Here is a 57,671-nt window from a genome sequence, read left to right as displayed (position 1 = left end):
CTGCTCGGCGGCAGGTGTCGACTCCTCGGATCGATACCCGCCGTCGACCACGAGCGCGGGGTCGAATGCGATGCCGGCCTCCGCGAGGGCCATCCGGTAACCCTCCTCGCGCAGGCGGGCGGACTCGAGGTCGCGGCGACCGCGGACGTGCGCGATCCGCCTGTGACCGAGCTCGATGAGATGACGGGTCGCGGCGATCGCCCCTTCGAGGTTGTCGCTGTCGACGGTCGTCGCGCCCGCGGGGCCGGTGTGCGGGTCGATCGCGACGACCGGCACGCTGGCGGAGGGCGCCTCGACGGTCGGCGTCACGATGATGGCGCCGTCGATGAGCGTGCCGCCCAGGCGGGAGAGGGAGCGGCGCTCCCAGCCCTCATGCTGCCCCTCGGTCGGCCCCGAGAGGCTTCCCGCGTACGAGAGCAGGTCGTAGCCCGTGCCCTGCAGGGCCTCGGAGATCCCCTCGAGAAGAGAGAGCGCGAAGGGCTCGAACTCCGCGACGAGCACGCCGATGACGTGCGTGCGGCCGCGCCGGAGCGAGGCGGCGATGAGCGACGACTCGTAGCCGAGCTCCGTGACCACGCGCAGCACGTGCGCCGAGGTCTTGGCCGAGACGCCGTACCGCCCGTTGATCACCTTCGAGACGGTCGACACCGACACGCCGGCCACACGCGCGACATCATGGATGGTCGCGCGGCCGCTCGGCGCGGCCTCCGGGGTCGGCGGGAACGTCACGCGTCAACGCTACTGCCGGACGGCCCCGGATGGCGGTCGGACACGGCCGTGTTTCAATCGTTATCGAAAACGATGTCGATAACGATTGACAATTTGTCGTGAGCGATGACATTCTCGTCTTCGCGGGGCGACCGTCGATGTCCGACGGATGCCCGGGATGTTCCCACTCGAGGACGAGGAGAGACGCGATGAGAGCACACAGGATCCTGACGATCGCAGCCGTCGCCGGCGCGGTGGCCCTGACGGGCTGCGCGGGCGGCAGCGGCGGCGGGGACGACGGGGACGTCACGATGACGCTCTGGCACAACTCGACCACCGGACCCGGCAAGCAGTACTGGGAGGACGCGGCCGCCGCGTTCGAGGCCGAGAACGAAGGGGTCACGATCGACGTCCAGTCGATCCAGAACGAGGACATGGATGGCCGCCTGCAGACTGCCGTGAACTCGGGCGACATGCCCGACCTCTTCATGGCGCGCGGCGGCGGCAAGCTCGCGGATGTCGTCGAGGCCGGAGCGGTCAAGGACCTCTCCGACCTCATCTCGGACGAGGTCCGCGCCGACTACGGCGATGGCGTGTTCGATGCCTTCACGATCGACGGCGCGACCTACGGCGTCCCCACGGCCGTGCTGCCCGGCGGCATCTTCTACAGCCAGGACCTCTTCGCCGACGCGGGCGTCGAGCCGGCCGGCACGATGGACGAGCTCGTCGACGCGACCGAGAAGCTCAAGGAGACGGGCGTCGCCCCGATCGCGCTCGGCGCGATGGACGCCTGGCCGGCCGCGCACTGGTACTACTTCTTCGCGCTGCGCGAGTGCAGCCAGGAGGTCATGTCGGAGATCGCGACGACGCTCGACTTCTCGGACGACTGCTGGCTCGCCGCGGGCGAGGACCTCGCCGACTTCGCCGAGACCCAGCCGTTCAACGAGGGCTACCTGACGACCTCGGCGCAGCAGGGCGCCGGCTCATCGGCGGGCCTGCTCGCCAACCACCAGGCGGCCATGGAGCTCATGGGCGGCTGGGACGTGGGCGTCATCGCCTCGCTCACCCCCGACCAGAAGCCCCTCGCCGACCTGAGCTGGTTCCCGTTCCCGGCGGTCGACGGCGGCGACGGCGACCCGACGGCCATGATGGGCGGCGTCGACGGATACTCGTGCTCGGTCGACTCGCCGTCGGCCTGCGAGGACTTCCTCAACTTCATCGCGTCGCAGGAGTGGCAGGAGAAGTACGCCGAGGCGTACCAGACGATCCCCGCCTCGAAGGCCGCTCAGGGCGCGGTCACCGACCCGGCCCTGCAGCCGCTCATGGAGGCCTACAACGAGGCCGCGTACGTCACGGTGTGGCTCGACACGCTGCTCGGCCAGAGCGTCGGCAACGCGCTCAACACGGCGGTCGTCGAGCTGCTCTCCGGCAACGGCTCGCCCGAGGGCATCGTCGAGGCCGTCGAGGGCGCGGCGGCGCGCGGCTGAGGAACGTCATGAGCTCCTCCCTCATCGAGGTGCCCCCGGCGGCCGACGCTCCCGCGTCGGCCCCCCCCCCCGCCCCCCCCCCCGGGCGGCCCGCCCGAGCGCGTCGCGGCGCCGCGGACTGGCGCAAGCGCGGCGAGATCGCGCTCCTCGCCGGCCCGGCGGTCGTCGTCTTCCTCGCGTTCGTCATCTTCCCCGTGCTGATGGCGGCCTACTACGGCTTCTTCAGCTGGAAGGGGTTCGGCCCGCCCACGAACTTCATCGGGCTGCAGAACTACATCACGATCCTGCAGGACCCGACGTTCCGCGACGCCGTGATCCACAACGGCGTCATCGTGGTCGCATCGCTCGTGCTGCAGGGGCCCCTGGCCATCCTGTTCGCCCTCCTGCTCAACCAGCGGATCCGCGGGCGGTCGATCATCCGCGTCCTCATCTTCGTCCCGTACGTCATCGCCGAGGTGGTGGTCGGAACCGGATGGAGCCTCATGCTCCAGGACGCGGGCGCGGTCAACAGCCTGCTCGGGAAGCTCGGCATCGAGGGTGCGTCGTGGATCGCCGATCCGGCGCTCGCGATGTGGACGCTCATCCTCATCATCACGTGGAAGTACATCGGCTTCGCGGTCATCCTCATGCTCGCCGGCCTGCAGGGCATCCCCGAGGAGCTGTACGAGGCCGCCGCGATCGACGGCGCGTCGTTCTGGCAGATCCAGCTGCGGATCACCCTGCCGCTGCTCGGGCCGACCATCCGCATCTGGGCGTTCCTGTCGATCATCGGATCGCTGCAGCTGTTCGACCTCGTCAACATCATCTGGGGCCAGTACGTCTCCGCGACGGCCGGCACCTCGACCATGGCGACGTACATGTACCTCAACGGCCACATGGCGGGCAACTACGGCTTCGGCAACGCGGTCGCCGTCGTGCTGTTCGTCATCTCGCTCGTGGTCGCGCTCGTCTACCAGCGCTTCGTGCTGCGACGCGACACGGAAGGCGCCCTCACGGGCGGGAAGGAGCGGAGGAAGTGAGCTCGACCACCCTCCTCGTCGTGCCGTCGGCACGCCGGCGGCGCCGCGTCGACAGCGGCATCGCACGCCGCCCCGGCGACGGCAGCCGCGCGATCACCTACCTCTGCGCGGTCGTCCTCATCGCCATCTGCATGGGGCCGGTCCTCTACATCGTGCTCGGCGGCTTCCGCACGAACTCGCAGATCACCGCCGACCCATCGGGCTTCCCCGCCCCGTGGGTCGTGACGAACTACACCGAGGTGCTCGCGAGCGGCACCTTCTGGCAGGCCATGGCGAGCTCGACGATCACGGCCCTCGCCACGACCGCGGGTGTGGTCGCCCTCGGGCTCATGGCGAGCTACGTCATCGCGCGCTACGACTTCATGGGGAAGGGCGCGCTGTACGCCCTCTTCGCCGCGGGACTCATGTTCCCCGTCACGGTCGCGATCACGCCGCTCTACCTGCTCGTGCGCAGCCTGGGCCTGACGAACAGCCTGCTCGGCGTCATCCTGCCGCAGATCGCCTTCGCCCTCCCGACGACGATCATCATCCTCGTGCCGTTCCTGCGGGCCATCCCCGCGGAGATCGAGGAGGCGGCCTCCATCGACGGGGCGAGCCGACTCGGCTTCTTCTTCCGGATGGTGCTGCCGCTGAGCCTCCCCGGCGTCATCACGACGGGCATCCTCGCCTTCATCGGGTCGTGGAACGGGTACATGCTGCCGCTGTTCATCCTGAGCGACCCGAACCTCTTCACGCTGCCCCTCGGCGTGCAGAACTTCGCGTCGCAGTACTCCGTCGACACGGCGCGCGTGCTCGCGTTCACGTCGCTGTCGATGCTGCCCGCGCTCATCTTCTTCAGCCTCTTCGAACGCCGCATCGTCGGCGGCCTCAGCGGGGCGGTCAAGGGATGACCGCCCCCGGATCCGCAGGGAACGCCATGACCGAACTGCCCCCTCTGCCCGTCGTGTCCGAGCGCGTGAGCGCTCTCCTCGAGCGCATGACGCTCGAGGAGAAGCTCGCCCAGCTCGTCGGCTACTGGCTCGACCGCGGAGGCGAGGTCGTGGCGCCGATGCAGGGCGAGATGGCCGGCGACGATGCGGGAGCGACTCTCGCCGAGATCACGCGCGACGGCATCGGCCACTACACGCGCGTGTACGGCACGCGGCCCGTCGACCCGGCCCAGCGCGCCGCGTGGCTGTGGGCGGAGCAGCGGCGGCTGAAGGCCGAGACCCGCCTCGGGATCCCCGCGATCGTCCACGAGGAGTGCCTCACCGGGCTCGCCGCGTGGAAGGCCGCGACCTTCCCGACGCCGCTCGCGTGGGGCGCGTCGTTCGATCCCGACCTCGTCGCCGAGATGGGCGCCGCGATCGGCGACACGATGCGCGAGCTCGGGATCCACCAGGGGCTCGCGCCCGTGCTCGACGTCATCGCCGACCCGCGCTGGGGGCGCGTCGACGAGTGCATCGCCGAGGATCCGTACCTCGTCGGCACGGTCGGCACCGCCTACGTGCGCGGCCTGCAGAGCGCGGGCGTGCATGCGACGCTCAAGCACTTCCTCGGCTACTCGGCGTCGAAGGCGGGGCGCAATCACGCCCCCGTCTCGGCGGGGCCGCGAGAGCTCGCCGACGTCTACCTGCCCCCGTTCGAGATGGCGCTCCGCGACGGCGGCGCCCGATCGGTGATGAACAGCTACACCGACATCGACGGCGAGCCCGTCGCCGCGCATCCCGGACTGCTCACGACCGTCCTGCGGGACGAGCTCGGCTTCGACGGCGTCGTCGTCTCGGACTACTTCTCGGTCGCGTTCCTCGAGGTCATGCACGGCGTCGCGGCCGACCGCGGCGAAGCCGCCGTCCAGGCGCTCCGGGCCGGCATCGACGTCGAGCTGCCCGCGGGCGACGCCTATCTCGCGCCGCTGGCCGAGCAGGTGCGGTCGGGCGGGATCGACATCCGCTTCGTCGACCGCGCCGTGCTGCGGGTGCTCGCGCAGAAGGAGGAGCTGGGCCTCCTTGACGAGGACGCCTTCTCTGACGAGCCGCCCGTCGAGATCGACGTGGACTCGCCGCGACACCGCGCGATCGCCCGGCGACTCGCCGCGGAGTCGCTCATCCTCCTCCGCGACGAGGGAGCGGTGCCGCTTCCCGCCGCCGCGCGCCGCGTCGCCGTGATCGGCCCCAACGCCGACCGCGCCGAAGCGCTGCAGGGCTGCTACTCGTTCGCGAACCACGTCCTCGCGCATCACCCCGACCATCCGCTCGGATTCGAGATCCCCACGGTGCGCGAGGCTCTCGCCGCGGCGCTCCCGCAGGCGGAGATCGTGCACGCGCGCGGCTGCGAGGTCGAGGGCGATGACCGCTCGGGCTTCGCGGAGGCCGTCGAGCTCGTGCGCTCGGCCGATGTCGCGGTCGTCGTCGCGGGCGATCAGGCCGGACTGTTCGGGCGCGGCACGGTCGGCGAGGGCAACGACGTCGAGTCGCTCGACCTGCCGGGCCCCCAGCGCGCGCTCGTCGAGGCCGCGGTCGCGACCGGCACGCCCGTCGTGCTCGTGCTCCTCACCGGCCGTCCGTATGCGATCGAGTGGGCGCTCGACGCGGAGACCGCACCCGCCGCTGTCCTCCAGGCGTTCTTCCCCGGAGAGGGCGGCGGGCTCGCGATCGCCGACATCCTCACGGGGGCGTCAGCCCCGTCGGGACGTCTGCCGGTGTCGCTTCCGCGCTCGACCGGCGCGCAGCCGTACCGCTATCTGCACCCGCGTCTGGGCGGCCCGTCCGACGTGACGTCGACCGACTCGACGCCGCTGCGTCCGTTCGGCTTCGGCCTGACCGGGACCACGTTCGCGTACGCCGACCTCGAGGTCGACGCCGCGGCGCCGACCGACGGCCTGATCCGCGCGGCGGTGACCGTCACGAACACGGGCGAGCGCGCAGGGGTCGACGTCGTCCAGCTCTACGGGCGCGACGTGGTCGGGTCGATCGCGCGCCCCGTGGCGCAGCTGCTCGGCTTCGCGCGCGTCGCGCTCGAGCCCGGCGCGTCCGCGCGCGTCGTGTTCGACGTGCCCGCTCAGCGCTTCGCGTTCAGCGACCGCCGTCTCGTCCGCGTCGTCGAGCCCGGCGACGTCGAGCTGTGGGTCGCGGCTCACGTCGAGGCGTCGTCTGTCCGCGCCGACGGCGACGGCTCGATCAGCAGCACGCGGGCGCGGGTCGAGCGGACGCTCCCGGGCGACGCGACCGCGCGCGCGACCGTCGCGCTCACGGGCGACGTGCACGAGGTGACGGCCGCAGACCCCCGGCTCGTCGAGGTGCGCGTCGACGCCCTCGAGCCGGCCGAGGCACCCGTCAGCTGAGCGCTCCCGCGGTGCCGGGCTGTGGCCATCCGGAGCGGATGGCCACAGCCCGGCACCGCCGATCCGCGCGAGGGCAGAGCGCGCCGCCCGGCACGCCGCACCGCGCACGCCGCGGGACCCGGATATCGTGATCGGAACGACAAATAGCGAGGGGATCGCGATGGCGGAACGGGCGATGAGCGTCGAGGGCGTGCGGCGCCGCAACCTCGGCGAGGTGCTGCGGCTCGTGCACGAGGAGGGCGCTCAGTCGCGCGCCCGCATCACGGCCGCGACGGGCCTCAACCGCTCGACGGTCGCCGACCTCGTGGGCGCGCTCGTCGACGCCGGCCTCGTCGTCGAACGCGAGCCGGATCCCACGCGGCGCGTGGGCCGTCCGTCGCCGATCGTCGCACCCAGCGCCGATGTCGTCGCGATCGCCGCGAACCCCGAGGTGGACGCGCTCGAGATCGGCGCGATCGCCCTCGACGGCACTGTCCGCGCCCGCGCCCGCGAGGAGGTCGACCACCTGCTCACCCCTGAGGAGACGGCCGACGCCATCGCGCGGATCGTGAGCGGATGGCGAGAGGGCACCCTGCGCGACGTTCGGATGGTCGGGGTCGGGGTGGCCGTGCCGGGTCTCGTCCGTGCGGACGACGGCGTCGTGCGTCTCGCTCCGCACCTCGGCTGGCGCGATGCGGCCGTCGGGGCCCTCATCGCCGACCGCGTGGGGCTGCCGGTCGTCGTCGGCAACGACGCGACCCTCGGCGCGCGGGCCGAGCACCTGTTCGGGGCGGCAGAGGGGCACCGCGACGTCGTCTACCTCAACGGCGGTGCGAGCGGCATCGGCGGCGGGCTCATCCTCGATGGGCGGGTGATTGCCGGCGCAGGCGGCTACGCGGGGGAGTGGGGGCAGAACACGCCGGGCATCCTCGACGGGGCCGATCGCGCGACGCCCGGCGGCGTGCTCGAGGACGAGGTGAGCAGGGCGCGGCTCCTCGCGGCCCTCGGCCTGTCCTCGGCCGACGACCCGACCCTCGCCGCCGCGCTCGCCGAGTCGTCCGCTCCCGGAGTCGTCGACGAGGTCTCCCGCCAGCGGCGGATCCTCGCGACCGCGCTCGCGAATGCGGTCAACGTGCTGAACCCGTCGTCCATCGTCCTCGGCGGCTTCCTCGGCATGATCGTCGCCGCCGACCCCGAGGGGTTCGACGAGGCCGTCCGGCGTCATGCTCTCGCGGCGCCTGCCGAGGCGCTCGACATCCGTCCTGCGGCGCTCGCCGAGGACCGTCTCCTCATCGGCGCCGCCGAGGCCGCGTTCGCTCCACTGCTCGCCGATCCGCTCGCCTGAGGGCCGACGGTCGCCGCGGGACCCGGAGCCCGGCCCCGAAACCCGCCCCCGAGCCGCGCCGCCCCGGCCCCGCGGCCCTCAGCCGCGCGGGACGACGAGCCCGCCGTTGCGGCGATGCGGCAGTCGCGCGAGCGCCTCGTCGCGCAGGGGCGCGGGCAGAAGGCGCTGCGGCGCATCCTGGTACGCCACGGGGCGCAGGAATCGCCGGATGGCCGTGGCTCCGACGGAGGTGTGCAGCGAGGTCGTCGCGGGCCACGGTCCGCCGTGGTGCTGCGACCACGTGACCGCGACGCCCGTCGGCCAGCCTGCGAACAGCACGCGCCCGGCGACCGCCGTGAGCGCGTCGACGAGCGCGTCGACCTCCTCGTCCTCCTCCGCATGCAGGGTCGCCGTGAGGCTGCCGGGGACGGCCGCGATCGCCCGGAGCAGCTGCTCCTCGTCGTCGTACGCGACGAGGAGGGTCGCGGGGCCGAAGACCTCCTCGAGGAGCACGTCGGGGCGCTCGGCGATCGCGGCGGCGTCCGTCGCGATGACGACCGGGCGCGCGCCATCCGATGCGGCGCCGTGCGCGATCACGGTCGCGGACGGGTCGGCGGCGAGCCGGTCGACGCCCTCGGGGAAGGCCTCGGTGATGCGGTCGGTGAGGAGAGGCCCGCCGTGCGCGTCGGCGACCTGCGCCGCGACGGCGTCCTCGAAGCCCGCTCCGCGCGGCACGAACACGACGCCGGGCTTGGTGCAGAACTGACCGGAGCCCAGCGTGAACGAGCCGACGAGCCCGGCGGCGAGCTCCTCGCGGCGGGCGGCTGCCGCGCCTCGCGTGACGACGACGGGATTGAGGCTGCCGAGCTCTCCGTAGAAGGGGATCGGGTCGGGTCGTCCGGAGGCGAGGTCGAACAGCGCGCGCCCTCCGGCGACCGAGCCCGTGAAGCCGGCGGCGCGCACCGCCGGATGCACCACGAGCGCGTTCCCCGCCGCGCGGCCCTCGACGAGCGCGAGGGAGCCGCTCGGCGCCCCCGCGGCCTCGAGCGCGGCCGCGGCGATCTGCGCGGTGCGCCGCGAGAGCTCGGGGTGCCCGGAGTGGGCCTTCACGACGACGGGATTCCCGGCGGCCAGGGCCGATGCCGTGTCGCCGCCGCAGACCGAGAACGCGAACGGGAAGTTCGACGCCGAGAACACCGCCACCACGCCGAGCGGCACGAGCAGACGGCGCAGCTCGGGCCGAGGCGGCGTGGCCGAGGGGTCGGCGTCGTCGACGGTGAGCTCGAGGTAGGAGCCCTCCTCGACGACGCCCGCGAAGAGGCGCAGCTGCCCGGTCGTGCGGGCGACCTCGCCGCGCAGGCGCGTGCCGCCGAGCCGCGTCTCGCGGTCGGCGATCTCGACGAGCTCGTCGGCGGCCGCGTCGAGCGCGTCGGCGAGTGCGCGCAGCCAGCGCGCGCGGGTGGCCGCGTCGGCGTCCCGCCATGCGGGGAACGCGGTGCGCGCGCGGGCGACGATCTCGTCGAGCTGGTCGGGTGTCGTGGTCATGAGGCGACCTCCAGATCGGGATGGGAGCGGAAGCGCAGGCCGAGGCCGAGGTGCGGCGCCTCCGTGAGGCGCCCGTCTGCGATGCGCACCGGGCTGGGATCGGCGAGGGCCCCGAGATCGCCGAAGCCGGCATCCTCGACGTCCTCCGCGAGCGGGTCGCCCGGGAGCGTGAGCGCGAGCTGCCCCGACAGCTCGGGCAGCAGGTGCGGATGCACCTGCACGCCGTGCGCGTGCGCGCGCTCGACGATCCGGAGGAAGGGCGTGATGCCGCCCACGCGCACGACGTTCGGCTGCGCGAAGCGGATGGCCCCGCTCGCGAGGAACTCCTCGAATCGATGCACGGTGTGCAGGTTCTCACCCACCGCGATCGGCGTCGGGATGCGCCGCGACAGCTCGACATGACCCGCGAGGTCGTCGGCGCGCAGCGGCTCCTCGATCCACGCGGGCGCGAACGGGGCGAGCAGCTCCATCGCGGCGGTCGCGCGGTCGAGGTCCCACCGCTGGTTCGCGTCGATCATGAGGCCGCGGCCGGGTCCGAGCACCTCGCGCACGGCGGCGACGCGGTCGGCGTCCTCGGCGGGGTCGGGCCGGCCGACCTTGATCTTCACGGCGTCGAAGCCGGCATCGACCCAGCGGCGCACCTGCGCGACGAGGTCGTCCTGCGTGTAGTGCAGGTTCACACCGCTGCCGTACGCGGTCACGCTGTCGCGACGGCGGCCGATGAGCGTCGAGAGCGAGGCACCGTGAGCGCGGCCCTCGGCGTCCCACAGGGCGAGGTCGAGCCCTGCGAGCGCGATCGTCGTGATGCCGCCGCCTCCGGCCTCGTGCAGGTGCCGCCACAGCTCATCCCACGTCCGCGTCGGGTCTGCGGGGCGGCCGATCGCGGCCGGAGCGATGTCGTGCTCGAGCATCGCGAGCACCGCCTCGGCGCCGATCTGCGGCGTCCAGGAGAAGCCCCATCCGCGGGCGCCGTCCGAGCGGACGACGGTCGTGGCGATGACGCCGACGCTCGTGACGTCGGCCGCCCACGGGCGCACGAGCGGCACGCGCTCGAGGCGCGCCGTGAGCGAGCGGATGGTCGTCACGCGGCGAGCTCCCGCCCGCGTTCGAGGAGGGCCGCGAGGCGCGCGAGCTGGTCCGGGTTCGGGTCGATGAGCGGCGCGCGCACGGAGCCGACGTCGAGGCCGGAGAGTCGCACGCCGGCCTTGATGAGCGAGACGGCGAAGCCGGGCGTCTCGTCTCGGAGCGCGACGAGAGGCGCGTAGAAGCCCTCGAGGAGCGCGCGCTGTCGCGCGGTGTCGCCCGAGCGGTGCGCGGAGAAGAACGCGACGGCCACCTCCGGCAGCATCGCGAAGACGGCGGAGGAGTACATCGGCACGCCGATCGCGGTGTACGCCGCCTGCGACAGCTCGGCCGTGAGCAGCCCGTTGAAGAAGAGCACGTCGCGCTCGGCGCGGGCCGCCTCGAGCACGAACTGCTGCGCGAGCGCGACGTCGCCCGCGCCGTCCTTGATGCCGACGACGCGCGGATTCTGCAGGAGGCGCGCGACCGACCCGGGGGAGAACTGCGCGTTCGCGCGGTGGTAGACGATCACGGGGAGGTCGCTCGCCGCGGCGATCTGCTCGACGTACGCGATGAGGCCCTCCTGCGGTGCGCCCACGAGGTACGGGGGCATGACGAGCAGGCCGTCGGCGCCGGCCTCCGCCGCGATGCGCGCGCAGGCGACCGCGTGGCCGAGCGGGCCGCCGGCGCCCGCGATGACGGGCACGCGTCCTGCCGTCGCGCGCACGGCGGCCGCGACGGCCGCGCGCACGTCCTCGAGCGACAGGGTGTGGAACTCGCCCGTGCCGCAGGCGGCGAACACGGCGCCCGGCTCGTGGGCGAGAGCGCCCGCGACGTGCTGCTCGACGAGGTCGGCGTCGACCCTGTCGTGCGCATCGAAGGCGGTCACCGGGAAGAACAGGACGCGGTCGGGGATGGCGAGGTCAGTCAAGGCGGTTCTCCTGTCGAGGGGATGCGGACACCGCGACGCGCTCGCCGAGCTCGTCGCGCCACGCGTGCTGGGGGCTCCACCCGAGCAGGCGCCGCGCCTTGGCGTTCGAGAACGCCGGAGCGGTGCCCGTGAGCTCGGCGGCCGCGCGGGCGGTTCCCGGGTGGAAGCGCGGGAGGAGCTCGCACAGCGGCTCGCGCGCGAGGGCGTCGTCGGCGCCGACGAAGAACACCTCGCCGTTCGGGATGTCGCCCATGGCCGCGAGCAGCGTGTCGGCGAAGCGGGACACATCGCGCGCGTCGACGTAGTTGAAGAGCGCGGGGGCCGACAGGGCCGGGTCGTCGAGCCGTTCGCGGACGGTGTGGCCCTGCTGGGTGGGCGCGCCCGCCCACTCCTCGGGGGCGATGACGTAGCAGGGGCGGAAGGCCGCATAGCGGACGGCGTCGCCGGTCTGACGACGCAGCATGCCGATGGACTGCTCGATGATGAGCTTCGACAGCGCGTACGCGTTCCAGGGGAGCGGGGGCGTGTCCTCGTCGAGCGGAAGCCGCTCGGGAGTCCAGCCCGTCGGAGCGCCGTAGCCGAGCACGGTCGGGCTCGACGCCGCGACGATCCTCCCGACGCCGGCCGCCGCCGCGGCTCCCATCACGGACACCGCGAGGCCCGCGTTCGCGCGCATGATGACGTCCTCGGGGGCGCTGAACGGGACGGCGATCGCCGCGAGGTGGATGAGGGCGTCGGGGCGCGCCTGCGCGATCGCGTCGGCCGCCGCGCCGGGGGCGCCGAGGTCGGCGGCGACCTGCTCGACGCCCGCGAGCTCGGGGGCGTCGGAGACCTGCCGGTCGACCGACACGAGGTCGTGGCCCGCGGCAGCGAGGCCCGCGACGAGCGTGCGGCCGAGGCGCCCCGCGCCGCCCGTCACGAGGATGCGGCTCACGGCTGGTCCTCGGCGAGCAGCGCGATGCCCAGGTCGGACACGCGCACGGGGAGTCCCGTCTCGAGCGAGCGGTTCCCCGCGATCCCGACGGCGATCGAGCGGATGCCGTCGCTCCAGTCGGCAGGGCGCCCGAGCGGGTCGTCGCCGGGGCCGACGAAGACGTCGGAGAGGAGCAGCGCGTCGCCGCCCCCGTGGCCCCCCTCGCCCGACCGGCGGATCTCGATCTCGACGGGCTCCTCCCAGTGCCGCTGCACGATGAGGCGCTCGCCGCTCGGGCGCAGGACCGACGTCTCCGCGTCGACCGCGCTCGGGTCGAGCACGGGATGGAGCCCCTCGTCGGGCACGAGGGATCCGCGCTCGACGACCTCGAGCTCGGCGCGGCCCTCGGTGCCGTTGATCGCGACGCGGTAGCCCTCCCACGGCGCATGGGCGTTGAGGGAGTAGCCGAGCGTGGCTCCCGACGCGTAGTCCACGATGAGAGCGAGGTTGTCCTCGATGGTGATGCCGTCGCTGAAGACGTCGCGGTCGCGCACGTAGCCGTCGTGCTGCTCGGCCTCGAGGTACAGGGTCTTCAGACGCGGGTCCTCGCGCAGGTCGAGCTCGAACGGATCGTGCGCGCCCTCGTGCGTGCCGCGCTCGGGTCGCTCGCCGAGCCCGCGCGCGGCCGCGTTCTCCGCACCGTAGAAGCGCAGACCGCCCGAGGCGAACACGCGCCGCGGCTCGCTCGCGATCCACCAGTTGACGAGATCGAAGTGGTGGCTCGACTTGTGCACGAGGAGCCCGCCCGAATGCGCCTTCTCGCGGTGCCAGCGGCGGAAGTAGTCTGCGCCGTGCTTCGTGTCGAGCATCCAGGAGAAGTCGATCGACGTGACCCGCCCGATCCGACCCGACCGCACGACCTCGCGCAGCGCGCTGTTGCGCGGGGAGTAGCGGTAGTTGAAGGTGATGACGACCTGACGGCCTGTGCGCGCGACCGCCTCCTCGATGCGCGCAGCGCTCGGGGCGTCGATCGTGAGCGGCTTCTCCACGACGACGTCGACGCCCGCCTCGAGCGAGCGCACGATCATCTCGGCGTGCGTGTCGTCGCGAGAGCAGATGACGACCCGCTCGATGCGCTCGGCGCGGATCATGTCCTCGAGGCGGTCGGGCGTCCAGACGCTCGGCGTCGGCAGTCCCTTGCCTGCGACCCGCTGCGCGTACACGTCGGCGCGGACCGGGTTGGGCTCGCACAGCGCGACGAGCGCCGCCCGGTCGGCGTAGGTGTCGGTGATCGCGTCGACGTACATCTGGGCGCGGTGGCCGGTTCCGACGACGGCGTACCGGAGTTGGCTCATCGGTGAGTCCCTTCCTGAGAAAGCGGTTTCTCACGATACCACGAGGTCGCCTGCGGAGGCCAGCGTGCGGCTCAGGAAGCGGGCGGAGGGGCGGTGCTGCCGCGCACGGCGAGCGTCGGCGCGAGCACGACGGGCGGCGCGGCCGCGTCGTCCTCGAGAAGCGCCCGCATCGCGCTCCACGCGAGCTCGCCCATCCGATCGGTCGGAACGCTCGCGGTCGTGAGAGGCGGTGTCGTGTAGCGCGCGAACGGGATGTCGTCGAAGCCCGTCACGGACACCTCGTGCGGGACCGCAACGCCCTCTTCGTGGAGTGCGCTGAGGAGGCCCATCGCGACGAGGTCGTTGTAGGCGAGAACCGCCGTGGCCTCGTGGGCGCGCACGGTCGCGACCGCCGCGGAGCCGTCGGCGAAGCCCGTCCCGCAGGGCGCCTCGGCGATGTCGAGATCCGGATGGGCGGCCCTCGCCTCGGCGATCGCCGCGACGCGCCGCGCGTTCGACGCGCTGCCCGGGACGCCCGCGAGGTAGAGCAGCCGACGGTGGCCGAGCATCCGGAGGTGCTCGATGAGCTCGCGGAGGCCGCGGCCGTAGTCGGCCGCGACGACGGGGGCGCCGTCCCCTCCACGGTTCACGAGCACGGCGGGAGCGAGACGCGGCAGCGCCGCGGCGAGCTCGTCGTCGGGCATGCGCGGCGCGACGAGCACGACGCCGTCGGTGCGACGGCGGGCCTGCAGAGCGAGCGCCGCCTCATCGGCCGCGACCTCGGCGGAGTCGGCGACGAGCACGTGGTAGCCGTCGCCCGCCGCGGCGCGGCTCAGCGTGCGCAGGATGGCCTGGAAGGTCGGGTTCCCGAGGTCGGGCACGAGCACCGCGACCGTCTGAGTCTTCCCGAGGGCGAGGCTTCGCGCGAGGGGGCTCGCGGTGTACCCGAGCTCGGCCGCCGCGTCCTGCACGCGCTGGACGAGGGCCGGGTCGACCTTCGGGTTGCCGTTCATGACCCGCGACACGGTGGCCGGCGACACCCCCGCGTGCTTCGCGACATCCGAGATGCGCAGCTTGGCCGTCATGGATTCGAGCGTATCGGCCGTCGGGCGATCGTCCCGTCAGCGGTCGTCCGGGGTCGGCAGGCGGTAGACGTGCGAAGCCGTGCGCGGCTGCCGTCGTCCAGCCGGTCATCCGACCTCGAGTGTCGCGGGACGCGCGACGCCGCGCACGTCGATGCGGGGCCAGGCCGGGTCGGCGCTCAGGACCTCGACGCCGCCCGCGCCATCGAGCACGACGGTGTCCTCGACCTTCACCCCGGGGGCCCAGGGGTTCCAGGCGAAGGCCTGGTTCTCCGCCACGCGGTCGCGGAGCGCGGGCACGGCCTTGGGGTCGCGTCCCGCGTATCCCGTCGGCCCGCCCTGGTGGTGGCGCAGCCAGCCGTCCTCGCCGAAGCCATGGCGCCGGTAGCTCGCGGCGATGTCGTCGAGCACGTCGCCGAGCGCGCGGCCCGCGCGCGTCGCCGCCCAGGCGTCAGCCTCGACCTCGAGGACCCGCGGCGCGCCATCCGGCTCGGACCCGCGGAAGCGCACCCAGCGCGTGAGGCTCACGTGGAGGCCGTCGCGCTTCGCGGTCGCGACCGCCATCGCGCGGTCGCCGAGCGGGGCCGCCGTCGGCAGCGGGTGCTGCAGCCCGCCCCGGGCGGCTCCCGCGGCGAGCACGACCGCCGGCTCAGCGCCGCGGGCGAGGATGGCGTGCGCGAGTCGCCCGGCGAGCTCGAACTCCGACATCTCGGGAGTCGCCTCGGCGAGCACCTCGGTCATCGCGCGCGCGGCGTCGGCGCCGAGACGCCGGTAGCGCTCGTGCTCGACCGGGAGAAGGCTCGCGCGTGCCGCGCGCAGCTCGGCCTCGAGCTCGGCCTCGTCGACGACGCCCTCGACGGGCGGCGCGAGGGGCGCGAACCAGTCGACGGGGTGGATCTCGGCGCCGCCGATCTCCTCCTCCGCGAGACGCTCGGCCTCGTTGCGCGGGGCGGTCACGACGATCTCGCCGTCGACGCGGACCACCGCCGAGAAGACGGGCGGACCGCCGAGCGGAACCGAGGTGCGCGCCCCGTCGAGCAGCCAGGACAGGCTCGCGCCGGATGTGAGCTGCACGGCGGTCGCGCCGCGCCGGTCGAGGAGGTCCGCGATGCGCGCGAGCTTGTGCGGACGGTCGGTCGAGACGGCGGCCCTGCCGGTCAGCGTGGTCATGGGTGCTCCCTTGCTCGGCACACACTCTACGCGAGGAACCGGTTTCTCGGTGCGATGGCACGGCCGGTGCCATCGCCACGGCAGGAGAATCGCGCGGCTGCAGGACGCGAACGCGCGGATGGTCCTGCTCCGGGCGGAAAGTCCTGCGCTCGACCGGGCTGCGCGACGGGCTGCGCGCGGCGGGCTGCGAACGGCTGCGCTCGACCGGGCTGCGACCGGCTGTGCGGACGAGGGCGCTAGGCGCGGGCGAGAGCCTGGTCGAGGTCGGCGATGATGTCGGCGGCCTCCTCGAGGCCGACCGAGATGCGGATGGTGCCCTGCGAGATGCCGGCGGCCGCGAGCTGATCGGGCGTCATGTGGTTGTGCGTCATCGAGGCGGGGTGCGCGACGATCGTGCGCGCGTCGCCGATGTTCGCCACGAGGCGGATGGTCCGCAGGGCGTCGATCACCCGCTCCACGCGGTCGAACGTGTCCTCGTCGCTCGGCGCGAGCTCGAACGCGAACACGCTCGGCGAGCCCTTCGGGAGGTACGTCTCAGCGCGCGCCCGCCACGGGTTCGTCTCGATCGACGGGTGGAAGACGACGCCGACCGACGGATGGGCGTCGAGGAAGGCTGCGACGGCCTTCGCGTTCTCGACGTGGCGGCTCACGCGCAGGTCGAGGGTCTCGAGCCCCTGGATGAGCTGGAACGCGTTGAAGGGGGAGAGCGCGGGGCCCAGATCGCCGACGAACTTCGACTTCACGAGGGTCGTGAAGGCGCGCTCGCGCCCGAAGGCCTCCCAGAGCGAGACGTCGCCGTAGCGCCAGTGCGGCACGAAGAGGCCGGGCCACTTCTCGGGCTCGGCGGAGAAGTCGAACGTGCCGAGGTCGACCACGACGCCGCCGAGCGACGAGCCGTGTCCGCCGATGAACTTCGTCGCGGAGTGCACGACGATGTCGGCGCCGAAGTCGCGGGGGCGGAGGAGGAACGGCGTCGCGACCGTGTTGTCGATCACGAGGGGCACGCCAGCCTCGTGGGCGATGTGGGCGACCGCCGAGATGTCGAGCACCTGCGCGATCGGGTTCGCGACCGACTCGGCGAAGAACGCGCGCGTGCTCGGACGGACCGCGCGGCGCCATCCGTCGAGGTCGTCCTGGTCGACGAACGTGACGTCGAGGCCGAAGTCGCGGAAGGTGTCGTCGAAGAGGTCGACCGTGCCCCCGTACAGCTGACTCGCCGCGACGATGTGGCCGCCGCGCCCCAGCAGGGCGAGCGTCGCGAGCGCGACCGCGGCCTGGCCCGAGGCGACGGCCGCGGCGGCCACGCCGCCCTCGAGACGCGCGAGGCGCTGCTCGAGCACGGCCTGCGTCGGGTTGTTGTTGCGGCTGTAGATGTAGCCCTTCTCGCGTAGCGCGAACTTCTCGCGCGCCTCGGTGAGCGACGAGAAGGCGTAGGCCGAGGACTGGTACACGGGAGGGAGCACCGTGAACTCGGGCGTGCCCGGCACGTAGCCCGCGTGGAGCTGGGTCGTGGCGAATCCCGCCGTCGGCTCGGCCTGTGTCATGCGGCCATTCTGTCGACCCGCAGGGGGTCGCCCGGAATCCGTATGACGCCGTGTTTCGGCGCGGGAATGCCGCGCCGGGTCAGGGGATGAGCAGCACCTTGCCGTTCGCGCCCTCCTCGACGAGCCGATGCGCCTGCGGCGCCTCGGCGAGCGGGAGCGCTTCGCCGATCTCGACGCTGAACCGCCCGGCGGCCAGGAGCGCGAGCGCGACGGGCACCGCTTCCAGACGCCAGGCCTCCTGCTGCGGCGTGAGCGGCCGAGGCGAGCCTCCGCTGAAGGCGCGGATGCCGAGCGCGTCGGCCTTCGCGCCCTGCACGAGCGTGGCGATCCGCGTGCGGTCGTCGAGGAGCTCGAGCGACGCGTGCAGCGCCTCGTCGGTGCCGACGGCGTCGAGGATTACGGTCGGACCGTGCGGGGCGAGCGCGCGCACACGGTCGACGAGGCCCGGCCCGTACGCGACCGGCTTGGCGCCGAGCCCGCGCACGCGGTCGGCCCGCGCGTCGCTCGTCGTGGCGATGACGCGTGCGCCGGCGAGCACGGCGAACTGGATGACCGCCTGTCCGACGGCGCCGGAGCCGCCGTGCACGAGGAGCGTGTCGTCGGCGCGCACGCCGAGCGAGCGCAGGGCCTGGTACGCCGTCCCGATCGGGATGCCGAGCGCTGCGCCCTGTGCGGCCGTGACGCCCGCGGGGCGCGCGAACACGTGATCGGCCGGTGCGACGACATCCGTCGCGTAGGCGCCCTGCGCGCCCGTGAACGCGACCGGGTCGCCGACGCGGAAGCCGTCGACGTCCGCGCCGACCGCGGTGATGTGGCCGGCGCCGTCGCTGCCGACGCGGCGGGGCTCGGTGATCGGCGGAGTGGGACGCAGCCCCGTCCTGAGCTTCCACTCGACGGGGTTCACGCCGGCCGCCTCGACCCGGATGGCGACCTCGCCGGGTCCGGGGACGGGATCGGGGACGTCTGCGAGCGTCAGGACCTCGGGGCCGCCGAGCTCGGTGTGCTGGATCGCCTTCGCCATGCCTTCACGGTAGCGCGCGGAAGGGGCGCCGGGACCGATCCCGACGCCCCTTCCGCTCGAGGTCAGGCGCGCGCGGCCTCGGCTGCCGCGACGTGCGCGGGGGCGACCGGCACGAGGCGGCTGAGCTGCGTCACGTGGCGCGGCTCGAGCTCCTCGAGGGTGGAGACGCCGAGGAGCGCCATCGTGCGCTCGATCTCGGTCCGCAGGATCGCGATCATGCGGTCGACGCCCGCACGGCCGCCCGCCATGAGCCCGTAGAGGTACGCGCGGCCGACGAGCGTGAACTTCGCCCCGAGCGCGACCGAGGCGACGATGTCGGCGCCGTTCATGATGCCCGTGTCGATCATCACGGTCGCGTCGGAGCCGACCTCGCGCACGACGTTCGGCAGCAGGTGGAACGGCACGGGGGCGCGGTCGAGCTGACGGCCGCCGTGGTTGGACAGCACGATGCCGTCGACGCCGAGGTCGACGAGGCGCTTGGCGTCCGGCACGTTCTGCACGCCCTTCACGACGAGCTTGCCGGGCCACATCGAGCGGATGATGTCGAGGTCGTCGTACGAGATGGTCGGGTCCATCGCGGCGTTGAGCAGGTCGCCGACCGTGCCGCCCGTCGACGAGAGCGACGCGAACTCGAGCTTGGGCATCGTGAGGAAGTCGAACCACCACCACGGGCGCGGGATGGCGTTCACGATCGTGCCGAGGGAGAGCTGCGGGGGGATCGAGAAGCCGTTGCGCTTGTCGCGCAGGCGGGCGCCCGCGACCGGGGTGTCGACCGTGAACATGAGGGTGTCGAACCCGGCCTTGGCGGCGCGCTCGACGAGGCCGTACGAGATCTCGCGCTGGCGCATGACGTAGAGCTGGAACCAGTTGCGGCCATTCGGGTTCGTCGCCTTGACGTCCTCGATCGAGGTCGTGCCGAGCGTCGACAGCGTGAACGGGATGCCCGCGGCGGCGGCGGCGCCCGCGCCCGCGTACTCGCCCTCGGTCTGCATGAGGCGCGTGAACCCGGTGGGCGCGATGCCGAACGGGAGCGCGCTCGGCCCGCCGAGGATCGTCGTCGACGTGTCGACGTGCTCGGCCGGCCGGAGGATGTCGGGGTGGAACTCGATGTCCTCGAAGGCCTGTCGGGCGCGCGCGATCGAGAGCTCTCCCTCGGCGGCGCCGTCGGTGTAGTCGAACGCGGCCGCCGGTGTGCGGCGCTTGGCGATCGCGCGCAGGTCGTACGTCGTGAGCGCCGCCTCGAGACGGCGTCGCTTGCCGTTGAGGTCGGGCTTCTTGAACTGCATGAGCTCGAGGAGCTCAGCGGGGTTGGGCAGCTGGCGCTTGAGCATTCTGCTCCCTCTCCATGGTGATCTGGTCGTAGTAGGTCGTGATGTGGTCGCGGATGGCCGTGGCGGCGGCGTCCTCGTCGGAGTCGGCGATCGCCGCGAGGATGCCGCGATGCTCATCGCGAAGCCGCCCGCAGGTCGCGGTCCAGTCGCCGACCGCGTGCGCTCCCGCGGTCACATAGGACTCGATCGCCGATCGGAGGCCCGCCATCGTCGCCGTGATGACCTGGTTGCCCGAGGCCTCGGCGAGCGAGAGGTGGAACTGCTGATCGAGCGCGAGGAACTCGGCCTCCGAGAGCGAGGGCTCGTCCATCGCGTCGAGGAGCGACGTCGCGGCCGAGAGGTCGGGGGAGATGCGCGCGAGGTGGCGCGCGACGTGCGTCTCCAGCACGAGGCGCGTGTCGACGATGTCGGACACGGGGAACCCGGTGGCCGCGAGCTGCAGCCGCATGAGGGCCGACATCCCGCCGCCGGGGACCGCGACGATGATCGCGCCCGACGAGGGTCCCGAGCCGGTCGCCGTGCGGACGAGGCCGAGCACCTCGAGCACGCGGATGGCCTCGCGCACGCTCGAGCGCCCGACGCCGAGCTCGGCCGCGAGCGCCCGCTCGCCGGGGAGGCGGTCGCCGGGGGCGAGCGATCCGTCGAGCAGGGCGCGCTCGAGGTGGGAGAGGACGCTCTCCCAGGCGCGCTGATCGTCTGCCATGACGTCTCCTGTGGTCTGACCACTGTGGTCAGACCACACGTTATCACGTCTGCGGGGTACCGTCGAGGGATGCCCCGCTCCCCGCTTCCGCAGCGTCACGGCCTCGATGCGGCGTGGGTGCGGACGCCGCGCACGAGCCCGCACGCGTCGCTGCGCGACCACCTCGCCGCGCACATGCCGCGCCTGCGGCCCGAGCGTCTCGACGAGATGCTCGACGAGGGCGCCTTCGTCGACGACGAGGGCCGCCCGTTCGCCCCGGACGCGCCGTTCCGGCCCCATATGTTCGTCTGGTTCCATCGCGATCTGCGCGAGGAGGCGGAGGTGCCGTTCCCGCTCGAGGTGCTGCACCAGGACGAGCGGATCGTCGTGGTCGACAAACCGCACTTCCTCGCGACAATCCCGCGCGGCCGGCACGTCCAGCAGAGCGTCGTCGTGCGCGCTCGCCGCATGCTCGGCCTCCCCGAGCTCTCGCCGGCGCACCGTCTCGACCGCGTGACCGCGGGGGTCCTCCTCCTCACGACCGAGCGGCGGTGGCGGCGCGCCTACCAGTCGATGTTCGAGGAGCGCGTGCCGCAGAAGGAGTACGAGGCGGTGGCCGCGGCGCCCGGCGACCTCGAGCTGCCCGCGCACGTGCGCAGCTGCATCACCAAGGAGCACGGCGTCATGCAGGCGTTCGAGCACGACGACCGCCCGCCGAACGCGCACACGCTCATCGAGCTCATCGAGGAGCGCGGCGGCCTCGCGCGCTATCGCGCGACGCCCTTCACGGGGAAGACCCACCAGATCCGCCTGCACATGAACCGGATCGGGCGGCCGATCGTCGGCGACCCCATCTACCCGCGCGTGCAGGAGGTCGACATCGACGACTTCTCATCCCCTCTGCAGCTGCTCGCGCGCACGCTGCGGTTCGTCGACCCCGTCGACGGCACGGAGCGGGAGTTCGAGAGTCGGCGGGCGCTGGAGGCGTTCCCGGCCCAGATGTGACGGCGCGGTGCGTTGGGCGACGCACGTCCGTGCTCCGCGGGTGCGGTGTCCGAGACCTGACGCCGGGATCGCGAGCGACGATCCCACGCCTGCTTCGTTATCGTTCTGTGACCTTTTGTGCTTCGTTCTGGCTCGTAGGGGTCTTCGAATGTCCGTGGTGGGCGGGACACTGGTGTCATGAGCGATGGGGCTGTGTGGGGTGAAGGGGATGGTCCGTGCCCGACGGCTTCGGAGCGTGCGGCGGTGGAGTCGGCGATCGAGGCGATCCGGGCGGCGGACAGGGTGATCGCGCATGCCCAGGCGGCGCGTCAGATGGCGTTGGCGTCGGCGTCGCAGGTGGCGTGGGCGCAGCATGAGCGGCAGGTCGCGGCCGGGGGCTCGTCGCGGGCGTGGGCGCATCGGGCGATCGCGGAGGAGATCGCCGCGGCCACGCACACCCCGGGCCGGTCGGTGGAGCGGCAGATGAACGACGCGACGAACCTCGTCTCCCGGTTCCCGGTCGTGCGGGACCGGCTCGCGGAAGGGACGGTGTCGCTCCCGCACGCGCGCACGATCGTGCTGTGCGGGGACCGCATCGACGACGACGAGACCCGCAGCGTGTTCGAGGTGCGGGTGCTGGCGCGGCTGGACCGGGTGCCGATGACCGCGGCGGCTCTGGCGGAGGTGGCGCGGAAGATCGCGCAGGAACTGGACCCGGTCTCGATCAGCGACCGCCACAAGGCCGCCCGCAGGCGCCGGCGGGTGGGGTTCCGGCCCGGGGAGGACGCGATGGGCGCCCTCAACGGGGAACTGCCCAACGTGCTCGGGGTGGGGATGATGGACCGCATCGACCAGATGGCGAAGACCGTCCTCGCCGCCCGCGCCGCCGCCCGCCGCGCCGGCGACCCCATAGCGCTCGCGGATGACCGCACCTTGGATGAGATCCGGGCGGACATCTTCACCGACCTCACCCTCACCGGCACCCCCACCGGCCACGACCACCTCTACGGCGCCACCTTCAACTGTGCGGATGCGAAAGCCGGCGATGTCGGACTCGGCGCCACAGGCACAAGCGGCGCGGATGCGGACGTGAAGGCGGGTGATGTGGGCCTGGGCGTCATGGGCGTCGACGGCGACGCGGGCGCAAGCGTTGACGCGGGCGCTCGCGCGGACGCGCGCCCGTCGCCCGGCGCGGCCGCCGGATCCGGTTCGGACGCTACCTCGGCCACGGGATCGGGTGCGGCGTTCCGTTCCCGGAAATCTCCGGCCGTCGGGCTCGGCGCGATTCGCGGGAGCGTGCACATCACGATCCCCGCCACGGCGCTCGCCGACCCCACCCACCGCACCGAAGGCGCCACCCTCGCCGGGGCAGGCCCGATCCCGATCATCGACGCCAAGCAGATCGCCGCGGACGCGACGATCTGGAACCGCGCCTTCACCGACGCGCACACCGGGGTCCTCCTCACCGTGGATCAGAGGTTCCCCACCACCGCACAGCGGCGGTTCCTGAAGGCGCGGGATGAGCGGTGCCGGTTCCCCGGGTGCCGGCAGGCCATCCGCAAGCACTACGTCGACATCGACCACACCCACCCCCACTCCCGCGGCGGGCCCACGAACGTGGCGAACCTCGAGTACCTCTGTGAGACACATCACATGCTCGAGCAGATGACCGAATGGACCGTCACCCAGGGGCCCGGGGGTGTTCTCGAATGGACGTCCCCGAACGGACGCGTCTATACCGACACCCCGCCACCGGTCGCCCGCTTCACCCCCGACGACGACGAACCACCCCCCTTCTGACACGACACCGCGTCTCAGGGGAGAACTCTGCCCTCGGTCATGCGCGCTCTGAGCGCTCAGACCCCCGAGACGATCGCGTTGTCGAGCTGATCGGCGTCGAGGCCGTGGCCGTTCGCGCGGTTCGTCAGCAGCGTCCACGCGATGCCCGCGGTCGGATGGATCCAGAACTCGGTGCCCGGCCATCCCGCGTGCCCGTAGACGTCGCGGTCGATGAGGGCGGGCGCGCGCGTGCGGAGGTTCCACGAGAAGCCCCAGTCCTGTCCGCGCTCCGCGGGGTACGGCTCGAGGCGAGGCACGCCGGTCGTGAGGGGGCGGAGCATCATCTCGAGGGTTCCGGGGCGCACGATGTCCGCGCCGCCGCGGAGCAGGGCCGAGCCGAGCGCCAGGAGCGCTCCCGCCGTGCCGATGGCGCCCGCGCCCGGGTGCCGCGAGGCGGCGAAGCGGTCGAGGTCGAGACTCGCCTCGATGTCGGGGATGCGGTGCGGGTCCGCGTCCTCGTCCAGGACGAGTCCGGGTGCGAAGGCGCGCACCTCGTCCTCCCACGACCGTCCTGTCGCGTGGCGGATGAGCTCGGCCGCGCCCTGGAACGCGATCGACGAGTAGCGCGATGCGGTGCCGACGGCGAAGTCGCGGCCAGGGCGGCGCAGCGCCGCGGCGAGCCCCTCGACCGGGTCGAGCGCCGGCTCGATGAGCCCCGAGGTGTGCGCCATGAGGTGCTCGAGGCGCACGACGTCGTCGCGGGCGGCGGCTGCCTCGGGCACGGCGTCGGCGAGCGGGGTCTGCGACGTGAGCAGGCCGCGCTCGATCGCGCGCGCGGCGGCGAGCCCCGTGAGCACCTTCGTGATCGAGAACAGGCGGTACGGATCGTCGATCCGCGCGGTGCGGCCATCCGTCGCGCCGAAGGCATCGAGCGCGACGACGCCGTCGGCCGTCGCGATGCCGAGGACCGCGGTCGGGATGCGGCCCGCGTCGACGTGGCGGCGCGCCCAGTCGAACGCCGCGCCCCAGTCGGTCATGCGCGGGGCGCGAAGCGTCGCGGCGCGGTCGTGCGCGCCACGAGCTCGCGCAGATCCTCGAGGGAGCCGGAGAGCTCGCCGAGCGCGCGGGCCTGGACGAGCACGTTGCCGAGGGCGGTCGCCTCGACGGGCCCGGCGAGCACGGGGAGACCGGCGCGATCGGCAGTGAGCTGGCAGAGGAGCTCGTTGAGCGAGCCGCCGCCCACGAGGTGGATGGCGTTCACGCGCTTGCCGGAGAGCTCGGCGGCGGCGTGGACGGCGTCCGCGAACGCCGACGCGAGGCTCTCGACGATGCAGCGCGCGAACGCGGCACGGGACTGCGGCACGGCGAGCCCGCGTTCGGACAGCCAGCTCGCGATCCGGTCGGGCATCCCGCCCGGCGCCGTGAAGACGGGGTCGTTCGCATCGAAGACGGGCTGCGGCGTCTCGACGGCCGCGGCCTCGGCGAGCAGGGCGGGCAGGTCGATGGTCTCGCCCGACTCGCGCTCCCACGTGCGCACCGACTCCGAGAGGAGCCACAGGCCCATGACGTTGTGCAGGAAGCGCACGCGGCCGTCGACGCCGCCCTCGTTCGTGAAGTTCGCGGCGCGGCTCGCCTCGGTGAGGACAGGCGCGTCGAGCTCGACGCCGACGAGGCCCCACGTGCCGCAGCTGATGTACGCCGCATCGGGGTCGGTCATCGGGATCGCCGCGACGGCCGACGCCGTGTCGTGCGAGCCGACCGCGATGACGGGCGCGTCGAGCCCCGTGGCCGTGCGCACGGCGTCGCGCAGCGTGCCGATGCGGTGGCCGGGCTGCACGAGGGGCGGCAGGAGGCGCGAGGGGATGCCGAGGCTCTCGGCGAGGGGGCGGTTCCAGTCTCCGCCGCCCACGCGCAGGAGTCCCGTGGTCGACGCGTTCGTGCTCTCGGCGACCTTCTCGCCGGTCAGCCAGTAGGCGATGAGGTCGGGGATGAGCAGGGCCTCGTCGGCGAGGTCGAGCGTGCCGGCGATGCGGTCGGCGGCGAGCTGGTAGAGCGTGTTGAACGCGAGGAACTGCAGACCGTTCTCGCCGTACAGCTCCTCGAACGGAGCGACCGCGTGGACGGCGTCGACGCCGGCGGCGGTGCGGGCATCGCGATAGTGATAGGGCGTGCCGAGCATGCGGCCGCCGCGGAGGAGAGCGTAGTCCACGGCCCACGAGTCGATCCCGATGGCGGCGACGTCGCCGGTCTGCGCGGCGGCGCGGAGGCCCTCGACGATCGAGCGGTAGAGCTCGAGGATGTTCCAGTGCAGCCCGTCGATTGTCTCGACCGGGGTGTTGGGGAAGCGCGCGACGGCTTCCAGGCGCAGCTCGTCGGGGCCGACGTGGCCGAGCATGACCCGGCCGCTCGTGGCTCCGAGGTCGACGGCGGCGACGGTGACGGTCATGGGCGGGACGCTCCTCAGGGGAAGGGGATGGCGGGGGAGGAGCCCGGCGCGCGCGTGTGCGGTCGCGCGCGCCGGGCTCCTGGACGGGTCAGCGCAGGAAGGCGGCTGCGACGCCCGAGTCGACGGGGATGTGGAGACCCGTGGTGCGGCTGAGCTCGGGGCCCGTGAGCACGTAGACCGCGTCCGCCACGTTCTCGGGGACGACCTCGCGCTTGAGGATGGTCCGGTTCGCGTAGAACTGGCCGAGGTCCTCTTCCTTCACACCGTAGGTGGCGGCGCGGTTGGCGCCCCAGCCGGCGGCGAAGATGCCCGAGCCGCGCACGACGCCGTCGGGGTTGATGCCGTTCACGCGGACGCCGTGCTCGCCGAGCTCCACCGCCAGCAGACGCACCTGGTGCGCCTGGTCGGCCTTGGTCGCCGAGTAGGCGATGTTGTTCGGGCCCGCGAAGACCGAGTTCTTCGACGAGATGTAGATCACGTCGCCGCCCATGCCCTGTTCGATGAGCGCCTTGGCTGCCGCCTTCGAGACGAGGAACGAGCCCTTCGCCATGACGTCGTGCTGGAGGTCCCAGTCCTTCTCGGTCGTCTCGAGCAGCGGCTTCGACAGCGACAGGCCGGCGTTGTTGACGACGAGGTCGATGCCGCCGAACGCGAGCAGCGTGGCGTCGATCGCGGCCTGGACACCCTCCGCGTCGGCGACGTTCGCCGCGACGCCGATCGCGACGTCCGAGTTGCCGAGCTCGGCGGCCGCCGCCTGCGCCTTCTCGAGGTCGAGGTCGGCGACGACGACGCACGCGCCCTCGGTGGCGAGGCGCTTCGCGATGGCCTTGCCGATGCCCGATGCGGCGCCCGTGACGAACGCGATGCGACCCTGGTGGGTCTTGGGCTTCGGCATGCGCTGGAGCTTGGCCTCCTCGAGCGCCCAGTACTCGATGCGGAACTTCTCCGCGTCGGAGATCGGCGTGTACGTCGAGAGGGCCTCTGCGCCGCGCATGACGTTGATCGCGTTGACGTAGAACTCGCCCGCGACGCGCGCGGTCTGCTTGTTCGCGCCGTACGAGAACATGCCGACGCCGGGGACGAGCACGATGAGCGGGTCGGCGCCGCGGATGGCCGGGCTGTCCGCGGTCGCGTGCGCCTCGTAGTACGCCGTGTAGTCGGCGCGGTACTGCTCGTGCAGCTCCTTCAGGCGCGCGATCGACTCCTCGACCGACGCGGTCGCGGGCAGGTCGAGCAGCAGCGGCTTGACCTTGGTGCGGAGGAAGTGGTCGGGGCAGCTCGTGCCGAGCTCGGCGAGCGCGGGCGCCTTCTCGGAGGCGAGGAAGTCGAGCACCGTGTCCGAGTCGGTGAAGTGGCCGACCATCGGCTTGTCGGTGGACGCGAGGCCGCGGATCGTCGCGGCGAGCGCGGCGGCCTTCGCGCGGCGCTCGGCCTCGGGGAGGGCCTCGAAGCCCGGGCGGACGCCGCCGAACGGGTCGGCCTTGCCGTTCTCGTCGATGTACTTCTGCGCGGTCTCGATGATCCAGAGCGAGTTGCGCTCGCTCTCCTCGCTCGTGTCGCCCCACGCCGTGATGCCGTGACCGCCGAGGATCGTCCCGACCGCCTGCGGATTGGCCTTCTTGATCTCCGCGATGTCGAGGCCGAGCTGGAAGCCGGGGCGGCGCCACGGGACCCAAACCACCTTGTCGCCGAAGATCCGCGCGGTCAGCTCCTCGCCATCCGCCGCGGTCGCGATCGCGATGCCGCTGTCGGGGTGCAGGTGGTCGACGTGCGCGGCGTCGACGAGGCCGTGCATCGCCGTGTCGATCGACGGCGCCGCACCCCCCTTGCCGTGCAGGCAGTAGTCGAACGCCGCGACCATCTCGTCCTCGCGCTCGATGCCGGGGTAGACGTCGACGAGCGCGCGCATGCGGTCGAGGCGGAGCGCGGCGAGGCCCTTCTCGGTGAGCGTGCCCAGGTCGCCGCCCGAGCCCTTCACCCAGAGCAGCTCGACGGGCTCTCCGGTCACCGGGTCGGTGTCCGTGCCCTTGGCCGACGTGTTGCCGCCGGCGTAGTTCGTGTTCTTCGGGTCGGCGCCCAGCCGGTTCGACCGGGCGATGAGGTCAGCGACAGTGGGGTTCGTCATGAGGATCCTTCGAGGGATGTCGGACGCGTCGGAGGCACCGCGTCGTGTGCTCTGTTGTGAATTATCTCACGAAGTAACACGCGAGGCAATGGTCGTCCGCGGAATCGGCCGTGCGGCCGGTCAGAGGATGGCGACCAGCTCGCGATAGGGGGCGAGTGCGGGGTCGTGGGGGTCGAGCTCGGTCACGAGGAGCGAGATGCGCTGCCACGGGAGGCCGAGCGCCAGGGCGGTCTGCCCCAGCTTCGCGCTGTCGGCGAGGAGGATGGTCTCGTCCGCCGAGTCCGCGAAGGCCGCCTTCACCTGCGCCTCGGCCATCGTCACCTCGAACGCTCCGCGCTCGGGCTCGACCGCCGACGCCGACGTGAAGAAGCGCCGGTAGTGCAGGCTCCGGGCGGCGGCGCACGCGATCGGGCCGACGAAGCTGTCCGTGCGCGGCTCGGCCTCGCCGCCCACGAGGATCGCGGTGGCGCCCGGTGCGCGCCGGGCGACCTGGAAGTTCTCGTGCGAGTTGGTCGCGACGAGGAGCTCGCGCGCGGTGTCGTCGGGGAGCTGCGAGAGGAGCACCCCGACCGTCGACGATGCGTCGGCCGCGATCGCGCCGTCGAGGGGGAGGAGGTGCTGCACCTTGCGTGCGATGGCGAGCTTCGCCTCCGCGCCCGTGGCCATCCGCTCGGTGAATGAGCGCGGCCGAGCGGATGCGACGGCGCCGCCGCGGACGCGCCGCAGCATCCCCTCCGCCTCGAGGTCGGCGAGGTCGCGGCGCACGGTCATCGCCGAGACGTCGAGCGCCGAGGCCGCCTCGTCGATCCGGACCCGTCCGCTCTTCGAGAGGAGGTCCAGGATGCGCGCGCGGCGCGCCTCGGCGTCGACGGTCCCGGTGGTGGCCATATCGCCGATGCTATCTCCGGAGGGCGAGGCCGCTTACGCGCCCCAGCCCGCCTGCACGCCGCCGACGCGCTCGGCCTCGATCCGCTCCTGGTAGCCGGAGGCGAGGTAGGCGGCCATGGGGTCGGCGGGCAGGCCGCGCGACTCGCGCCACTGCGCGAGGGCCGGACGCACGTCGGTGTAGAACGCGTCCATGAACACCGCGTTCGCGGCGAGCACGTCTCCCGAGACCTGCGCGGCACGGAGCGCGTCCTGGTCGACGAGCAGCGCACGGGCCGTCATCTCCTGGACGTTCAGCACCGAGCGGATCTGGCCGAGGATCTTGTTCTCGACGTTGTGGCACTGGTCGAGCATGAACGCGACGTCGGGGTTCGCGTAGCCGCCGCCGCGGATGACCTCGAAGAGGATGCGGAAGAGCTGGAACGGGTCGGCGGCGCCCACGATGAGGTCGTCGTCGGCGTAGAACCGCGAGTTGAAGTCGAACGAGCCGAGCTTGCCGAGGCGAAGCAGCTGCATGACGATGAACTCGATGTTCGTGCCCGGCGCGTGGTGTCCCGTGTCGAGGCACACCATCGCGCGCTCGCCGAGCGTGGCCACCTGCGCGTACGACGTGCCCCAGTCGGGCACATCGGTGTGGTAGAACGCGGGCTCGAAGAACTTGTACTCGAGCACGAGGCGCTGCTCGCCCGAGAGGCGCTCGTAGATCTTCTGGAGCGAGTCGTTCAGGCGGTCCTGTCGGCCGCGCATGTCGGCCTGGCCGGGGTAGTTCGATCCCTCGGCGAGCCAGATCTTGAGGTCGCGCGAGCCGGTCGCGTTCATGACGTCGATGCACGCGAAGTGGTGGTCGATCGCCTTCTGGCGGATCGCCGCGTCCTCGTGCGTGAGCGCGCCGAACTTGTAGTCGTCGTCCTGGAAGGTGTTCGAGTTGATCGTGCCGAGCGCGACGCCGTTGTCCTCGGCGTGCTTGCGCAGGTCGTCGAAGCTGTCGACGAGGTCCCACGGGATGTGCAGGGCGACGGATGGCGCGAGCGCGGTGAGCCTGTTCACCTGCGCGGCGTCGGAGATCTTCTCGAACGGGTCGCGCGGCGTGCCGGCGGTCGCGAAGACCTTGAAGCGGGTGCCGGAGTTGCCGAACGCCCAGGACGGGAGCTCGATCGCCTGCTTCTCGAGCTGGCCGAGGATCTCGTCGCTCAGGACGGAGGAGGGGGTCGTCATCGACAGTGCCTTTCGCTTTAAAACGATTCAATCGATCGTCGTGTTCATGATGGCACAGCGCCGGCGCGAGGTCAACCGGCGCGGCCGTCACGGCAGTCATCCGATGCGGACGACGTCCGTCGCGACCGGGCCATCCGACGCCTCCCGGATACGATGATCGGGGAGGTGGCGGATGACCGTCAACGTGAAGGATGTCGCCGCGGCAGCCGGCGTCTCGGCCGGCACGGTGTCCAACGCCCTCAACCATCCCGAACGGGTCGCCCCGGAGACCGTCGAGCGCGTGCGCCGCGCCATCCGCGATCTCGGATACGTGCGCAACGACGCCGCGCGGCAGCTGCGCGCGGGCCGCAGCCGCAGCGTCGGGCTCATCGTGCTCGACATGCGCAACCCCTTCTACGCCGATGTCGCCCGCGGTGCCGACGCGCGTGCGGAGCAGGACGGCCTGTCGGTGCTCGTGTCCGACAGCGCGCGGGACGGCGAGCGCGAGCGCCGGCTCGTCGACCTGTTCGCCGAGCAGCGCGCGAGCGGGGTCATCGCGACGCCGCTGACCGGCGACCTCGAGCACTTCGAGCGCCTCGCGGAGCGCGGCGTGCCGGTCGTTCTCGTCGATCACGAGGGCGACTCGGATGGTCTGTCGACCGTCTCCGTGGACGACCGGAAGGGCGGGCGGCTCGCGACAGAGCACCTGCTGGCGCGCGGATGCACGCGGATCGCGTTCGTCGGCGGCCCGAGCGGGCTCCGTCAGGTGCGCGACCGCTTCGAGGGGGCGCGCGCCGCGGCATCCGCTGCGGGTGCCGCGCTCGAGCGCGTCGAGATCGACGACCTCACGGTGCGGCACGGCCGCGCAGCGGGGGAGGCGCTGCTGCGCCGCCCGACCGGCAGGCGACCGGACGGGATCTTCGCCGCGAACGACCTCGTCGCGGTCGGCCTGCTGCAGGCGCTCACGATGACGGGCGGCGTGCGGGTGCCCGACGACGTCGCGCTCGTGGGGTACGACGACATCGACTTCGCCGCGTCGACGGTCGTGCCGCTCACGTCGGTGCGCCAGCCCGCCGAGCTGCTCGGCGCGACGGCGATCGAGCTGCTCGCGCAGTCGCCCGGGGAGCACGTGCGCTTCGAGCCGCAGGTCGTCGTCCGCGCGACGGCATAGCCCGGGCGGTCACGCCGCGAGGATCAGCCACAGCGACGCGACGGCGAGCGCGAGGTACGCGCCCGGGAAGGCGAGGTTGTGGAGCACCCCCGTGCGCACATGCACGGCGATCGCCGCGAGGTAGAAGAAGACGAGGCCGACACCCGCGAGAACCGGGATGACAGGCACGTGGGTGAACCAGAGGAGGATCCCGGCCGCGCCCGCGGCCTTGAGTGCGGCGAGCGCGGGCAGCCACCGCTGCGGAACGCCCACCTCCGCCGAGTTCGCCAGCACGAACTCCGCGCGCAGGACATCCGCGATCGCGATGGCGGCATTCGCGGCTGCTGTGACGCAGAGGACGATGAAGGTCGCGACGAGCATGGCGGCTCAGCGGATCTCGGCGGCGAGGGTGTAGAGACCCGGAGCAGGCGTCCCCACGGCCGCGGCGCGCGTGGCGTAGGAGGCGGCATCCGGGGCGGCCTGGGTGGCGGCCGCGTCCTCCGCGCGCTCCCATCCGGCGACTCCCACGACGCTCCGCCCGTCTCGCGACGCGTAGATCGAGAGGCTCGTGAAGCCCGGGCGGTGCCGGATGACCTGCTCTCCTCCCTCGGTCAGAAGGGCGACGAGCTCGCCCTGGCGGTCGGGCTCGACGGCGAACACGTTGATGAAGACAGCCTGCTGCGGTTCCATGGTCTCTCCTCGGTCGGGGCGGCGCGCTCGCCGCCTTCGGAAGGACTGACGAGGCGGGCGCGGGATGTGTCAGCCTGGACCCACCCGGATCACCGCCCCTGACATCCGTGCGGCGAGATTCGTCGGATGAGAGTGGGCGAGATGAGCGCGAGACCCGACCCGGCCGTCGACGCGGGGGTGCGCCGTCACCTCATGGGAGTCGCATACCGGCTCCTGGGCTCGGTGTCCGAAGCCGAGGACGCCGTGCAGGAGGGGCTTGCGCGCTGGTACGCCCTGTCGGCGGAGGGACGCGAGGCGATCGGCAATCGCGCTGCGTGGCTCACGACGGCCGTCAGCCGCGTCTGCCTCGATGTCCTGAAGTCGGCGCGTGTGAAGCGCGAGAGCTACGTGGGCCCGTGGCTGCCCGAGCCCGTGCCCGACGCGGCCGTGCTCGGCCTCTCGCCCGACCCGCTCGACGCGGTCGCGGCCGAGGAGACGCTCAGCATGGCGGTGCTCGTGCTGCTCGAGCGCCTGACCGCGCCGCAGCGCGTCGCGTTCGTGCTGCACGACGTCTTCGGGTTCAGCTTCGCGGAAATCTCGGAGGTCATGGGCCGCAGCGCCGGCGCCTGCCGGGAGCTCGCCTCTCAGGCTCGGCGCCGGGTGCGGACGGAGGGCCGGGCTCGCGTGACCCGCGGCGAGCTCGCCCGATCGGTCGCGGCGTTCAAGGTCGCGTGGGAGACCGGCGACGTCGCGGGTCTCGTGGAACAGCTGGAGGCCACGGCCGTCGCGACGGTGGACGGGGGCGGGCGCGTGAGCGCGGCCCGCGAGCCGATCGTCGGAGCAGAGGCGATCGCGCGGTTCTTCGCGGGTGTCCGGGAACGGCAGCCCGACCTGGTCGTCCGGGAGATGCTCGTGAATGGGACGCCGGGGCTCGTCGCGCTCGATGCGGCGGGCGCCGTGCTCGCGACGGTGAGTGTCGAGGTCGCCGAGCACGGCATCCGCGCGCTGTGGGTCGTGCGCAATCCCGACAAGCTAGGCGCGTGGCGCGACGTGTCAGTGTCTCGGGTGCGTGGGTTATCCGGGGGCGGTTTCGGCGTGTAGTGAGACATCGGGTGGCCGGGGTGGGAGTCCGTGTCTCGCCTGACGTGGTTATGCGCGGGCGTTTTCGGCGCGTGGTGAGACACGGGTGGCCGGGGTGGGTGTCCGTGTCTCACCTGACGTGGGTATCCGGCGGCCATTCCGGCGAGAACTGAGACACGGGATCCCAGGATGGCCCGGAGTCGCGTCGTCTGCCCCACGAGGCCGCCGGGTCACTGGCGCGGAGGCGTGCTGTCGCGGACGAGCACCTCGAGCGACACTGGCGCGGGCGGCGTCCAGTCGTCCTCGACGGCGGCGCGGAGCGCCTGGGCGCCGAGCTCCTCCAGGGGAAGGTGCACCGTCGTGAGACCGGGCGTCACATCGCGTCCCGTGGCGATGTCGTCGAAACCCGCGACGGCGATATCCGAGCCGGGCGCGCGCCCGGCATCGCGGATGGCCGAGATCGCGCCGATCGCGACGACGTCGCTGATCCCGAAGAGCAGCGTCCCGGGCCCGAGGCCCTCCTCGAGGAGGCGCGCGGTCGCCTCGTAGCCGGCATCGCGCGAGATCTGGCCGCGGACGATCCGCGGCGTCGCGCCGCCGCCATCCGCGAAGCCGGCGGTGAAGCCGGCGAGACGGTCGTCCGAGGTGCGCAGGCCCTCAGGGCCGGCGAGCACGACGGCGTCGCGATATCCGAGGGCGGTGAGCTTCCCCGCGAGCGCGCGGGCGCCGGCCTCGTTCTCGTACGCGACGACGCGCGTTCCGGGAAGGGCGGCGCCGAGCGTGACGACGCGTCCGCCGGTCGACTGGACGGAGGCGATCTCGGCGGTGAGCGCGTCGGCGTCGCTCGCCGTGTCGCGTGACGCCGCGAGCACGATGCCGCGGGGCCGCTGGCCGCGCAGCGCCCGCACGAGGGCGACCTCGCGCTGCGGGTCGCGCTCGGTCATCGCGATCGTGACGATGAGGCCGGCCTCGTCGGCCGCATGCGCGACGCCCGAGGCGATCTGGCCGAAGTAGGGGTCCGCGATGTCGGCGACGAGCAGGGCCACCGTCGCCGACGTCCCGCGGGCGATCGCCTGCGCGGAGAGGTTCGCGGTGTAGCCGAGGCGGTCCGCTGCGGCCTGCACGCGCTCGCGATAGGCCTCGGCCACCTTGCGGGTGGAGCCGTTGAGCACGCGCGACGCCGTGGCGAGGGAGACGCCGGCCTCGCGCGCGACGTCATGGAGCGTGGGCGCTCCGCCGGTGCGCACCGTGGTGTCGGTCATCCGCTGAGCCTATCGCCGGAGGGGGCGGGAGGGTGCGCGCGGCGCACCCTCCCGCGGGTCACACGAGGTGTGGGGCGACCGCGGAGTCGAAGCCCGCGATCGTGCGGCGCACGGCCTCGGCCGGCGCGGTGTCCCAGATGGACTGGTTGAGCAGCTCTACCTCGATGTCGCCGTCGTACCCGGTCGCCTCGACGGCGCGGGTCATCGGGCCGAAGTCGATCATGCCGTCGCCCGGGTAGTGGCGCGACAGGAGGTTGTCGGCCTCGAGCGGCGTCTTCCAGTCGCACACCTGGTAGGTCGCGATGCGGCCCTCGCGACCCGCGCGCTCGATGTGCGCGAGCACATCCGGGTCCCACCAGATGTGGAACGTGTCCACCGTGACGCCGACGACGGACGGGTCGAAGTCCGCGGCGATGTCGAGCGCCTGGGGGAGCGTCGAGAGCACCGACCGGTCCGACGCGTACATCGGATGCAGCGGCTCGAGGGCGAGCGTCACGCCCGCGGCACGCGCATCGGGCGCGAGCTCGGCGACCGCGTCGCGGACCCGCTCGCGGGCGCCGACGAGGTCGCGCGACCCCTCCGGCAGTCCGCCGACGACGAGGACGAGCACGGCGCGCGAGCCCTCGGCGCCTGCGGCGGCGAGCGTCGCGGTCTCCTCGATCGCGCGGCGGTTGTCGTCGATCGCCGTGCGGCGTGCGGGGCCCTCCTCGACGGTGAACCATCCGCCGCGGCAATGCGTGGAGTAGCGCAGGCCGGAGTCGGCGATGATGCGCGCCGACTCGTCGAGACCCGCCTCCTGCACCTGCTCGCGCCACAGGCCGATCGCGCCGATGCCGGCGTCCTGCACGACCCGGACGGCCTCGGCGACCGTCGTGTACTTGATCGTCGCCTGGTTGATCGACAGGCGCGGGTGCGGGACGCTCATGCTCCGACTCCGTTCAGACGCAGGTAGTCGCTCCACCGTGCGGCCGCGAGCGAGGGGTCCTCGAGGGCGTTCGCGGCGTTCGCGAGCTCGACGATGCGGGAGAGATGGGGGATGCTGCGGGCCGAGTGGAGGCCTCCGACCATCTGGAACGCGGACTGATGGCCGTTCAGCCACGACAGGAACGCGACGCCCGTCTTGTAGAAGTACGTCGGCGCGGCGAAGACCTGGCGGCTGAGCTCCTCGGTGGGGCCGAGGATGCGCAGGTACTCGTCGGGGTCGCCCGCGTCGAGCGCCTGGATGGCCGCGGAGGCGACCGGGGTGATCGCCGCGAATGCGCCGAGCAGGGCATCGGAGTGGGTCCGCGTCGCTCCCGGGGTCGCCGCCGGCTGGGTCGCCGCGGGGACGTCGGCGCCGCCGATGAGCCCGACGTAGTTGAAGTCGTCGCCCGTGTACATGCGCACGCCCTCGGGCAGGCGCTCGCGCACGGCCACCTCGGACTCGGCGTTCAGGAGGCTCATCTTGACGCCCGACACCTTGCCGGGGTTCTCCTCGATGATGCGCACGAGCGTGTTCGACGCGGTCTCCCAGTCGTCGGCGCCGAAGTAGCCGGCCAGCTCGGGGTCGAACGCCGTTCCGAGCCAGTGCAGGACGACCGGGGTCGTCGCGGCCTGCAGGACGGCGCCGTAGACGCGCAGGTAGTCGGTCGCGCTTGTCGCGACGCGCGCGAGGTGGCGCGACGCCATGAGCACGGGGCCGGCGCCCTGCTCCTCCGTGAAGTGCAGCTGCTCCTTGTAGGCGTCGATCACGGCGTCGAGCGAGATCGTGTGCTCCTCGACGTGATCCGTGTTGACGCCGACGACGACCGAGCCGCCCTCCTCGCGCGCCACCTCGGCGCTGCGGCTGATCAGCTCGCGCACGGCCGTCGCGTCGAGACCCATGTTGCGCTGGGCGGTGTCCATGGCGTCGGCGACCCCGAGACCCCACGAGTACACGGCGCGGCGGAAGCCGAGCGTCGCGTCCCAGTCGATCTGGGCGGGCTGACCGGGGGTGTTGTCGCCCCAGACGACCGGCACGACGTGCGCGGCCGCGTAGGCGACGCGGCTGCGCAGCGCCTTCTGCGGCTTCGTGTAGACGCCCGCGTCGTTGAGCGCGACGCGGCTCAGGCCGCCGTCGGCGGCGACGAGGGTGAAGTGCTCCGTCATCCGACTCACTCCAGGGTCAGCTCGGGCAGGACGACCTTGGCGCCCGTGCGGCTCGACTCGAGACCGGCCTCGGCCAGCTGCACGCCGCGCGCGCCCGCGAGCAGGTCGAACGCGTAGTCGGTGCCGAGCGCGTACGACGTGAGGTACTCCTCCCACTGCTGGCGGAAGCCGTTGAGGAAGACGTCGTTCGTCGGGACCTTCTGCCAATCGGCGTCGTAGTCGTGCGTGTCCTCGAGGTCGGGGTTCCACACGGGCTTCGGCGTGGCGTTGCGGGGCTGGATCTTCGCGCCGAAGAGGCCGACGACCGCCGAGCCGTGCGTGCCGTCGACGTGGAACTCGACGAGCTCGTCGCGGTTGACGCGCGTGGTCCAGCTGGAGTTGATCTGCGCGATCACGCCGCCGTCGAGCTCGAAGATGCCGTACGCGGCGTCCTCGGCGGTCGCATCGTAGTGCTCGCCCTTCTCGTCCCAGCGGTCGGCGATGTGGATCGACGCGTGCGAGTAGACGCTCTTCACCTCGCCGAAGAGGTTCTCGAGCACGTAGTTCCAGTGCGGGAACATGTCGACGATGATGCCGCCGCCGTCCTCGGCGCGGTAGTTCCAGCTGGGGCGCTGGGCCGGCTGCCAGTCGCCCTCGAAGACCCAGTAGCCGAACTCGCCGCGGACCGAGAGGATGCGGCCGAAGAAGCCCGAGTCGATGAGGCGCTTGAGCTTCTGGAGGCCAGGGAGGTAGAGCTTGTCGTGCACGACGCCGGTCTTGACGCCGGCCTCCTTCGCGAGGCGGGCGAGCTCGACGGCCTCCTCGACCGACTCCGCGGTGGGCTTCTCGGTGTAGATGGCCTTGCCGGCCGCGATCGCCTTGCGCAGCGCCGTCGCGCGGGCCTTCGTCACGAGGAAGTCGGCGTAGATCTCCCAGGTCGGGTCGGCGAGCGCCGCGTCGAGGTCGGTCGTGTAGTCCTCGATGCCGTGCTGGGCGGCGATCTCGGCGAGCTTCGCCTCGCTGCGGCCGACGAGGAGCGGGCGGACCGTCACCTTCGAGCCGTCGGGCAGCTCGACGCCGCCCGCGTCGCGGATCGCGAGGATCGAGCGCACGAGGTGCTGACGGTAGCCCATGCGCCCGGAGACGCCGTTCATGATGATGCCGATCTCGCGGACGGCGGGGGTGGCGGTGGTCACGATGTGCTTCCTTGCTCTCATCGAGGGCTGCCCCTCGTTGGGTAAACGCTTTCCACGAGTGTGGCACACCGGATCTCCTCAGTGCAACCCCTCCGGATGGCGTTTTCCCACCCGGTGGGAATCAGGGAGCGGCGGTCGTGAGCACGCGCGCGGGAGCGAGGAGGAACGCCGACTCCTGCGGACCGAGAGCCACGGATGAGATCGCCGCGCCCGAGCGGATGTCGGTGCCGGCGACATCCACGACGACGTCGGTCTCGCCGTGGTTGATGAGCGTGACGAGGTCGCCGCGGCGCGCGACTTCGACGCCGGCGGGCGGGGCGTCGCCGAGGACCGGCTCGACCGCTGCCTCCTCGATGACGACCCCCAGGACGAGGTCGAGCCCGGCGTCGTCGGGCATGGTCGCGAGATACCAGGCCGATCCCTCGCCGTGTGCGCGGCGGGTCAGCGCAGGACGCCCGCGCGAGGGACCCGTCGTGAACGAGGCGACGATCGCGGCGTCGTCGGCGAAGAGCGCCTCCGCGAAGAACGTCCCGACCGCCTCGCGACCGTCGCCGAGCGCGAAGCGCGCCTCGCGGACATCCTCGGCGACCCAGGTCTCCGCCCCCGAGTCGTGCGAGCCCTCCTCACCGGCGCGCTCGGCGATGTGATCGAGTGCGGGCGGCACGAGCGGGCGGAAGTCCTCGAGCGCGACGCCGAGCACGGGGCCGAGCTGCGTGAGGAACCCGCCGTCGCGGAAGCGGTCGTTCGCGTCGACGATGTCGCTGAACGGCCCGGTCAGGAGCACCCCGCCCGCGGCCGCGAAGCCCTCGAGCGCCGCGGCGCCCTCGTCGCGCAGCAGATAGAGGAACGGCGCGATCGCGAGGCGATACCGCCCGTCGACGTGCTCGGGCTTCACGATGTCGACCATGATGCCGCGGCGGTGGAGCGCGCCGTACCACTCGCGCAGCAGCGCGAGGTAGTCGATGCGGTTCGGGTGGTCGGCCGCCTCGACCGCCCACCAGTTCTCCCAGTCGAAGACGAGGGCGACCGGGGCGTCGTCGCCCGGAGCGGGCAGCTCGGGGAGGGCCGCGAGGGTCGCCCCGAGCGCGGTGACCTCCCGCCAGGTGCGCGTGCGCGTGCCCGCGTGCGGGAGCATCGCCGAGTGGAACTTCTCGGAGCCCGCCCGCGACTGCCGCCACTGGAAGAAGAAGATGCCGTCGGCCCCGCGGCCGACCGACTGCGCGGTCTCGGCGGCGAGCTGCCCGTCGCGCTTGGACGGGTTCGCCGGGCGCCAGTTCACCGCGTCGGCCGCCTGCTCCATGAGCAGCCACGGACGCCCGCGCTTGAGCGAGCGGACGAGGTCGCGCTGGAAGGCCGTGTTGCGCACGCGATGCGGATCGAGCGGGTCCGGGTAGCAGTCGTCGGTGATGACGTCGATGTGCGGCGCCCACGTCGTGTAGTCGGCGGGCTTGAACGGGCCCATCATGTTCGTCGAGATCGGCTGCGTCGCGCCGGCGGCCCGGATGATGTCCCGCTCGGCGAGGTAGCACTCCAGCCACATGTCCGACATGAAGCGGTGGTAGTCGAGCACCTGGGACGGGTTCCGGCTGTACGGGGCCCTGCGCGGCGGGAACACCTCCTCCCACGCGCCGTATCGCTGGGCCCAGAAGTCGGTGCCCCACGCGGCGTTGAGGGCGGCGATCGTCTCGTAGCGCGCGCGCAGCCAGCCGCGGAATGCGTCGCGCGCGGCGTCCGAGTACTCCACCGGAAGGTGGCAGCCCGATTCGTTGCCCACGTGCCACATGACGACGGCGGGGTGCTGCGCGTAGCGCTCGGCGAGGCGGCGGACGAGCTCGGCGGCGAGCCGCCGGTAGGTCGGCGAGGCGGGGGAGTGGTGCTGCCGCGAGCCGTGCCAGTACGGCGCGCCGTTCTCGTCTGCGGCGAGGATGTCGGGGTGCGCGACCGTGGCCCACGGCGGCGGCGAGGCGGTCGCGGTGGCGAGGTTCACCCCGATCCCGCCCGCGTGCAGCTTGCCGATCACGGTGTCGAGCCACGCGAAGTCCCACACGTCGGGCGCGGGCTGGATGCGCGACCACGCGAAGATCCCGAGGCTCACGGTGGTCACCCCGGCCTCCTGCATGCGCAGCACGTCGTCGTCCCAGACGTGCTCCGGCCACTGGTCGGGGTTGTAGTCGGCGCCGTAGAGCATGGTCCTCGAATCCGGAGTACGTCGGCGTCAGCGCCGACGGCGGGGGCGCTCGGGGACGGCGACGGCCGCGAGGGCCGCGCACCCGAGCGCGGGGATGAGCAGGGGAGGGAGCATCCAGGTCGCGAGGCCCACGAATGCGGCCGCGACGACGAGGTACAGGAATCCGGGGATGTCCCGGCCGATCGCGGACGGCAGCGAGCGGATGGCGCGGAGCCATCCGCTCTCGGGCGACCACGCCGCCGACGCGGTGAGCAGGACCCCCGCGACGGCGGCTGCGAGCAGCCAGCCGAATCCGGCGATCAGCTCGCCGCCGGGCAGCAGCCCGGACGAGGCGAGCAGGATGTCGATCGCGAGCACGCCCGCGATCAGCGCGCACGCGAGGCCGACGACGATCCCGCCGGGCAGCGCCGCGCGGACGTCGCCCCAGAACGCGCGCATCGAGGATCCCTCGGCGCGCGCGTACCGGCGCAGGTGGCGGATGCCCGCCGCGAGCGCGGCGGGCAGGGTGACGACGAGGAGCCCGCAGACGGTCACGAGCACGCCCGTGAGGAGCACCTCGCCGAACAGGGCGAGCGCGCCTGCCGCGCCCGGATTGCGCCCGGGCTCGTCGTGCGTCGGGCCCGAGCCCGATGCCGCCGCGCGGCGGGCGGCGCGCTCGCCTCTGCTCATGGTCAGCCCTTCAGGCCCTGGGTCGCGACGCCGTCGATGAGGAAGCGCTGGAACACGATGAAGAAGAGCATCACCGGCACGAGCGCGACGAGGCTGGCCGTGACGGTCGCGCCGTAGTCCGACGCGGACGTCTGGTCGTTGTAGAGGCGCAGGGCGATCGGGAGCGGATAGTTCTCGGGGCTGTTGAGGTAGAGCAGCGGCCCCATGAAGTCGTTCCACGTCCAGATGAAGGTGAAGATCGCGCAGGTGACGAGAGCGGGCTTGATGAGCGGCAGGATGACCGACCAGAAGATGCGCCCGTGTCCTGCGCCGTCGATGCGCGCCGCCTCGTCCATGTCGCGCGGGATCTGCCGGATGAACTGCACGATGAGGAACACGAAGAACGCCTCGGTCGCGAGGAACTTCGGCAGGATGAGCGGCACGAAGGTGTCGACGAGCTCGAGCTTCTGGAACCAGATGTACTGCGGGATGATCACGACGTGGAACGGCAGCAGGAGCGTGCCGATCATGGCCGAGAAGAGGATCCCGAGGCCCTTGAACTTCACGCGCGCGAACGCGTAGGCCGCGAGGGCGGAGGACAGGACCGTGCCGATCACCGCCGACACCGCGAGGATGAGCGAGTTCGCGAAGAACCGCCACAGCGGGATGCCGGCGATGCCCTCGCCGACCTTGACGTAGTTGTCGAGCGTGGGCGCCCACGGGATGAGGCCGGGGTTCTGGCCGAACTCGCTGTTGGGCTTGAAGGTCGACGCGACCAGCCAGATGAGCGGGTAGATGACGACGAGGGTGATCGCCAGCAGCACGACGAACCAGATGATCGTCTGCCAGCCGCGGCGCGTGACGCGCTTGCGGGGCGCGGGGCGCCCGGTGGTGACCAGGTGCGTGGAGACGGTGGAGGTCATCGGTCTTCTCCGGCGTAGTGGACCCAGGACTTCTGGGTGCGGAACAGGATCACGGCGATGACGGCGACGACGAGCATGACGATCCACGCGATGGCCGAGGCGTACCCGAACTGGCCGTCGGTGAAGCCGCGCTTGTAGAGGTAGATCGTGATGTAGTTCGTCATCCCGGCGGGGCCGCCGGTGCCGTTGGAGATGATGTACGCCGATGCGAACACCTGGAACGCTCCGATGAGCTCGAGCAGCAGGTTGAAGAAGATGACGGGCGAGAGCATCGGGACGGTGACGGCCCTGAAGCGGCGCAGCGCCCCCGCGCCGTCCATCTCGGCGGCCTCGTAGAGCTCCTTCGGAACCTGCTTGAGGCCCGCGAGGAAGATCACCATGGTGCCGCCGAACTGCCACACGGCGAGGAGGATCATCATCGGCACGACGAGGTCGACGTTGCCGACCCAGCCGCCCAGGTCGATCCCGAAGATCGAGAGGGTCGAGTCGACGGGGCCGTCGGTGTTGAACATCGCGCGCCACACGATCGCGACCGAGACGGAGGCGCCGATGAGCGAGGGGGCGTAGAACGACGAGCGGAAGAACGCCGCGCCGCGGTCGCGGTAGTTCAGCAGCAGGGCGATGCCGAGCGCCGCGGCGAGCTTGATCGGCGTGCCGACCAGCACGTACACGAGCGTGATCGTCGCGGACTGCACGAACTGCGGGTCGTCCGTGAACATGCGCACGTAGTTCTCGAGGCCGATCCACTTCGGGTCGGTGAAGAGGTTGTACGACGTGAACGACAGGTACAGCGAGTAGACCATCGGGCCCAGGGTGAGCCCGAGGAAGCCCACGAGCCAGGGCGCCAGGAAGGCGTAGCCGGCCAGCGTCTCGCGCAGGCTCTTCTTCTTGAGGCCCGGCCGCAGCGGCGGAGCCCCCGCACGCGATCGCCGCCCGCCGCTGTCGGCGGTGACGACCGTTCTCGTCAGGGTGGTGGTCATGATCTCCCGATCGGGTGGGGCGGCCCGGACGCGTGCGTCCGGGCCGCCACGGGGTTACTGGTTGAGGACGACGTCCATCTCGGAGAAGAACTGGTCCACGGCCTCGTCGACCGTGACGGTGCCGAAGTTCAGCTCCGTGCCGAGCTGGCGGAACTTCTCCTCGAGGGTGCCGTAGCCGACGATCGGCACGGGCGGGGCGTCGCCGAGGCGGTCGGCGATCGACGCCTCGTAGTCGGCGACCTTCTGGCTGAACTCGTCGAGCTCGGCGGCCTCGAGCGCCGTCTGCGAGGCGGGCAGGCCGCGGTTCGTGCCGAAGATCTCACCCGACTCCGGGCTGTTCACGAGGAAGTCGACGAGCGTCGCGGCCGCCTCGGGGTGGTCCGTGTTCGCCGAGATCGCGTGCAGCATCGACGGCTTGAGGTACAGGTCCTTCGCGCCCTCCTCGGTCACCGGCGGGGCGACGAGGTCGAGCGTCGAGTACCCCTCGCCGAGGTTGGCGAGGTAGCCCGCGCCGAAGTTGTCCCAGACGAGCTCGCTCGTCGTGAGCGCGGAGTCGAAGCCGCCGAGCGGGGTCAGCTCCTCGACGCGCTGCTGCTCGATGGTCGTGCCGTCCTCGCGGATCTCCGAGCCCTGCTCCCAGAACGCGCGCAGGTCGTCCTCGGTGAAGTTCGCCTCGCCATCCTCCGTGAAGAGGTCCTCGCCCTGTGCACGCATCTGCAGCTCGAAGTTCTGGATGCGGCCGGTCCAGTCGCCGCCGCCCCACGCCTCGATGCCCTTGGCCTCCGCGGCGTCGGTGACCTCGGCCATCCACGCGTTGTAGTCCTCCCAGGTGCCGCCGGCGAAGCCCTCGACGCCGATCTCCTCGAGGAGGGTCGGGTTGAGGAACATCGCCCACGCGTTCGTCGAGGTCGTGATGCCGTAGTTGCCGTCGCCGACCTGGCCGATCGCGAGGATCTCCTCCGAGAGCGCGGAGTCGTCGATGATGTCGCCGACGTACGGCGTGAGGTCGAGCAGCAGGCCGTTCTCGGAGTACTGGCGCAGGTACGAGTAGTCGAACTGCATGACGTCGGGCAGGCCGCCGCCGGCCGCCTCGGTCTGCCGCTTCTCCCAGAAGGCGGGGAAGTCGAGGAACGAGCTCTGGATGGTGATGTTGGGGTATTCCTCGTTGAAGGCGGCGAACGCCTCCTCGTAGAGCGCCGCGCGGACGTCGTTGCCCCAGAACGCGAAGGTCAGGGTGACCTCCTCGTTGGGGTCGACGGTCTCGACGGCCTCGGGGGAGCCGCCGGAGCAGCCGGCGAGTGTCAGGCCGCCGATCGCGACGAGGGCCGCCGTCGCGGCCAGCCTCTTGGTGGGGAACATCTTTGTCCTCTCAGAACGACATCGTCCATGCCCGGAGCGGGCGGGCGCCATGGGGTGGAAAGCGCTTGCCCGAGACTCTAGCGCGCGTAAAAACGTTTCACAAGGGGGAGGCCCCTTCCCGCCCCGTGTCGTGGCCGTACCGTGACAAAGGGCGGGAAGGAGCGGGCGGATCAGCCGAGGATGACCTTCGCCTCGGAGAAGAACTGCGACACGGCGTCGTCCACCGAGACGGTGCCGAGGCCGAGCTCCTTGCCGAGATCCCAGAACTTCTGCTCGAGCGAGCCGTAGCCCACGACGGGCGCGGGCGGAGCGTCGCCGATGCGCTCCTCGACCGACGCGAGGAAGTCCGCCACCTGCTTGTCGGGGCCCTCGAGGGTCGCGCCCTCGAGCTTCGTCTCCGACGCGGGGAAGCCGAGCGACGTGCCGAAGATCTCGCCGGCCTCGGGGCTGTTCACGACGAAGTCGAGGAAGATCGCGGCGGCCTCGGGGTGCTCGCTCTTCGCCGACACGGCCATCTGCAGCCCGGCCTGCCGATAGAGGTCCTGTGCGCCCTCCTCGGCGGTGGGCGGCGCGACCATCGAGATGCTCGATGCGCCGGAGTCCGCGAGATAGGCCGCGACGAAGTTGCTCCAGCTCGCCTCGCTCGCCGTGACGTTCGCCCCGAAGCCCGAGACCGGGCTCAGCTCCTCGAGCTTCTGCTGGGGCACGACGACGCCGTCGCGGTCGGCGGCGCCGCTCTCCCAGAAGGCGCGGAGGTCGTCCTCGTCGAACCCGAGCTCGCCGTCCTCGGTGAAGAGATTGCCGCCCTGCGCGCGCAGCACATTCTCGAAGTTCTGGATGCGCTGCGTGTAGTCCGTGCCGCCGTACACCGCGCCGCCGGTCGCCTCGGTGACCTCGGCCATCCATGCCGAGTAGTCCTCGAAGCTCGTGCCGCCCGGGTAGGGCTCGATCCCGTGCTCGGCGAGGATGTCGTCGTTGAGGAAGACGGCCCACGTGCTGTAGCCGAGCGGGAGCGAGTACTGCGCGCCGTCGAGCTGGCCGGTCGCGAGCAGGCCCTCGTCGATCGCCGAGGTGTCCACGTACTCCGCGTACTCGCTGAGGTCGGCGAGCATGCCGTTCTGCGCGTACTGACGCAGGTACGTGTCGGAGAACTGCCACACGTCGGGGAGGCCGCCGCCGGCGGCCTCGGTCTGGCGCTTCTCCCAGTACGACGGGAAGTCGGTGAACGACCCGTTGACGGTGATGTTCGGGTGCTCCTCGTTGAATGCCTCGATGAGCTTCTCGTACCGCTGCGCGCGGTCGTCGTTGCCCCACCACGTGAAGGTCAGCTCGACCTTCTCGTCCGGGTCGTACTCGGTCGAGCCGGAGCCCGAGCTCGCGCATCCCGCCAGGGTGAGGGATCCGATCGCCGCCGTGACCGCGGCCACGCGGATGAGCCGTCGCTTCATCGCTGCTCTCCTGTCTGCTTCTTCGCTGTGTGAAGGGCGCGCTTCCCACGTTGGAAAGCGCTTCCCTTCGGGCACGCTAGTGCAGTCAGAAACGTTTTACAAGCCGGATGTCACGGTGCGAGCTCACGGGCGAGCGCCGCGATCTCGTCGGGCTCCCAGACGCGGTCGAGGAACGCGAGACGGTGCGCGAGCGCGAGCTCCTCACCCGGCGCGAGCACCACGGTCTCGGCGAAGGTCGGCGACGGCGCGAGCACGGGGAACGGCTCCGCGCGCACGAACCAGCGGATGGCCGGCGAGCCGCTCGAGCGCCCGGCGAACGCGAGCACGGTCCCGCCCCCGTCGATCTCGTCGTGCAGGCCCGAGAACGCCAGCCACGGCGCCTCCGATCCCATCAGCTCATCGGCCTCGGCGCCCGCACGGGCGGCGGCGACGCCGCTGACGTCGGGTGCGACGACCGTGCCGCCCGTGAAGGAGCGCGTCAGGCGCAGGAACAGGCCAGAGTAGCCCGCGTTCTCGCGGCCGTTCGTCGTCGGGCTCCCGAGCACGAGCTCGCGCTGGCTCGTGTTCCGCAGCGTCGACGCGATGTCGAGCGCCCAGAGCCCACGCGAGGGGTCGAGGGTGTGGAACCGGTGCTCGCGCGCCTCGCTCAGCCACGCGTCGCCCGAAGCCGTGATCCACGTGAGGTCCTCGCGGATGACCGCGGCCGGGCCATCCGAGAGCGCCCGGAAGCGGTCGTGGCGGATGCGCCCCACGTTGTCGAGCGGGATGTAGCCGCGCCCGTGCACGTAGGTGTTGCCGCCCCAGAAGTTCTGGCCCGAGACGTCGGTGAGGGTCATCTGCAGGCCCTTGTGCCAGCGGTGGTCCCAGGGGCGGAAGCCCGTGAGCGGCGCCCCCGAGAGGGCCCGGATCGGATGGAGGTAGGGCTTCGGGCCCTCGAATGCCGGGGCGTCCTCGGCGAAGACGTATCGTGCGACCTCCCTCCCGCCCGCGCGGACGACGACCGAGGCCTCCTCCTCGTGCAGGGCGAAGCCGGTCATGCGCGCGCCGATCGGATGGTGCCGGCATGGATCCGCGCGGTCGCCCCGACGGGATCGCCGCCGGGCATCGACGCGTAGAACGGGTCGGCGGGGGAGAGCTCGTCGCGCGCGACCGCCCGCCCGGTCAGGGCGGACTTGTACATGCCCGCCGCGAGCTCCATCACGCGCCGACCGTCCGCGCCGCTCACGCGGGGCCGCTCGCCGCGCTCCATGCTGTCGACGAACTGCGTGAACTGCGGCACGTGGGTCGAGCTCGGCACATCGTCCGTCGGCGCCCAGGCCGCCGCCGTCTCGGGGGCGACGTGCGGCGCGGGCGTCCACGTCCAGTGCGCGTTGCCGTAGCCGTAGAGATGCTCGACCTCGACGGTCGCGTGCTCGAAGTCGATGCGCACCTGGCTCGTCTCGCGCGGCGACAGGAGGCTGTTCGTGATCGAGCAGAGGGCGCCCGACGCGAAGCGCACGACGGCGAAAGAGACGTCCTCGGTCTCGGTCTCGCGCGCGAGCGTCGACATGACGGCCGTGACGTCGGTCCATTCGCCCAGGAGCGACAGGAGCATGTCCATCTGGTGGATGCCGTGGCCCATGGTCGGGCCGCCGCCCTCGGTCGCCCACTTCGCGCGCCACGGCACGGCGAAGTACGACGGATCGCGGTACCAGAGCGTGTCGCACTTCGCGACGAGCGGCCGGCCGAGCGATCCCTCGGCGATGAGCGTGCGGAGTCGCTCGGCCGCCGAGCCGAACCGGTGCTGGAAGATGTAGGCGGCGTAGGGGCCGTTCTCGCCCTCGTGCGCCATGATCTCGTCGTAGTCGGCGAGCGAGAGGGTCGGCGGCTTCTCCGACAGGACCCACGCGCCGGCGTCGAGAGCGGCGATTGCGGCCTCCTTGTGGGCGATCGGCGGCGTCGCGAGCGTGACGAGGTCGGGGCGCTCGCGCTCGAGCAGCTCGGCGACGTCGGTGTACCAGCTCGCGACGCCGAACTCGGCCGCGGCCGACGCCGCGGACTCGGCGCTCAGATCGGCGACCGCGACGACCTCGACGCGATCGCCGAGCGCGCGCAGGCTCGGCAGGTGCTGCACACGGGAGATCGCTCCCGTTCCGATGACGGCGACGCGGATGGCCATGGTGCTGCTCCTTCGCATAGGGCGCCCGGTGGGAAAGCGCTTGCCGACAGGGTATCGCGATTCGGCCGCGCGAGCGAGCCGAGGCGCCGCTCGCGGGTCAGAGCGCCTGGGTCAGGTGGAGCCGAGCGTAGCGGCCGTCGCGCGCGAGGAGCTCATCGTGCGCGCCCTGCTCGACGATCCTGCCTTGCTCGAGGACGACGATGCGGTCGGCGCTGCGGACCGTCGACAGCCGGTGCGCGACGACGAGCGTCGTCCGCCCCGACATGAGGCGATCGAATGCCTCCTTGACGAGTCGCTCCGACTCGGGGTCGAGGGCGCTCGTGGCCTCGTCGAGCAGGAGGATGCGCGGGTCGCGCACGAGCGCGCGGGCGATCGCGATCCGCTGGCGCTGCCCGCCCGACAGGCGCGCGCCGCGCTCGCCGACGATCGTGTGCCATCCGTCGGGCAGCGCGTCGACGAAGTCGAGCGCGTTCGCGTCGCGCAGGGCCGCGCGGATGCGCTCGTCGTCGGCGTGCTCCAGCCCGTACGCGACGTTGTCCCGGATGGTGCCCTCGAACAGCACGGACTCCTGCGGCACGACCGACACGTGACGGCGGACGGTCCGCAGGTCGAGCTCGCGCGTGTCGGCCCCGTCGAGCAGGATGCGACCGCCCGTGGGACGCACGAAGCCGAGCACGAGGTTGAGCATGGTCGACTTGCCCGAGCCTGACGACCCCACGAAGGCGACGGTCTCGCCGGGGCGGATGGCGAGCGAGACCTCGTGGATCGCGTCGACGTCGGCGTCCGGATAGCGGTGCGTCACGTTCTCGAGCGCGATCGCGCCGACGACGGCGTCGACACGTCGCCGGCCCTCGTTGACCTCGATGTCGGGCTCCTCGAGCACCTCGGCGATCGAGCGCACCGACTCCATCCCGCGCGCGGCGACGGGGAGGAGGAGCAGGAGCTGCGTCATCCCCTGCGTGAGGAGCGCGAAGTACGACGACAGCATGACGACCTCGCCCGGCGTGATCGGCACGATGCCCGTCAGCGCGAACACCGCGGCGAGGACGAGGCACGAGGCGCCGAGCAGCTGCATCGCCACCCACGACATCGACGCGATGCGCCCGTTGAGCAGGTCGAGCACGAAGCCCGCGCGCCGCACCTCGTCGGCGCCTGCGGCCACGCGCGTGACGGCCGTCTGCTCGAGCCCGTGCGCGCGGGTGATCGGGATGAGCGAGGCCATCTCGCCGACGCGCGCCGAGAAGCCCTCGACCTCGCGCCGGAAGCGCTCGTTGCTCGCGCGCGAGCGGCGGGAGGTGCCCCAGCGGATGAGCACGGCGAGCGGAACGGCGAGGAGGTAGATCGGCAGGAACTGCGGCACGACGAACGCGGTCATCGTCACGGCGCCGAGGAGGACCATCGCGGCCGATAGCAGCGGGTGTATGACCTGCTGCAGCATGACCTCGATGTTCTCGACGTCGCGGACGACCTTGGTCTGCACGACCGACGCGCTCTGGCGCGTGTGGAAGCCGATCGACAGGTTCTGCAGCCGCTGCGCGAGCGCGTTGCGCAGCTCGGCCCCGGTGTCGCGCACGACCGTCATGAACATCCGCGTGTACACGATGTGGTTCGGGTAGTTCTGCAGCAGCAGGAGCGCCGCGACCGCGAACCAGCCGAGCACGTGGATGACCTCGCCGTCCGACGCGACGATGTCGACGATGGCGGCCGTGACGACCGGGAGCGCCCACAGGGGGATCTCCTTGAGCGCGAACGCGCCGACGGCCACGGCCATCCGCCCCTTCCGCCGCAGCAGCAGTCGGACGACCGAGCGGGCGGGGTGCGATCCGTCGATGCGGACGGGCCGGGGAAGCGATTTCTCGGTCACGTCAGCCATGCTACGGCCGTCGTGGGCCATCCGGCCTCGCCGCGTTTCGCGGCGACCCGCCTCCGGATCGACGCGAAACGGGGCAGGGCTCGTCGAGCCCTGCCCCGGAACGCGTCGAAGGAACGCCCGATCGCCGCATTTCGCGGCGATCGGGCGCCGGGTCACTTCACGGTCACCCGGATCTCCTTCGTCTCGGTCTCGCCCGCGGCGTTCGCGAGCACGGCGCGGTACACGTGCTCGCCCGCGGCTCGGCCGGTCAGGTGCGTCGACGCGGTCTGGGCCTCCGGCGTCGCCGCCGTGAGCTCCTGCTCGTCGACGAGCTGCCCGTCCTCGTACAGGCGGTACGACGTCGCGTTCGTGCCCCACCAGAGGTTGGCCGTGACGGTGTAGTCGCCGTCGCGGTCGTGGTTGTCGTGCGAGAGCACGGCCGTGCCGGGGTTCGCGTCGACGACCTTCACGGTGACCGGCTTGCACGGGGTCGTGCCGTGCTGGTTCACGAGCTCGCACGTGTACTCGTACGTGCCGTTCACGCGGCCCGTCACGTCGAACGAGAACTCCTGCGCGTCGGGAGTGCGGTCGGCGAGGTGCGCCTCCGTGAGGAGCTCGCCGTTCTCGAACAGGCGGATGGTGTGCGCGTTCTGGCCGTGCCACAGGTTCATCGTGACGGTGTAGTCGCCGTTCTTCAGGCCGTGGGCCCATCCGCTCGTCGTCGAGAGCACGCCCTTGGCGGGCGCCGCCGTCGCCGGCCCGGGCACGACCTCGGCCGCTGCGGCGTCGGTCGTGTAGGCCAGGCGGGGAGCGGCCGGCGTCTCCATGCCCTCGCCGAGGTAGTAGCTCGTGTGCGGCGGCTGGTTGTATCCGGTGAGCTGCCACGCGACGGCGAGGCGGTACTGCGCGTCCGACATCAGGGTGCGGAGGCGGTGCTCCGTGACGTCCGTCGTCGTGAAGATGCGCAGCGCCGTCGAGTCGGTCGTGCGGTACACGAGCTCCTCGCGCCAGTCGCCGAACAGGTCGGCCTGGAGAGCGGGGTTGCCCTTCGTGTCGTTGTTCGTCAGGACGCCCTCCGGCTCGAAGATCGGCACCTCGACGCCGTTCTCGTAGTCCCACTTCGACACGACGGGCGAGCCCAGGCGCGTCGTCGTGTCGAACGCGTGGTCGACGATCTCGCTGAGGAGGTCGCCGTCCCACTGGGCGACGAAGTTGGCGGCGGGGATGGCCGTGGAGATCTCCTCGCCCGACACGTTGCGCAGGGTGCCCACCCGGGAGTCCCACGCCACCGTGCCGCCGATGTTCCAGCCCTCGGCGCCGTCGTAGCGCGGATCGATGTCGGCCATCGCGCCGCGGCCGGTGTCCTTCGTCGCGGGGACCGACCACAGCACCTCGCCGGTCGCCGCGTCGCGGTAGGTCGCGCCCATGCTGCCGGACCGGCCCATGTCCTCGTGCACGGCGTAGACCTCGAGGCCCGGGCGAGCCGGGTCGAAGTCGCTCACGTGCTCGGCATCGCCGTGGCCGAGACCCGTGGAGTACAGGCCCGTTCCGTCGTCGTCGATCGTCGCCGATCCGAAGACGATCTCGTCCTTCCCGTCGGCGTCGACGTCGGCGGAGATCATGGCGTGGTTGCCCTGACCCGCGTAGTCGCCGTTGCCCTTCGTCGAGGAGTCGAACACCCAGCGCTGGCTGAGGCTCTCGCCGTCGAAGTCGAACGCGGCGATCACCGCGCGCGTGTAGTAGCCGCGCGAGAACACGACGCTCGGGTGCTCGCCGTCGAGGTACGCCACGGTCGCGAGGAAGCGATCGACGCGGTTGCCGTAGCTGTCGCCCCACGACGCGACGTCGCCGCGGCCGGGCACGTAGTCGATCGTGTCGATCGCGCGGCCCGTCGTGCCCTCGAACACCGTGAGGTACTCGGGTCCGGTGAGGATGTAGCCCGACGAGTTGCGCCAGTCCTTGCTGCCGTCGCCGATCACGGTGCCCTGGCCGTCCTCGGTGCCGTCGGCGGTCTTCACGACCACCTCCGCGCGGCCGTCGGAGTTCAGGTCGTAGACCATCGGCTGCGAGTAGTGCGCTCCCGCTCGGATGTTGATGCCGAGGTCGATGCGCCACAGCTGCGTGCCGTCGAGCTCGTACGCGTCGAGGTAGACGTTGCCCGTGTAGCCGGCCTTCGAGTTGTCCTGCGAGTTCGTCGGATCCCACTTGACGACGTACTCGAGCTGGCCGTCGCCGTCCAGGTCCGCGACCGACGTGTCGTTGGCGCGGTAGGAGTACGGCTGCCCGTCCTTCGAGTACGCGTCGGCCGGCTTGTTCAGGGGGATGTCGAGCGACTGCCCGTCCTTCCACGGCCGGAACTCCTCGGTCGCCCAGAACGACACTCCGTCCTCGACGATCGCGATGCGGTACGTCGAGTCGGCCGAGCCCGCCGCATCGAGGTAGTTCGTCGTGTCGACGATCGGCTCCTCGGTGATCCTCTCGCCGTCGCGGTAGACGTGGAACGCGGCATCCTGCGCGTCGTCGCCCAGCAGGCGCCATCCGACGTAGACGCCCTGCTCCTGCGCGACGGCCACAGGGGCGCGATCGAGCCGCTCGGCGGCCCGATCGAGCGTCGTGACCGCGGGCGTGGTGACGGGCTCGGAGGGCTCGGACGCCCCGCCCGCGTTCACGGCCTGCACGCGGTAGGTGTACGCGATCGTCGTGAGGACGTCCTCGTCGACGTACGCGGGCTCATCCGCCCGCGCGATGACCTGCCACTCGCCCTTCTTGTCCTGACGGCTGACGAGATAGAACAGCGCGCCGTCGGACGCGTCCCACGAGAGCGCCACGGAGTTCTTGAGCACGTCGCCGTAGGCGAGGCCCGTGGGCGCCGCGGGGACCGCGACATCCGGGTCGATGACCTCGACCTCGACGCCGACCGAGGGCACCGACTCGTCGCCCCGCGCGGTCACGGTGGTGACGGCGTAGGTCGCGGTCTGGCCGGGCTGCGCCGTCTCGTCGACGAAGGAGGTGCCCTCCGTCTCGCCGACGAGGACGATGCCGTCGTCGGTCGTCCGGTACAGCCGGTAGGCCGCAGCCTCGGGCGCGGCATCCCAGGACAGCGCGGCTGTCGCGGACGCCCCGTCGAATGCGAGGTCGTCGAGTCGGATGGCCGCGGGCGCGACGAGGATGGGCGTGAGCGTGAGGCCGTTGAGGTGGCCGGTCGCTCCCGAGATCACGGTGCTGAGCTGCCCGTCGCTCACCGTGATGCCGTCGATCGCCTTCGTCGTGCTGCCGCGGCTGACCGACAGGCCGCCCTCGTCGCTGCCCTCGATCTCGACGTTCGTGCGGACGGTGCCGAGCAGGTCGCCGACCGTGACGCTCGCCGAGTACTCGCCGTTGGGCACGTCGACGGCGAACTCGTAGCTGCCGTTGAAGTACGCGACGAAGTCGCGCGCGACGTCGTCGCCGGCCGATGCGCCGCGGTCGCGGTCGATCATCCCCGTCGGGTCGACGATGCCGTAGCCCCGCTCCGCCGAGTAGACCGTGGAGCGGTTGACCTCCGTGTAGCCCGCGCCGACGGGGGCGCCGGCCGGCTGGAAGTCGTAGCGGTACGCCGCGGCGCGGGTGGTCGCGGTCACGATGTCGCTCGACGGACCCTCGCCGAGTCCGTTGACGGCGCTCACGCGGAAGTCGTACGCGCCGCCCTCCGCGAGCGAGCCGATGCTCTTCTGCGGCACGGTGGATGTCGCCGCGAGGGTGAACGCGTCGGCTCCGGCCTCGCTGCGGTAGATCCGGTAGATGTCGGCGCCCGCGGTCTCGTCCCATTCGAGCGACACCGAGGTGCTCGAGGTTCCGGCCACGGCGAGACCCGTGACCGCAGCGGGGAGCTCGGAGGGCGAGGTGACCTCGACCGCCTCCGAGATGGGCAGGCCGAGCTCGGCCACGCCCTGCGCGACGAGGCGCGCCATCTGGATCGCGCCGTACTCCTGGAAGTGCGTGTTGTCCTGCACGCCGTTCGGGCGGTTCGGGTACACCCCGGGGTCGGCGTAGAGGAAGACCGACTTCGCGGCCTCGGCGCCGATCGCGTCGAGGTAGGCGCGGCTCGAGGCGGAGAGATCGACCAGCGGGACGTCGAGCTCTGCGGCGACGGCCTTCATGACCGCGACGTACTCGGGGAAGCTCTCGTTGAAGAGCCCCGTCTCGCTGTCGACGTCGAGCCGGTTCACCGGGGTCACGAGCACCGGGATGCCGCCGCGCTGGCGAGTGCCCTCGACGTAGATGCGGAGGTAGTCGTCGAACTGGTCCGGCGGCGTGTACCGCTCGGGCACGGACGCGGTCGCGTCGTTGTGGCCGAACTGCACGAAGACGTAGTCGTCGGGTCGCACGACGCGGAGGATCTCGTCCAGGCGGCCCTGCTGCACGAACGACCGCGACGAGCGGCCTCCGATCGAGCGGTTGTCCACGGCGACGGCGTCGGTGAGGAACTGGTCGATCATCTGACCCCAGCCGGCCTGCGGCTCCCAGTACGGGTCGTACGTCTGCACGGTGGAGTCGCCGGTGAGGTACGCGGTGGGGGTCGCCGCGGCCTCGCGCGGAGCCTGCGGCGTGATGACGATCGCGTTGATGTTGGCGGCCGCGCCCGTGAAGTCGAACGACAGCTGCCCGTCGACGAGGGCGATGTCGTAGTTCATCTCGAGGAAGGCGCCCGCGGCCTTCGAGGTCGTCTGGACCTTCTGGATCTGCTCGCTCGCGATCGCGATCTCGGTCGTGCCGCCGGTGTCGCCGGCGACGATCGAGACGGTGTAGTCGACGTTCGCGAGATCGACGACGAAGCTCGAGCCGCTCACCGTCGCGAAGTCGCCCTTCAGAGGGTCGCCGCCGCGGTCGGTCTCGGTCACCGTCGCGCCCGGGGCGAAGCCGAAGCCCGCCTCGGGGGAGTACGCCGAGCCCGCCGTGACCTGCGTGTAGCCGTCGGCCACGGCGCCGGGGCCGAAGTCGAATCGCACGGGCTGGCCGGCTGCCGCCGTGTCGGCCGGTGTCGTCGCGGCGTGCGCGGCGCTCGCGCCGCCGATGCATCCGAAGGCGACGGCAGCCGCCGTCGCGATCGCGAGGCCGCGCAGCGCGCGCGGCCCCCGGCCATCCGTCGGTTCGCCGGCGGGCTCGCCGGCGCGCAGGGTTCTGCCCTTCACATCAACTCCGATCGTGGGGGACGTCGTGCTTCATCGCACGGAAACGTTTCAGGAAAGCGCTTCCCGGGCACCATAGCGTCGGGGACGGCGACCGTCAAGACAGGACATGAAACGTTTTGACGCGCGGGGAGTCAGGCGCGCGTCGACGCCCGGACGACGAGCTCGGGCGCGAACACCTCGGCCGGCGCTGAGGCGGGCGCCGCGCCGCGCACGGCATCGACGAGCATCTCCGCGGCGCGGCGTCCCATCGCGCGCGCCGGCTGCCGCACCGACGTGATCGGCACGGCCGCGATCGAGGCGAAGGGGATGTCGTCGTATCCGACGATGGCGATCTCGCCGGGAACGCGGATGCCCGCGGAGACGAGGGCGTGGACGATCCCGCACGCGAGCTGGTCGTTGGCGGCGAACACCGCATCGGGGCGCTCGGCCGCGGGCAGCGCGGCGATGCGCTCGCCGATCTCGGCGCCCACTCGCGGAGTCGTGCGCCCGCTGAGCGTCACGTCGAGGGAGAGGCCCGCGTCCTGCGCCGCCGCGGCGGCTCCGCGCAGGCGGTCGCGCGTCTGGCGCACCTCCTCGCGCGCGCCCACGAACGCGATCCGCCGCCGGCCGAGCTCGATGAGGTGCTGCACGGCCATCCGCCCGCCCAGCACGTTGTCGAGCGAGACGGAGGGCGTGAGCCCCTTCTCGTCGACGCCGTCCACGAGCGCGACCGGGATCTGCTGCGCGCGCAGGCGCTCGAGCGCGGGCCCGACGTCTCCGAACGGCGAGATGAGCATGCCCTCCACGTGCGCCTGCTCGAACAGCTCGAGATAGCTGCTCTCGCGCTGGGCGCTGTCGTCGCTGTTGCCGAGCATGACCTGGTAGCCCGCGGCCGACGTCGCCTCCTCGGCCCCCTCGAGCATCTCGGCGAAGAAGGGGTTGCCGATGCTGATGACGGTCATGCCGATGAGTCCGCTGCGCCCCGCGCGGAGCTGCTGCGCCGCACGCAGCGGCACGTACCCGAGCTGGTCGACGGCGGCGTGCACGCGCGTGCGCACATGATCGCTCACGGCCTCCGGCCGGTTGAGGGCGTTCGAGACCGAGCTGATCGAGACGCCGGCGAGGACGGCGACGTCGCGGATGCCCACCCGCTTCATCCGACCCCCGTCCCGCCGTCGTCTGCGACGGCTCGGTAAACGCTTTACGAGATCAGTGTGGCACAGCGCCGCGGCGGGCGACGCCAGGCAGCGCGGGCGAATGCCGTGTCGTCAGCCGAGGCGACGCCCGAGCCACGCCAGCTGCGCCGCGCGCTGCGCGCCGCCCCCGCCCTCGTGGTTGTTGAACGGATAGACCTCGATCTCCTTGTCCTCCGCGCCCCACGCGTTGAAGGCGCCGAACACCGTCGAGGGCGGGCAGATCGCGTCCATGAGCGCGACCGAGAACAGCGCGGGAGCCGTCGCCCGCGACGCGAGCGTAACCCCGTCGAAGTACGACAGCGTGCGGTAGACGTCGTCGATCCGGTCGCGGTGCGCCGAGAGGTAGGTGCGGATCTCGCCGTACGGCATCGAGTCGACGAGCGTCGTCGCGCGCGGGAAGTCGCACAGGAACGGCACGTCGGGCATGGCGCCCGCCACGTCGCCGGCGAGCGCCGCCGCTGCGATCGAGAGGCCGCCGCCCTGGCTTCCGCCCGCGACGAAGACCGGGAGCCCGGGCGCGAGCGCGCGAGCGGCGTCCACGGCGAGTGCCGCGTCGGTGAACGCGCGGCGGTAGTAGTAGGTCTCGGGGCTCTCGATGCCGCGCGTCATGACGCCCGGCGCCTGCGAGCCGCTGCCGTGCGGGTCGGCCGTGGCGCCGCCCATGCTCCAGTGGCCCCAGCCCTGGCCGCGCGTGTCGACGATAAGCCGTGCGCATCCCGCGAGCGGGAACGAGCCCACCTCGTGAGCGGGGCCGCGGCCGCCCGAGTAGCCGACGAACTCGACGACGATCGCACGGGGCGCGCTCGCGGCGGGAACCTGCCACCAGCCGCGGATCGTGTCGCCGCCGAAGCCCGCGAACGCGACGTCGTGCACGTCGACGAGCGTGAGCCCGGTGTCGACCGGCTCGAGGCGCGGAGCCCAGGCCGCATCCCGCGACTCGGCGAGCGTGCGCTCCCAGAAGGCGTCGAAGTCGTCGGGCACGGGGAGCTCGGGCCGGTACGTGCGGAGCTGGTCGAGGGGGAGATCGAAGTGCGCCATCGTCGGCGTTCCTCCTGAGGTCGGGGCTGCGGTGGAAGGACCGAGGGCGAGCCTAGCGCGCCGCGTGCGCGCGACGGAAAGCGTCATCCGGCCCGGCATGCGACGACGCCCGCCCCCGGCGAGGGGCGGGCGTCGTCGAGCGGATGGTCAGAGCGCGTCGATCGCGGCGTTGAGCGTCGCGGAGGGGCGCATCACGGCGGCCGTCTTCTCGGCGTCCGGACGGTAGTAGCCGCCGATGTCGGCGGGCTTGCCCTGGACGGCGAGGAGCTCCTCGACGATCTTCTCCTCGTCGGCGGCCAGCTTCTCCGCGAGCGGCGCGAACGCCGCAGCGAGGTCGGCGTCCTGCGTCTGCCGCGCGAGCTCCTGCGCCCAGTACAGCGCGAGGTAGAAGTGCGAACCGCGGTTGTCGATCGTGCCGAGCTTGCGACCGGGGGAGCGGTCCTGCTCGAGGAACGTCCCCGTGGCGGCGTCGAGCGTGTCGGCGAGCACCTGCGCGCGCGCGTTGTCGGTGGTCTGGGCGAGGTGCTCGAACGACGCCGCGAGGGCGAAGAACTCGCCGAGCGAGTCCCAGCGCAGGTAGTTCTCCTCGACGAGCTGCTGCACGTGCTTGGGAGCGGAGCCGCCCGCGCCGGTCTCGAAGAGGCCGCCGCCCGCCATCAGCGGGACGATCGAGAGCATCTTCGCCGACGTGCCGACCTCGAGGATCGGGAACAGGTCGGTGTTGTAGTCGCGCAGCACGTTGCCCGTCACCGAGATGGTGTCGAGACCCTGGCGGATGCGCTCGAGCGAGAACGTCGTCGCCTCGGCGGGCGCGAGGACGCGGATGTCGAGGCCGTCCGTGTCGTGCTCGGGCAGGTAGCGCTCGATCTTCGCGATGAGGTTCGCGTCGTGCGCGCGGGTCTCGTCGAGCCAGAACACGGCGGGGGTGCTCGAGAGGCGCGCGCGCGTGACGGCGAGCTTCACCCAGTCGCGGATGGCGGCGTCCTTCGTCTGGCAGGCGCGCCAGATGTCGCCCTGCTCGACCTCGTGGGAGAGGACCGTCTCGCCTGCGCCGTTGACGACGCGCACGGTGCCGGCCTCGGCGATCTCGAAGGTCTTGTCGTGCGAGCCGTACTCCTCGGCCTTCTGCGCCATGAGGCCGACGTTGGGGACGGTGCCCATCGTCGTCGGGTCGAGGGCGCCGTTCGCCTTGCAGTCGTCGATCACGGCCTGGTACACGCCGGCGTAGGACGAGTCGGGGATGACGGCGAGCGTGTCCTTCTCGGCGCCGTCGGGGCCCCACATGTGCCCGCCGATGCGGATCATCGCGGGCATCGACGCGTCGACGATCACGTCGCTCGGCACGTGGAGGTTGGTGATGCCCTTGTCGCTGTTGACCATCGCGAGCTCGGGGCCGTCGGC

At 72.1% G+C, this 57,671-nt stretch carries 45 protein-coding genes (2 of these 45 cut by a window edge); 9 read left to right on the top strand and 36 right to left on the bottom strand.

Annotated features, from left to right (window positions below; translation table 11 throughout):
* Nucleotides 1–729: the 5' portion of a LacI family DNA-binding transcriptional regulator gene (locus PKE79_RS06025; RefSeq protein ID WP_271172766.1), read on the bottom strand. Its footprint begins 315 nt before the window's first position; 729 of the gene's 1,044 nt are visible here — the first part of the coding sequence; its start codon is at nucleotides 727–729; its stop codon lies beyond the left edge, outside the window.
* A gap of 188 nt (nucleotides 730–917) precedes the next feature.
* Here PKE79_RS06025 and PKE79_RS06020 point away from each other — a divergent pair, with 188 nt between their 5' ends.
* The 5 genes from PKE79_RS06020 to PKE79_RS06000 all read left to right on the top strand — a co-directional run bounded on the left by PKE79_RS06020 (nucleotide 918) and on the right by PKE79_RS06000 (nucleotide 7,860).
* Nucleotides 918–2,195 carry an ABC transporter substrate-binding protein gene (locus PKE79_RS06020; RefSeq protein WP_271172765.1) on the top strand — a complete coding sequence of 426 codons (1,278 nt, stop codon included), beginning with the start codon at nucleotides 918–920 and terminating at the stop codon, nucleotides 2,193–2,195.
* 8 nt (nucleotides 2,196–2,203) lie between these two features.
* The gene (locus PKE79_RS06015) at nucleotides 2,204–3,214 is read left to right on the top strand and encodes a carbohydrate ABC transporter permease (protein ID WP_271172764.1); all 1,011 of its coding nucleotides are present in this window, start codon (nucleotides 2,204–2,206) and stop codon (nucleotides 3,212–3,214) included.
* Nucleotides 3,211–4,104, top strand: a complete 894-nt coding sequence (locus tag PKE79_RS06010; RefSeq protein ID WP_374727737.1) for a carbohydrate ABC transporter permease — start codon at nucleotides 3,211–3,213, stop codon at nucleotides 4,102–4,104. Before PKE79_RS06015 ends, PKE79_RS06010 begins: the two co-directional genes overlap by 4 nt.
* 26 nt (nucleotides 4,105–4,130) lie before the next feature.
* The gene (locus PKE79_RS06005) at nucleotides 4,131–6,536 is read left to right on the top strand and encodes a beta-xylosidase/alpha-l-arabinosidase (protein WP_271172763.1); all 2,406 of its coding nucleotides are present in this window, start codon (nucleotides 4,131–4,133) and stop codon (nucleotides 6,534–6,536) included.
* A 160-nt stretch (nucleotides 6,537–6,696) separates the two neighbouring features.
* The gene (locus tag PKE79_RS06000) at nucleotides 6,697–7,860 is read left to right on the top strand and encodes an ROK family transcriptional regulator (protein ID WP_271172762.1); all 1,164 of its coding nucleotides are present in this window, start codon (nucleotides 6,697–6,699) and stop codon (nucleotides 7,858–7,860) included.
* A gap of 78 nt (nucleotides 7,861–7,938) precedes the next feature.
* Here PKE79_RS06000 and PKE79_RS05995 read toward each other — a convergent pair whose 3' ends face one another.
* From PKE79_RS05995 to PKE79_RS05945, 11 genes are all read right to left on the bottom strand, one after another.
* Nucleotides 7,939–9,384 (bottom strand): aldehyde dehydrogenase (NADP(+)), encoded by a 1,446-nt coding sequence (locus PKE79_RS05995; RefSeq protein ID WP_271172761.1) that lies wholly within the window; start codon nucleotides 9,382–9,384, stop codon nucleotides 7,939–7,941.
* On the bottom strand, nucleotides 9,381–10,469 hold the full coding sequence (locus tag PKE79_RS05990) for a mandelate racemase/muconate lactonizing enzyme family protein (RefSeq protein WP_271172760.1): 1,089 nt from the start codon (nucleotides 10,467–10,469) through the stop codon (nucleotides 9,381–9,383). The genes PKE79_RS05995 and PKE79_RS05990 overlap by 4 nt, the downstream gene beginning before the upstream one ends.
* Nucleotides 10,466–11,377 carry a 5-dehydro-4-deoxyglucarate dehydratase gene (locus tag PKE79_RS05985; RefSeq protein ID WP_271172759.1) on the bottom strand — a complete coding sequence of 304 codons (912 nt, stop codon included), beginning with the start codon at nucleotides 11,375–11,377 and terminating at the stop codon, nucleotides 10,466–10,468. The genes PKE79_RS05990 and PKE79_RS05985 overlap by 4 nt, the downstream gene beginning before the upstream one ends.
* Nucleotides 11,370–12,311 carry an NAD-dependent epimerase/dehydratase family protein gene (locus PKE79_RS05980; protein ID WP_271172758.1) on the bottom strand — a complete coding sequence of 314 codons (942 nt, stop codon included), beginning with the start codon at nucleotides 12,309–12,311 and terminating at the stop codon, nucleotides 11,370–11,372. The genes PKE79_RS05985 and PKE79_RS05980 overlap by 8 nt, the downstream gene beginning before the upstream one ends.
* The gene (locus tag PKE79_RS05975; protein WP_271172757.1) at nucleotides 12,308–13,645 is read right to left on the bottom strand and encodes a Gfo/Idh/MocA family protein; all 1,338 of its coding nucleotides are present in this window, start codon (nucleotides 13,643–13,645) and stop codon (nucleotides 12,308–12,310) included. Before PKE79_RS05975 ends, PKE79_RS05980 begins: the two co-directional genes overlap by 4 nt.
* A gap of 71 nt (nucleotides 13,646–13,716) precedes the next feature.
* The gene (locus PKE79_RS05970; protein ID WP_271172756.1) at nucleotides 13,717–14,709 is read right to left on the bottom strand and encodes a LacI family DNA-binding transcriptional regulator; all 993 of its coding nucleotides are present in this window, start codon (nucleotides 14,707–14,709) and stop codon (nucleotides 13,717–13,719) included.
* 105 nt (nucleotides 14,710–14,814) lie between these two features.
* Nucleotides 14,815–15,876 (bottom strand): M24 family metallopeptidase, encoded by a 1,062-nt coding sequence (locus PKE79_RS05965; protein WP_271172755.1) that lies wholly within the window; start codon nucleotides 15,874–15,876, stop codon nucleotides 14,815–14,817.
* A gap of 236 nt (nucleotides 15,877–16,112) precedes the next feature.
* Nucleotides 16,113–17,420, bottom strand: a complete 1,308-nt coding sequence (locus PKE79_RS05960; protein WP_271172754.1) for an O-acetylhomoserine aminocarboxypropyltransferase/cysteine synthase family protein — start codon at nucleotides 17,418–17,420, stop codon at nucleotides 16,113–16,115.
* Nucleotides 17,421–17,499: 79 nt separating this feature from the next.
* Entirely contained in the window at nucleotides 17,500–18,441 is a 942-nt protein-coding gene (locus tag PKE79_RS05955; protein ID WP_271172753.1) for a quinone oxidoreductase family protein, read from the bottom strand.
* A 62-nt stretch (nucleotides 18,442–18,503) separates the two neighbouring features.
* On the bottom strand, nucleotides 18,504–19,772 hold the full coding sequence (locus PKE79_RS05950; RefSeq protein ID WP_271172752.1) for an alpha-hydroxy acid oxidase: 1,269 nt from the start codon (nucleotides 19,770–19,772) through the stop codon (nucleotides 18,504–18,506).
* Nucleotides 19,741–20,475 (bottom strand): FadR/GntR family transcriptional regulator, encoded by a 735-nt coding sequence (locus PKE79_RS05945; RefSeq protein ID WP_271172751.1) that lies wholly within the window; start codon nucleotides 20,473–20,475, stop codon nucleotides 19,741–19,743. The genes PKE79_RS05950 and PKE79_RS05945 overlap by 32 nt, the downstream gene beginning before the upstream one ends.
* 69 nt (nucleotides 20,476–20,544) lie before the next feature.
* Here PKE79_RS05945 and PKE79_RS05940 point away from each other — a divergent pair, with 69 nt between their 5' ends.
* Together PKE79_RS05940 and PKE79_RS05935 are read left to right on the top strand one after the other, a co-directional pair.
* Nucleotides 20,545–21,459, top strand: coding sequence for a pseudouridine synthase (locus PKE79_RS05940; protein WP_271172750.1), 915 nt, complete (start codon nucleotides 20,545–20,547; stop codon nucleotides 21,457–21,459).
* Between the two features lie 243 nt (nucleotides 21,460–21,702).
* Nucleotides 21,703–23,238 (top strand): HNH endonuclease signature motif containing protein, encoded by a 1,536-nt coding sequence (locus PKE79_RS05935; RefSeq protein ID WP_271172749.1) that lies wholly within the window; start codon nucleotides 21,703–21,705, stop codon nucleotides 23,236–23,238.
* A 56-nt stretch (nucleotides 23,239–23,294) separates the two neighbouring features.
* On the opposite strand, the gene PKE79_RS05930 is transcribed toward PKE79_RS05935, so the two are convergent.
* From PKE79_RS05930 to rhaI, 5 genes are all read right to left on the bottom strand, one after another.
* The gene (locus tag PKE79_RS05930) at nucleotides 23,295–24,254 is read right to left on the bottom strand and encodes a serine hydrolase domain-containing protein (protein ID WP_271172748.1); all 960 of its coding nucleotides are present in this window, start codon (nucleotides 24,252–24,254) and stop codon (nucleotides 23,295–23,297) included.
* Complete coding sequence (locus tag PKE79_RS05925; protein ID WP_271172747.1) at nucleotides 24,251–25,663, bottom strand: rhamnulokinase; 1,413 nt, start codon at nucleotides 25,661–25,663, stop codon at nucleotides 24,251–24,253. Before PKE79_RS05925 ends, PKE79_RS05930 begins: the two co-directional genes overlap by 4 nt.
* 88 nt (nucleotides 25,664–25,751) lie before the next feature.
* Complete coding sequence (locus PKE79_RS05920) at nucleotides 25,752–27,788, bottom strand: bifunctional aldolase/short-chain dehydrogenase (RefSeq protein ID WP_271172746.1); 2,037 nt, start codon at nucleotides 27,786–27,788, stop codon at nucleotides 25,752–25,754.
* Between the two features lie 120 nt (nucleotides 27,789–27,908).
* Nucleotides 27,909–28,676, bottom strand: a complete 768-nt coding sequence (locus PKE79_RS05915; RefSeq protein ID WP_271172745.1) for a DeoR/GlpR family DNA-binding transcription regulator — start codon at nucleotides 28,674–28,676, stop codon at nucleotides 27,909–27,911.
* Nucleotides 28,677–28,709: 33 nt separating this feature from the next.
* The gene (gene rhaI / locus PKE79_RS05910) at nucleotides 28,710–29,888 is read right to left on the bottom strand and encodes an L-rhamnose isomerase (RefSeq protein WP_271172744.1); all 1,179 of its coding nucleotides are present in this window, start codon (nucleotides 29,886–29,888) and stop codon (nucleotides 28,710–28,712) included.
* A gap of 172 nt (nucleotides 29,889–30,060) precedes the next feature.
* Here rhaI and PKE79_RS05905 point away from each other — a divergent pair, with 172 nt between their 5' ends.
* Nucleotides 30,061–31,038 (top strand): LacI family DNA-binding transcriptional regulator, encoded by a 978-nt coding sequence (locus PKE79_RS05905; protein WP_271172743.1) that lies wholly within the window; start codon nucleotides 30,061–30,063, stop codon nucleotides 31,036–31,038.
* A gap of 9 nt (nucleotides 31,039–31,047) precedes the next feature.
* Here PKE79_RS05905 and PKE79_RS05900 read toward each other — a convergent pair whose 3' ends face one another.
* Nucleotides 31,048–31,398: a DoxX family protein gene (locus tag PKE79_RS05900; protein WP_271172742.1), complete on the bottom strand. Its 351-nt coding sequence runs from the start codon at nucleotides 31,396–31,398 to the stop codon at nucleotides 31,048–31,050.
* A 6-nt stretch (nucleotides 31,399–31,404) separates the two neighbouring features.
* On the bottom strand, nucleotides 31,405–31,707 hold the full coding sequence (locus PKE79_RS05895; protein WP_271172741.1) for an antibiotic biosynthesis monooxygenase: 303 nt from the start codon (nucleotides 31,705–31,707) through the stop codon (nucleotides 31,405–31,407).
* 141 nt (nucleotides 31,708–31,848) lie between these two features.
* Between PKE79_RS05895 and sigJ the strand changes: the two genes are divergently transcribed.
* Nucleotides 31,849–32,787, top strand: coding sequence for an RNA polymerase sigma factor SigJ (gene sigJ, locus PKE79_RS05890; RefSeq protein ID WP_271172740.1), 939 nt, complete (start codon nucleotides 31,849–31,851; stop codon nucleotides 32,785–32,787).
* Nucleotides 32,788–32,996: 209 nt separating this feature from the next.
* On the opposite strand, the gene PKE79_RS05885 is transcribed toward sigJ, so the two are convergent.
* The 17 genes from PKE79_RS05885 to PKE79_RS05800 all read right to left on the bottom strand — a co-directional run.
* A complete protein-coding gene (locus tag PKE79_RS05885; RefSeq protein ID WP_271172739.1) occupies nucleotides 32,997–34,028 on the bottom strand; it encodes a LacI family DNA-binding transcriptional regulator in 1,032 nt (343 codons plus the stop codon).
* Nucleotides 34,029–34,086: 58 nt separating this feature from the next.
* Nucleotides 34,087–34,953, bottom strand: coding sequence for a sugar phosphate isomerase/epimerase family protein (locus tag PKE79_RS05880; RefSeq protein ID WP_271172738.1), 867 nt, complete (start codon nucleotides 34,951–34,953; stop codon nucleotides 34,087–34,089).
* Entirely contained in the window at nucleotides 34,950–36,155 is a 1,206-nt protein-coding gene (locus PKE79_RS05875; protein WP_271172737.1) for a dihydrodipicolinate synthase family protein, read from the bottom strand. The genes PKE79_RS05880 and PKE79_RS05875 overlap by 4 nt, the downstream gene beginning before the upstream one ends.
* Before the next feature lie 5 nt (nucleotides 36,156–36,160).
* Nucleotides 36,161–37,288 carry a Gfo/Idh/MocA family protein gene (locus PKE79_RS05870; protein WP_271172862.1) on the bottom strand — a complete coding sequence of 376 codons (1,128 nt, stop codon included), beginning with the start codon at nucleotides 37,286–37,288 and terminating at the stop codon, nucleotides 36,161–36,163.
* A gap of 163 nt (nucleotides 37,289–37,451) precedes the next feature.
* Nucleotides 37,452–39,518, bottom strand: a complete 2,067-nt coding sequence (locus PKE79_RS05865) for a beta-galactosidase (RefSeq protein ID WP_271172736.1) — start codon at nucleotides 39,516–39,518, stop codon at nucleotides 37,452–37,454.
* 27 nt (nucleotides 39,519–39,545) lie between these two features.
* On the bottom strand, nucleotides 39,546–40,187 hold the full coding sequence (locus PKE79_RS05860) for a DUF624 domain-containing protein (protein ID WP_271172735.1): 642 nt from the start codon (nucleotides 40,185–40,187) through the stop codon (nucleotides 39,546–39,548).
* Between the two features lie 2 nt (nucleotides 40,188–40,189).
* Complete coding sequence (locus tag PKE79_RS05855) at nucleotides 40,190–41,089, bottom strand: carbohydrate ABC transporter permease (RefSeq protein ID WP_271172734.1); 900 nt, start codon at nucleotides 41,087–41,089, stop codon at nucleotides 40,190–40,192.
* Complete coding sequence (locus PKE79_RS05850; RefSeq protein WP_271172733.1) at nucleotides 41,086–42,069, bottom strand: carbohydrate ABC transporter permease; 984 nt, start codon at nucleotides 42,067–42,069, stop codon at nucleotides 41,086–41,088. Before PKE79_RS05850 ends, PKE79_RS05855 begins: the two co-directional genes overlap by 4 nt.
* Nucleotides 42,070–42,123: 54 nt before the next feature.
* On the bottom strand, nucleotides 42,124–43,428 hold the full coding sequence (locus PKE79_RS05845) for an ABC transporter substrate-binding protein (protein ID WP_271172732.1): 1,305 nt from the start codon (nucleotides 43,426–43,428) through the stop codon (nucleotides 42,124–42,126).
* Nucleotides 43,429–43,598: 170 nt separating this feature from the next.
* Nucleotides 43,599–44,876 (bottom strand): ABC transporter substrate-binding protein, encoded by a 1,278-nt coding sequence (locus tag PKE79_RS05840; RefSeq protein WP_271172731.1) that lies wholly within the window; start codon nucleotides 44,874–44,876, stop codon nucleotides 43,599–43,601.
* Between the two features lie 110 nt (nucleotides 44,877–44,986).
* Entirely contained in the window at nucleotides 44,987–45,913 is a 927-nt protein-coding gene (locus tag PKE79_RS05835; protein WP_271172730.1) for a DUF6807 domain-containing protein, read from the bottom strand.
* Nucleotides 45,910–47,034 (bottom strand): Gfo/Idh/MocA family protein, encoded by a 1,125-nt coding sequence (locus tag PKE79_RS05830; protein WP_271172729.1) that lies wholly within the window; start codon nucleotides 47,032–47,034, stop codon nucleotides 45,910–45,912. The genes PKE79_RS05835 and PKE79_RS05830 overlap by 4 nt, the downstream gene beginning before the upstream one ends.
* A 97-nt stretch (nucleotides 47,035–47,131) precedes the next feature.
* Nucleotides 47,132–48,898 (bottom strand): ABC transporter ATP-binding protein, encoded by a 1,767-nt coding sequence (locus PKE79_RS05825; RefSeq protein ID WP_271172728.1) that lies wholly within the window; start codon nucleotides 48,896–48,898, stop codon nucleotides 47,132–47,134.
* Nucleotides 48,899–49,059: 161 nt separating this feature from the next.
* Nucleotides 49,060–54,057, bottom strand: coding sequence for a rhamnogalacturonan lyase family protein (locus PKE79_RS16665; RefSeq protein ID WP_309299966.1), 4,998 nt, complete (start codon nucleotides 54,055–54,057; stop codon nucleotides 49,060–49,062).
* Nucleotides 54,058–54,188: 131 nt separating this feature from the next.
* Nucleotides 54,189–55,193, bottom strand: coding sequence for a LacI family DNA-binding transcriptional regulator (locus PKE79_RS05810; RefSeq protein ID WP_271172727.1), 1,005 nt, complete (start codon nucleotides 55,191–55,193; stop codon nucleotides 54,189–54,191).
* Nucleotides 55,194–55,304: 111 nt separating this feature from the next.
* Nucleotides 55,305–56,270 carry an acetylxylan esterase gene (locus PKE79_RS05805; protein WP_271172726.1) on the bottom strand — a complete coding sequence of 322 codons (966 nt, stop codon included), beginning with the start codon at nucleotides 56,268–56,270 and terminating at the stop codon, nucleotides 55,305–55,307.
* 147 nt (nucleotides 56,271–56,417) lie between these two features.
* A protein-coding gene (locus tag PKE79_RS05800; protein WP_271172725.1) for an NADP-dependent isocitrate dehydrogenase crosses the window boundary here: on the bottom strand, nucleotides 56,418–57,671 show its 3' portion. 957 nt of this gene lie beyond the right edge of the window; only the last 1,254 of its 2,211 coding nucleotides appear in the window; its start codon lies beyond the right edge, outside the window; its stop codon occupies nucleotides 56,418–56,420.

It is taken from the genome of Microbacterium barkeri, from assembly GCF_027921765.1.
Classification (GTDB): domain Bacteria; phylum Actinomycetota; class Actinomycetes; order Actinomycetales; family Microbacteriaceae; genus Microbacterium; species Microbacterium barkeri.
Note: the sequence above shows the minus strand (reverse complement) of the source record. Positions and strands in the feature narration are given on the sequence as shown.

Coding starts and splice junctions, on each gene's coding strand:
- PKE79_RS06020 (WP_271172765.1), top strand. CDS start 918: ATGAGAGCACACAGGATCCTGACGATCGCAGCCGTCGCCGGCGCGGTG.
- PKE79_RS06015 (WP_271172764.1), top strand. CDS start 2,204: ATGAGCTCCTCCCTCATCGAGGTGCCCCCGGCGGCCGACGCTCCCGCG.
- PKE79_RS06005 (WP_271172763.1), top strand. CDS start 4,131: ATGACCGAACTGCCCCCTCTGCCCGTCGTGTCCGAGCGCGTGAGCGCT.
- PKE79_RS06000 (WP_271172762.1), top strand. CDS start 6,697: ATGGCGGAACGGGCGATGAGCGTCGAGGGCGTGCGGCGCCGCAACCTC.
- PKE79_RS05995 (WP_271172761.1), bottom strand. CDS start 9,384: ATGACCACGACACCCGACCAGCTCGACGAGATCGTCGCCCGCGCGCGC.
- PKE79_RS05975 (WP_271172757.1), bottom strand. CDS start 13,645: ATGAGCCAACTCCGGTACGCCGTCGTCGGAACCGGCCACCGCGCCCAG.
- PKE79_RS05970 (WP_271172756.1), bottom strand. CDS start 14,709: ATGACGGCCAAGCTGCGCATCTCGGATGTCGCGAAGCACGCGGGGGTG.
- PKE79_RS05965 (WP_271172755.1), bottom strand. CDS start 15,876: ATGACCACGCTGACCGGCAGGGCCGCCGTCTCGACCGACCGTCCGCAC.
- PKE79_RS05960 (WP_271172754.1), bottom strand. CDS start 17,420: ATGACACAGGCCGAGCCGACGGCGGGATTCGCCACGACCCAGCTCCAC.
- PKE79_RS05955 (WP_271172753.1), bottom strand. CDS start 18,441: ATGGCGAAGGCGATCCAGCACACCGAGCTCGGCGGCCCCGAGGTCCTG.
- PKE79_RS05950 (WP_271172752.1), bottom strand. CDS start 19,772: ATGCTCAAGCGCCAGCTGCCCAACCCCGCTGAGCTCCTCGAGCTCATG.
- PKE79_RS05945 (WP_271172751.1), bottom strand. CDS start 20,475: ATGGCAGACGATCAGCGCGCCTGGGAGAGCGTCCTCTCCCACCTCGAG.
- PKE79_RS05940 (WP_271172750.1), top strand. CDS start 20,545: ATGCCCCGCTCCCCGCTTCCGCAGCGTCACGGCCTCGATGCGGCGTGG.
- PKE79_RS05930 (WP_271172748.1), bottom strand. CDS start 24,254: ATGACCGACTGGGGCGCGGCGTTCGACTGGGCGCGCCGCCACGTCGAC.
- PKE79_RS05925 (WP_271172747.1), bottom strand. CDS start 25,663: ATGACCGTCACCGTCGCCGCCGTCGACCTCGGAGCCACGAGCGGCCGG.
- PKE79_RS05920 (WP_271172746.1), bottom strand. CDS start 27,788: ATGACGAACCCCACTGTCGCTGACCTCATCGCCCGGTCGAACCGGCTG.
- PKE79_RS05915 (WP_271172745.1), bottom strand. CDS start 28,676: ATGGCCACCACCGGGACCGTCGACGCCGAGGCGCGCCGCGCGCGCATC.
- rhaI (WP_271172744.1), bottom strand. CDS start 29,888: ATGACGACCCCCTCCTCCGTCCTGAGCGACGAGATCCTCGGCCAGCTC.
- PKE79_RS05905 (WP_271172743.1), top strand. CDS start 30,061: ATGACCGTCAACGTGAAGGATGTCGCCGCGGCAGCCGGCGTCTCGGCC.
- PKE79_RS05900 (WP_271172742.1), bottom strand. CDS start 31,398: ATGCTCGTCGCGACCTTCATCGTCCTCTGCGTCACAGCAGCCGCGAAT.
- PKE79_RS05895 (WP_271172741.1), bottom strand. CDS start 31,707: ATGGAACCGCAGCAGGCTGTCTTCATCAACGTGTTCGCCGTCGAGCCC.
- sigJ (WP_271172740.1), top strand. CDS start 31,849: ATGAGCGCGAGACCCGACCCGGCCGTCGACGCGGGGGTGCGCCGTCAC.
- PKE79_RS05885 (WP_271172739.1), bottom strand. CDS start 34,028: ATGACCGACACCACGGTGCGCACCGGCGGAGCGCCCACGCTCCATGAC.
- PKE79_RS05880 (WP_271172738.1), bottom strand. CDS start 34,953: ATGAGCGTCCCGCACCCGCGCCTGTCGATCAACCAGGCGACGATCAAG.
- PKE79_RS05875 (WP_271172737.1), bottom strand. CDS start 36,155: ATGACGGAGCACTTCACCCTCGTCGCCGCCGACGGCGGCCTGAGCCGC.
- PKE79_RS05870 (WP_271172862.1), bottom strand. CDS start 37,288: ATGAACGGCGTCTCCGGGCGCATGGGCTACCGTCAGCACCTCGTGCGC.
- PKE79_RS05865 (WP_271172736.1), bottom strand. CDS start 39,518: ATGCTCTACGGCGCCGACTACAACCCCGACCAGTGGCCGGAGCACGTC.
- PKE79_RS05860 (WP_271172735.1), bottom strand. CDS start 40,187: ATGAGCAGAGGCGAGCGCGCCGCCCGCCGCGCGGCGGCATCGGGCTCG.
- PKE79_RS05855 (WP_271172734.1), bottom strand. CDS start 41,089: ATGACCTCCACCGTCTCCACGCACCTGGTCACCACCGGGCGCCCCGCG.
- PKE79_RS05850 (WP_271172733.1), bottom strand. CDS start 42,069: ATGACCACCACCCTGACGAGAACGGTCGTCACCGCCGACAGCGGCGGG.
- PKE79_RS05845 (WP_271172732.1), bottom strand. CDS start 43,428: ATGTTCCCCACCAAGAGGCTGGCCGCGACGGCGGCCCTCGTCGCGATC.
- PKE79_RS05840 (WP_271172731.1), bottom strand. CDS start 44,876: ATGAAGCGACGGCTCATCCGCGTGGCCGCGGTCACGGCGGCGATCGGA.
- PKE79_RS05835 (WP_271172730.1), bottom strand. CDS start 45,913: ATGACCGGCTTCGCCCTGCACGAGGAGGAGGCCTCGGTCGTCGTCCGC.
- PKE79_RS05830 (WP_271172729.1), bottom strand. CDS start 47,034: ATGGCCATCCGCGTCGCCGTCATCGGAACGGGAGCGATCTCCCGTGTG.
- PKE79_RS05810 (WP_271172727.1), bottom strand. CDS start 55,193: ATGAAGCGGGTGGGCATCCGCGACGTCGCCGTCCTCGCCGGCGTCTCG.
- PKE79_RS05805 (WP_271172726.1), bottom strand. CDS start 56,270: ATGGCGCACTTCGATCTCCCCCTCGACCAGCTCCGCACGTACCGGCCC.